Raw genomic sequence first — 55,616 nt, 5'->3', positions numbered from 1 at the left:
AGCGCCGCCCGGGCCTGGAGCTTCTCGCGGCGCGAGGCGCTGGAACTGCGGCACGATCCGGTGCGCGCCACGCTCGCACTGCTGGGCACCGTGATCCTGATGTTCATCATCGGCTACGGCATCAGCATGGACGTCGAAAACCTCAGCTATGCGGTGCTGGACCGCGACCAGACCGGGCTGAGCCGGAATTACGCGCTCGATCTGTCCGGTTCCCGCTATTTCGTGGAGAAACCGCCGATCTCGGACTACGCCCAGCTGGACCGGCGCATGCGCAGCGGCGAACTGGCGCTGGCCATCGAGATTCCCCCGGGCTTCGCGCGCGACGTGCAGCGCGGCAGCCCGGTGCAGATCGGCGCCTGGGTGGACGGCGCGATGCCCACGCGTGCCGAGACCGTGCGCGGCTATGTGCAGGCCATGCACCAGGCGTGGCTGGTCGGCGTCGCCGAGCGCCGGCTGGGCCTGCATCCGGTGGCGGCCAGCACGATCGAGGTCCGCTTCCGCTACAACCCCGATGTGCGGAGCCTGCCGGCCATGGTGCCGGCCGTCATTCCGCTGCTGCTGATGATGATCCCGGCGATGCTCGCGGCGCTTTCCGTGGTGCGCGAGAAGGAGCTGGGCTCGATCGTCAATCTCTACGTCACGCCGGTCACGCGCGCCGAGTTCCTGCTGGGCAAGCAGCTGCCCTACATCGGGCTGGCCATGTTCAACTTCCTGACGATGTCCGCGCTGGCGGTGACGCTGTTCGGCGTGCCGATGAAGGGCAGCTTCGCCACGCTGATGCTCGGCGCGCTCCTGTTCACGACCTTCTCGACCGGCTTCGGCCTCCTGTGCTCGACCTTCACGCGAACCCAGATCGCGGCGATCTTCGTGACGATGATCGGGTCCATCGTGCCGTGCATCAAGTTCGCCGGCCTGGTCGATCCGGTTTCGTCGCTGGAGGGCACCGGTGCGTTCATCGGCCGCATCTATCCGGCCGCGCACTTCCTCACCGTGAGCCGCGGCGTCTTCAACAAGACGCTCGGCCTGCCGGATCTCGTGCCTCAGTTTCTGTGGATGCTCGCGGCGGTGCCGGTGATCCTCGGCCTGTCGATCGCCTTGTTGAAGAAACAGCAGGCCTAGCCATGAAACTGCCATCGCTTTCCCATGTCCTGCGGCTCGGCATCAAGGAACTCTGGAGCCTGCTGCGCGACCCCACGATGCTGGTGCTGATCGGCTATTCCTTCACCGCGGCCATCTACATCGCCGCCACGGCCATGCCCGAGAGCCTGCACCATGCGGCCATCGCCATCGTCGACGAGGACGGCTCGCCGCTCTCGGCGCGCATCGTCTCGGCCTTCTATCCGCCGCATTTCAAGACGCCGGCGCTGATCTCGCTGGCCGAGGTGGACGCGGCGATGGACAGCGGCCGGCAGACCTTCGTGCTGGACATTCCGCCGGGATTCCAGGCCGACGTGCTGGCCGGCCGCTCGCCGGCGGCGCAGCTGAACGTGGACGCCACGCGCATGAGCCAGGCGTTCACCGGCAGCGCCTACATCCAGCAGATGGTGGCCGCGGAGGTCGGGGAGTTCGTGCAGCGCTTTCGCGGCGATGCGGCGATGCCGGTGGAGCTCGCCCTGCGCATGCGGTTCAACCCGAACCTCGAGGAGGCCTGGTTCGGCTCGCTGTCCGAGCTCATCAACAACGTGACCATGCTTTCCGTCATCCTCACCGGCGCCGCCCTGATCCGGGAGCGCGAGCACGGGACCATCGAGCACCTGCTGGTCATGCCCGTCACGCCGGCCGAGATCATGCTGGCCAAGGTGTGGTCGATGGGGCTGGTGGTCATGGTGGCGGTGGGCATCGCCCTGGCGGTGGTCGTTCGCGGTGCGCTGCACGTGCCCGTCGAAGGCTCGATCGCGCTGTTCATGGCGGCCACGTCGCTGCATCTGTTCGCAACCACCTCCATGGGGATCTTCATGGCCACGGTGGCCAGGTCGATGCCCCAGTTCGGCATGCTGGTGGTGCTGGTCCTGGTGCCGCTGGATATGCTTTCCGGCGGCAGCACGCCGCGCGAGAGCATGCCGCTGTTCGTCCAGAACGTGATGCTGGCGGCCCCGACGACGCACTTCGTGTCGGCGGGCCAGGCCATCCTGTTCCGCGGTGCGGGCATTGGCGTCGTATGGCCGCAGTTCGCGATGCTCGCGGCCTTCGGCTGCGTGATGTTCGCAGCCGCGCTGGCGCGGTTCCGCAAGGCCATCGGCCTCATGGCCTGAAGCCTCCGCGGGCCCGACGCGGCCCTCGCGGAGGTTTTGAAGGCTCTGGTCCGGCGCAAGGATGCTCGGACCGACCCGCGAGCGTGACGAACTCCGCTGGGGCGTCCGGTTCTGGGCCGGGGTCGGCGGGCGAGCGAATGTCGATGATGCACCGCGTCGGCGCTTTCGCTCGTCGTCGCGGCCGGTCTTCGGCTCGCGCGCGCCGAGTCTGGCGGAGGCGTCCTCATCGGAGCGCGGGCCAGGCCGAGGCAAGACATGCAAAGGCGAGGCCGGTGATCAGCGCGGCCGACAGGCGCAGCGCATAGGCCTTGCCGCCTGACACCGCCGCCACCGCACAGCGCGTCAGCGTGTTGGCCCCGACCGCCACGAGCACGCCTCGCACGAAGTGCTCCGTGGACAGCGCGCCGGCTGCGTGCAACGAGGCCAGCGAGGCCACGGGCGCATGCGCGTCGACCAGGGCCGCAAGTGCGATACCGAGCTGCAGTCCGGTGTCGCCGAAGCGCCGCTGCGCCGCGCTGACCAGCAGTGCGACGAGCGCCAGCGCCAGCGCAACGGCGAGCGCTGCACGCGGGCGTAGCGCGCTGCGGCGGCTGACGGGAACGTCTATTCGATCCGCGGGCCTGGGAGACAGGAGCGGCAGCAGGCCGATGGCCGCTGCGCCGGCCGCGCCGGCCAGCGCCACCGGCAGCAGCGCGAGCGCGGCGTGCGGCGAGAGCGCGGCACTCATCGTCAACGCCAGCAGCCAGGTGGCGACCCCCGACAGGGCGGCACCGCTTGCCAGCAGGCGGGCGTGGGACGGCTGCCGGCGCGCGCGGCTGCCGAACGACGCCACGGTGGCCGTGCTCGACACGAACCCGGATGCGAAGCCCGCGCCCAGCATGCCGCCGCGCACGCCGAGCCAGCGCGTGGCCGCCTGGCCCGCGGCCTGGATCGCCATGATCAGCAGGACCATCGCGGCCAGCGGCCGGGGGTTGATGCCGCCGAGCATCTCGATGGGCCGGGAGGGAATCAACGGCAGCGCAATCAGCGTGAGCGCGGCCAGCAGAATGCCGTCGTGCAGCTCCTGCTCGCTGAGCAGTTCGGTGGCGAAGCGGTGCAGCCGGCGGCGCGCCGCCAGCAGCAGCGCCAGGCCGGTCCCGCAGGCGGCGCCCAGCGGCGGCGTGACGACGGACAGGACCCCGATGAGATAGGTCGCGAACAGGGCAATCTCGGTGGTCATCCCCGGATCGCGCGAACGGCTCTTCCAGTGCGACACGACCGCAAGCAGGGCGACCAGCGCCGCCCCGATGGGGGCCAGGCCCGCAATGGGCAGCAGCTGCGCGAGGGCGCCGGCCAGCGCCGCGATGGCGAAGGTGCGCAAGCCGGCGGCCGCGCGGCGATCGCCGTCGCCCTTGCGGCGCTCGCGCTCGATGCCGACCATGAGGCCGATGCCCAGCGCCACGGCCAGGCCGACGATCGCAGCCGACAGGTCGATGGTTTCCATGCCCCCAGTGTCGTTGCGGGTGGCGCCGCGTCAAGGCATCGCAGCCGCCCCGCCGGCCCCGCCCCGGGCAGGCTTGATCTTGCGCAAGCCACGAAGGCCCTCCGGCGCGGAGGATGCGCCGATCCTGCGCTTCGGCGCATCTTCGATGGAGAACGGCATGTCCAGAAGAATCCTCGTGCTGCAAGGCCATCCCGATGCGTCGGGCGCGCACTTCGGCCATGCGCTGGCCGACGCCTATGCGCAGGCCGCGCAGGAGGCCGGCCACGAAGTCCGGGTCGTCCGGATCGCGGAGCTGGAGTTTCCGTTGCTGCGCAGCAAGGCGACGTGGGAGTCCGAAGAATTGCCGCCGGTGCTGAGGCCGGCGCAGGATGCCATCGGGTGGGCCGAGCACCTGGCGCTGTTCTTTCCGCTGTGGCTGGGCGGCATGCCCGCCTTCACGAAGGGCTTTCTCGAGCAGGTGCTGCGTCCGGGGTTTGCGCTCGCGAGGCCCGGGGAAGGCGGCATCGGGGCCAAGCTTCTCAAGGGGCGCTCGGCGCGCATCGTCGTGACCATGGGAATGCCGGCGCTCGTCTATCGCTGGTACTTCCGCGCGCACAGCCTGAAGGCCTTGGAGCGGAGCATCCTCGGCTTCGCGGGCATGGCCCCGATCCACGAAACGCTGGTCGGGCAGGTCGAAGGCATGAGCGATGCGCAGCGCGGGAAATGGCTGCGCAGGCTCGCTGCCCTGGGACGCGGCGGCGGGTGAGATTCGCTCCCGCCCCTTGGCAAAAAAAGAAGCCCGCCCTTCTTGCGAATGGCGGGCTTGGTGAAGGTCCCCGCTCGGGCCTTTGAAGCCCGGGCAGTCTGGGGTTGCCTTCATCCCCATGGTGTCGGAGTACGACACCATGAACTCCCCCGAGGGGGATTCCCCACTGCCACCTTTGAATCTCCGGCTTTCGCCCTTGATTCATCGGTTCGTTCAATGTACTGCCAACCATCCGTGTGCGCTTTGATCCAGCGCAAGTCCGGACCACGTGGGGCCTCATTGGAGCTTGATCGATGTCAAGACGCAGGGGCGGCCGCGAGCCTAGCCTTTGCAACATTGCTACCCAGCCATGCGGCCTGGAGGCGCCGAGCGATGGACGAGCTTTTCGAAGACCGTGCGAACGCCGGGCGCCGCCTGGCCAAGGCGCTGCGCGCGATGAAGCTGCAGGACCCGGTCGTGTTCGCCCTGCCTCGCGGCGGAGTGCCCGTGGCGGCGGAGGTCGCGCGCGCGCTGCGTGCGCCGCTCGGCCTGCTGCTGGTGCGCAAGATCGGCGCGCCCGGACAGCCCGAGGTCGCCGTGGCCGCGGTGGCCGAAGGCCCGCAGCCGATCGTCGAAGTCCGCCATGACATCCTGCGCCTGGCCGGCGCGTCGCCCGACTACGTACAGGGCGAGCTGCCGCGTCATCTCGAGGAAATCGAACGCAGGCGGCGGCTCTATCTCCAGGGGCGTCCGTCGCCGCCGGTGCAAGGTCGAACGGCGGTCCTGGTCGATGATGGCATCGCAACCGGCACCACCGTTCGCGCCGCGCTGCGAAGCCTGCGCGGCCGCCACCCCTCGCGCATCGTGCTCGCCGTGCCGGTCGCGCCGGCGGACGAGCTCGCGGACCTGCGCTCCGAGGTGGACGATCTGGTGTGCCTTCTGACCCCGGAACCCTTCGTCGCCGTGGGGGCGTACTACCGCCATTTCGACCAGACCACCGACGCGCAGGTGGTCGCCCTGATGGCCAGGCAGCGCTGAGCGGCGCGCTGCAGGTCAACCCCCCGCAGTGCCTGCGCGCTCCGCACCGGGCGCCTGGCCCGGCGCTGCGAAGGTCCGCACGAAGTCCAGCGACGACACCACGCCGACAATCCCGCCTCCCTGGGTCACCACCACATGATGGATGCCGCGCTCGACCATGAGCGCCGCCACCAGGCCGACGGGCGTGTCCGCGTCGACGACGATCGGTTTGTAGGAGCACATCTGCCAGGCGCGTGTCGTGGCCGCATCGCGTCCTTGCGCGTGAAAGCCCACGAGATCCGAGGCGCTGATGACGCCCACCACCTCGCCCCGGGCCGGTTCCAGCACCGGCAGCCACGTCAGCCGCCTGGCCGCGAGCAGGGTTTCGACCTGCGCCACGCTGTCGTCCATGCCGGCGTTGCACACCGGCTGCTGCATCAGGGAAGAAATGGGCGTCTTCATCATGGCGTTGCTCCTTCTCCTTCTGTCGGCCGGCGCGGCGCCCGTTGCAGCCGCTGTTCGACGGCGAGGACGTCGCGCGTGATCTTGAGCAGCGTGTCCGGCGTCACGCTCATGGCATCGATGCCGAGCTCGACCAGGTACGCGGCCACCTCGGGATAGTCCGAAGGCGCCTGGCCGCAGATGCCCACGTGGCGCCCGTTGCGCCGCGCGCCTTCGATCGTCTGCTGGATCATGGCCTTGACGCCATCGTCGCGCTCGTCGAAGTCGAAGGCCACGATGCGCGAGTCGCGGTCCACACCCAGCACGAGCTGCGTCAGGTCGTTCGAGCCGATCGAGAATCCGTCGAAGAGCTTCGCGAAAGCGTCGATCTGGATCACGTTGTTCGGGATCTCGCACATGACGTAGATCTCGAGCCCGTTGTCGCCGCGCCGCAGCCCATGGGCGGCCATGGCCTCGAGCACGCGCTCGGCCTCCTGGACGCGGCGGCAGAACGGGATCATGAGCCTGACGTTCACGAGGCCCATGTCCTCGCGCACCCGCTTCATGGCCGCGCATTCGAGCGCGAAGCCTTCCGCGTAGGCCGGATGGGTGTAGCGCGAGGCGCCGCGGAATCCGATCATCGGGTTCTCTTCCTTCGGCTCGAACCCGCTGCCGCCGAGCAGGCTGGCGTACTCGTTGGTCTTGAAGTCGGACATGCGCACGATCACCGGCTTCGGATGGAAGGCCGCCGCGATCATGCCCACGCCTTCCGACAGTTCGCGCACGAAGTAGTCGGCCGGCTGCGCGTACGAGTGCGTCAGGCGTGCGATCTCGGCGCGCACCGCGGGATCATCGATCTTCTCGGGGTGCACCAGCGCCATGGGATGCACCTTGATGTGCTCGGCCACGATGAACTCCATCCGCGCGAGGCCCACGCCGTCGTTGGGCAACAGTGCCGTCTGGAAAGCGCTGTCGGGGTTGCCCAGGTTGACCATCAGGTGGGTCTGCGGCCGCCCGAGCGTGGAGAACTCCACGCTGGACTTCTCGAAGGGCAGGCTGCCCGCGTAGACGCGTCCCTCGGCGCCTTCGGCGCAGGACACGGTGATCTCGTCGCCCGTGCGGATCCTGGCGGTCGCGCTGTCGCAGCCGACGACGGCGGGAATGCCCAGCTCGCGGGCCACGATGGCCGCGTGGCAGGTGCGCCCGCCGCGGTTCGTGACAACCGCGGATGCGATCTTCATCACGGTGCCCCAGTCGGGCATCGTGGTATCGGCCACCAGCACTTCGCCCGGCCGGAACTGGCCGAGCGCCAGCACGTCGGCGACGACCCGCGCCTTGCCCGATGCGATCGCCGAGCCCACGGCACGGCCGGTGACCAGGGGCGATGCCGGCGCAAGCAGGTGGTATTCGTCGACGCGGTTCAGGGGCTTGCGCGACGCCACGGTCTCGGGCCGGGCCTGCACGATGTAGATGCGGCCATCGAGACCGTCCTTGGCCCATTCGATGTCCATCGGCGTCGGACAGCCCGCGCGCCGGCTGTAGTGGTCTTCGATCGCGACCGCCGCGTCGGCGAGCGCCAGCACGTCGGCATCGCCGATGCAGTAGCGTGCCCGGTCTTCCTGCGAGGTCTGCAGGTTGCAGGTGGACTCGCGGCCGGCGCCCTTGGAATACACCATCCGCACGTCCTTGCCGCCGAGCTTGCGCCGCAGCACCGTCCGGTGGCCCAGTTTCAGGGTGGGCTTGAAGACGTAGAACTCGTCGGGATCCACCGTCCCCTGGACGACGTTCTCGCCCAGGCCATAGGCGCCGGTGATGAAGACGACGTCGCGGAATCCGCTGTCGGTGTCGAGCGTGAACATGACGCCGCTGGCGGCGCGGTCGGAGCGCACCATCTGCATCACGCACACCGACTGGAGAATCTGGAAGTGGTCGAAGCCGTTGTCGACGCGGTAGGCGATCGCGCGGTCCTTGAACAGGCTTGCAAAGCACAGCCGCACGGCGTCCAGCAGCCGGGCCTCCCCGGAGATGTTGAGGAAGGTCTCGTGCTGTCCCGCGAAGCTGGCCCCCGGGAGGTCCTCCGCGGTGGCGGAGCTGCGCACGGCCACGGTCATGTCGGCACCGTACTCCGCGCGCAACTGCGCATAGGCCGCGCGGATCTCGTTCGCCAGCGCTTCGGGAAGCGTGGCAGCGTAGATGATTTCGCGCGCAATCTGCGCCCGGCGGGCGAGGTCGTCGACGTCCTTCACGTCGAGGCCGGCCAAGGCCTCCCGCAGGCGCGGCAGCGCGCCGGCGAGCTCCAGGGTTCGCCGGTACGCGTCCGCGGTGATGGCGAATCCGTTGGGCACGTGCACGCCGTGCGGCGTCAGTGCGCGGTACATCTCGCCGAGCGAGGCATTCTTGCCGCCCACGGTCGGCACGTCATCGGCACCGAGTTCGGAGAACCAGCGTATGTAGCTCGCCTGCGGGATCATGGCCAACCCCTCCTACGCCGGACCGGCGGTTCGTTCCGCCTGGTCGATGGCGCTTCGAGCTGCGCACATGGCCTGGCACAACGCGCTCTCCCGCGCGTCCTGGTCTTCCCTGGTGATCCCGCGGCCGGCAAGGGCCGGCAGCTCTTCGACCCGGTAGGTCCAGGCATAGCCCTGGCCGCGCTCGCGCTGTGCCTGAACGACGATCGTCCTGCCCCGGTGCTTCTGCGAATGTCTCATGCTGCTCCTCGGATGAAGGGTGTCCGAAATGCGCTTCGTGGCTGAGATGCTAGGACGGGCCGGCGTCCATGCCTTGCGCTGCATCAAGCGCATGCGCATCGCGCAGGCAAGGGCGGGACAGACCGCGCCCGGCCGGGCTGCGAGCTTGATGCGCGTCAACCCGCGCGGCATCCCCATGCGGCATCCTGCAGGCGTGCGGATGCGATCCAGCCGCCAGTCCCATGCCACCGCAAGGAATCACATGAAGAAAATTCTCTCGCTCTGCCTGGCCGCGTTCCGGCGGCGCGCGCCGGTGCGCCGGCACGAAGAAGAACCCGACCTGGTGCAGAGGCTGCGCGAAGCCGGTCTTTGACCGCTCCGGGTGCCGGACCGATTCGCACCCCGGGAGTACGCCATGCGTGCCGAGCACGTCGACATACTGATCCCAGCGGAGATGGCATACCTCCCCGACCGCCCATTCGGGCGGATGATGCCTGCCAGGGTCCCCATCGGGCCGGCGTAGGTAAGCGGACGCGTTGATCGCGCCGGCGCCCATCGCTCGGGCCTCTTTTGACCAAGGAGCGACATGAGCGGCTTCTCATTCCTTGCGGTCTTCGGCGGTGCCGGTTGCGGCGCCTTGCTGCGCTGGTGGCTGGGCGGATGGCTCAGCCCCGTGTTCCCCACGGTGCCGCTGGGAACCCTGGCCGCCAACCTCATCGGGGGTCTGCTGGTCGGCGTGGCCAGCGCCTTCTTCACGCACAACGGCGGCCTCGCGCCCGAATGGCGGCTGCTGATCGTCACCGGCTTCCTGGGCGGCCTGACAACGTTCTCCACCTTCTCGGCCGAGGTCGTGACGCTGATCGGCCGGCAGGAGCACTGGTGGGCCCTGGGCGCGGCGAGCGTGCACCTCGCCGGCTCGCTGGTCCTGACCGGGATCGGCATCCTGATTGCCAACGCCCTGTTCGTCAGGGCCTAGCGGGAACGCAATGAGCCGAAGGAGGCCCACCATGCAAGGCATCTACCTCAAGTTCTATGTCCAGGAGAACCGCCGCCACCACGGCATCCTCGCCTACGAGTGGCTCCTCGAGGAAGCCAGGAAGGTGGGAATCCCGGGTGGCTCGGCCTTTCGGGCGATCGCGGGCTTCGGCCGCCACGGCAAACTGCATGAAGAGCATTTCTTCGAACTCGCCGGCGACCTGTCGGTGGAAGTCGGCTTCGCGCTCAGCGAGCAGGATGCGAAGAGCTTCCTCGACCATCTGGATGGCGAGGATCTCAAACTCTTCTACATCAAGGTCCCGCTGGCGATGGGGGTGGTCGGGGGCACGCCATGACCGGCACCTGGGCACTGCCGGCCTGTGCCTTGCCGGCATGGTGCTCGCGGGTACCATCGGCAAGGTACCACGCGCTCGTATGCGTGGCCGGTCATCGCGACTGCGCGCCGGAAGTCCGCCGGCGGGAGAGGAGACACCATGTTCGGCAAAGTCCTTCTGGCGTACGACGGAACCGAGGCCGCCGATCTGGCTTTCGCACGCGCCCTCCAGGTCGCGCAGGAGGCCCATGTCCCACTGCATGTCGTGGCCGTGGCATGGTCTCCGGAGGTGGAGACGCACGCGTCACTCGACAAGGCTCGAGATGAATGCTGGGCCTGCCTGAACCTGCTGCGCAGCAAGGCGGCGGCAGCCCGGGTCGGCCTCGAACTCGAGGTCGTCGAGGGCAACTGCGCCGATCAGATCGTCGCGGTTGCAGATCGCCTGGAGGCCGACCTGATCGTCATCGGCCACCGCCATCGCACGCTGGTGCAACGCATGTCGGAGATGTCGCTTGCCAAGCGGATCGTCGATCATGCCCATTGCTCGGTGCTGGTCGCGAGATGAGCGCTCGCGCCCTGCCGGCAGCCGGCACGTTGGCCATGGCGCGCATCCTGGGCTCGGCATTCCTTGCGCTATCGCAAGATGGCGCGCAACGAAGGCGCCTACCGTGAGGGCATGAAAGCACTCGTGTACCAAGGCCCCGGCCTCAAATCCCTCCAAGACCGGCCCAAGCCGGAGATCCAGGCGCCCGGCGATGCGGTCGTGAAGATCCTCAAGACGACCATCTGCGGCACCGACCTGCACATCCTCAAGGGCGACGTGCCGACCTGCACGCCGGGCCGCATCCTCGGGCACGAAGGGGTGGGCGTCATCGAGGCCGTCGGCGCCGGCGTGACGGCCTTCCATCCGGGCGACCACGTGCTGATCTCGTGCATCTCGTCGTGCGGCAAGTGCGAGTACTGCCGCCGCGGCATGTATTCGCACTGCACCAGCGGCGGCTGGATCCTGGGCAACACCATCGACGGCACGCAGGCCGAATACGTGCGCATCCCGCATGCGGACACCAGCCTCTATCCCATTCCACCGGGCGCGGACGAGGAGGCGCTGGTGATGCTGAGCGACATCCTGCCGACCGGCTTCGAGTGCGGCGTGCTCAACGGCAAGGTTGCCCCCGGCAGCGCGGTGGCCATCGTGGGCGCCGGGCCGATCGGCCTGGCCACGCTGCTCACGGCCCGGTTCTATTCGCCGGCGCAGATCATCCTGATCGACCTGGACGACGGGCGGCTCGAAGTCGCGCGCCGCTTCGGCGCGACGCACACCATCAACAGCACCGACGGCAAGGCGGCCGAGGCGGTGCTCGCGCTGACCGGCGGCCGCGGCGTCGACGTGTCGATCGAGGCGGTCGGCATACCGGCCACCTTCGTGCTGTGCCAGGACATCGTGGCGCCCGGCGGCACCATCGCGAACATCGGCGTGCACGGCCACCCGGCCGAACTCCACCTGGAACGGCTGTGGTCGCAGAACATCGCGATCACCACGCGGCTGGTCGACACGGTGTCGACGCCGATGCTGCTGAAGACAGTGCAGTCCCACAAGGTGGACCCGGGCCAGCTGATCACCCACCGGTTCACGCTGGACCAGGTCCTCGATGCCTACGACACCTTCGGGCGCGCCGCCGAGACGCATGCGCTCAAGGTGATCATCGAGGCGTAGGCCTCGTCCGCGCCGGTTTTTCCTTTCTCTCTTTTTTCCACCCGGCGAGGCCGTCCGGCATCGCCTCCACCAGGGCATACCCATGTCGCTTTTTCACGCAGTCGCCTGGATCGACCACCACACCGCGCAAGTGCTCCAGTTCGACGCCACCCAGGTTCTCGAGCAGCAGGTCAAGGCGCACACCCACTACACCCGCCAGCACGGCAGCCAGGTGCGCAGCGAGCACGCGTTCTTCGGCGAGGTGTGCGATGCGATGGAGGGGATCGCCGAAGTGCTGGTCGCCGGCTCCCACACCGCGCAGGCCGATTTCCGCCACTACGTCGAGAAGCACCGCCCCGAGGTGGCGCAGCGCATCGTCGGCTGGGAGACGGTGGGCCGCATGAGCGCCAACGAGATCGTCGCGCTGGCGCGGCGCTACTTCGCCGTGCATGCGGGAATGGCCACGCCCATGAAGGCTGAATGAGGACGGGGCGGGCCCTGGCAGCCCCTCGAGCCGCGGCAGAACCGGCAGGCCGAGGCGCGGATCGCTTGATATTCCTCAAGCGGCCTCTCCCGCATGTTCCTAGGATGGGCCCACACCTTTCGGAGACCTCCATGGCCAGCGATGCTTTTTCGACGACCCCGGCGCCCTTGGGCAACGGCTACCTTCAATCCGTGATGGGCTGGCAGATGGCCGTCGGCAAGAGCATGCTGCAGGCGCAGCGGCGGCAGTGGGAGATGATGGCGGCCTGGCAGCGCTCCATCGGCACCGTCCAGCGCGAACTCCTGGACCAATGGATCTGCCGTTTCGGCGGCGGCGTGCCGCTGGACGGCTAGGACCGCGGGATGCCCCGCTCCCGAATGCCCGCATGATGCTGTCCCTCCCCCTGCGCAACATGCTCGACGGCATCGGCCAGCGGGCCGCGGCGTGTTTTGCCGTCGTGATGCCCGACGGCAGCCGCATTCCCGTCGGCGAGGGTGCGCCGGCATTCACCATCACCTTCCACTCCGACGCGGCGCTTCTCGCCACCGCGACGCGCGGCCACATCGGATTGATGGAGGCCTACTTCGACCGGGAGGTGGATGTCGAGGGCGACTTCGGCGCCGCCCTGGCGGCCGGCATGGCGGCGGGTTTCGACCAACAGGCCGGCGCGCTCAACGGCATCGAGAACGGCCTGCACGAGCTGCGCCACTCCAACCGCGACCCGCTCCAGGCCAAGGCCAACGCACGGGCGCACTACGGGCTGGGCACGGCGTTCTACCGGCCGTGGCTCGACGACCCGCTGATGATGTACACCTGCGGCTACTGGCCCGAAGGCACCGCGAGCCTCGAGGAAGCGCAGCGCCGCAAGATCGACCACGTGTGCCGCAAGATCCTGCTGCAGGCCGACGATCGCTTCATCGACATCGGCTGCGGCTTCGGCGGCTTCATGTTCCGCGCGCAGGAGACGATCGGCGCCACCGGCGTCGGGCTGAACACGACGACCGAGCAGGTCGAGTGGCTGCGCGGCGAGATCGACCGGCGCGGGCTGCAAGCCTCGCTGCAGGTGCGCGAGGCCGACTTCCGCGATGTGGATGCGCAGTACGACAAGGTGGTTTCGATCGGCACGCTGGAGCACGCGGGGCGCGACCAGCTGGCCGAGGTGATCCGTGCCCACGCGCAGTTCCTGAAACCGGGCGGGCTCGGCATCCTGCACTTCATCGGCCACGTGGGCCGCTTCGAGACCGAGCTCTTCATTCGCAAGCATGTGTTCCCCGGCGGCTGGATCCCCAGCCTGGCCGACGTGATCGTGGAGATGGAGCGCAGCGGCCTGGAGGTGCTGGACATCGAGAACCTGCGCCGGCACTACGCGCCCACGCTCGACGCCTGGGCCGAGCGCTTCGAGCAGCACTGGCCCGCGATACAGGCCCTCGACCCGCAGCGTTTCGACGAACGCTTCCGGCGCGTCTGGCGCACCTACCTGACCGGCTGCGCCGAGATGTTCCGCTCGCCGGCGGGCTACACGCACCTGTTCCAGGTCGTCTTCAGCAAGGGCAATGTGAAGCCGAACGGCTACCCGATGGGCCGGGGGCACCTGTATGAGCCGCACTGAAGCGCTGGCCCACGAGGCACGCAGGGACCGCCTGCTGGCCGGGCTGCGCGCGGACGGCGGGAGCCCCGCCGCGCCGCTCGCGCTGGCCAAGCGCACGTCGAACCTGTTCCGCGACCGCGAAGCCGGTCCGCGGCACCGCATCGACCTCGGCGATTTCGACCACGTCATCGACATCGACACCGCGAGCAGCACGGTGGAGGTGGAAGGCATGGCGACCTACGAGGCGCTGGTGGCCGCGACGCTGCAGCACGGCGTGATGCCGGCGGTGGTCCCCCAGCTCAAGACCATCACGGCCGGCGGCGCGGTGGCGGGTGTGGGCATCGAGGCGACGTCGATGCGCCAGGGGCTGGTCCACCATTCGATGCTGGAACTCGACGTGCTGCTGCCGGACAGGCGCATCGTCCACTGCACGCCGGACAACGCGCACCGCGACCTGTTCTTCGGTTTTCCGAACTCCTACGGCTCGCTCGGCTACGCGCTGCGGCTGGTGCTGCGCACCTTGCCCGTGCGGCCCTGCGTGCGCGTGGAGCACATCGCGCACGCGAGCCCCGAGGACTTCTTCGCCGCGCTGGCCGAGGCCTGCGAGGGCGATGCCGACTTCGTCGACGGCGTGGTGTTCGGGCCCCGGTCGCTGGTGCTGAACATCGCCCGCTTCGAGGACACTGCGCCCTGGCTGAGCAACTACGAGTTCGAGCGCATCTACTACCGCTCGCTGCTGGAGATGCCGGTCGATCACCTGAGCGTGCACGACTACCTGTGGCGCTGGGACACGGACTGGTTCTGGTGCTCGAAGAACTTCGGTGCGCAGAACCCGCTGGTGCGCCGCCTGTTCGGCCGCTCGCACCTGAACTCGTGCAGCTACACGCGGCTCATGCGCGCGAACGCCCGCTGGGGCCTCGCGAAGCGGCTGGCCCGCTGGCGCGGCATGCACACCGAGTCGGTGATCCAGGACGTCGACATTCCGATCGCGGCGGCGCCGGCCTTCCTCGACTTCCTGCAGCGGGAGATCGGCATCCTCCCGGTCTGGGTCTGCCCGGTGCACGCGCCGGACCCGGACGCGCACTTCACGCTGTACCCGCTGGCCGCGGGCATGCTCCATGTCAACTTCGGCTTCTGGGACGTGGTCGAGACCCGCGAGGCCCACGAGGCAGGGCATTTCAACCGGCTGATCGAAAAGGAAGTGCTGCGGCTGGGCGGGATCAAGTCGCTCTATTCGGACAGCTTCTTCACGCGCGACGAATTCAACGCCACCTACGGCATGGCGGCCTACGAGGTGCTGAAACGCCGCTACGACCCCGACGGCCGGGCCCCGCACCTGTACGACAAATGCGTGCTGCGGCGCTGACTTGATCGGCATCAAGGTGCCCGCGCGGCACGCGCCCGAAGATTCGCACACCGCCCACATCCCGCGCCGGGCGCCGCGCATCACCGAGCAGGCTGCCCCATGAACTTCAGAACCATCCTCGTTCACCTGGACCGCTCCGACCGCAGCCCGGCGCGCGCCGCGCTGGCGGCGCAGTGGGCCAGGTCCCATGAAAGCCACCTGGTCGGGCTGGTGCCCACGGGCCTGTACGACGGCGTGATTCCGATCGATGCCATTGCCACCGGCATGACCGACTACATCGCCGATGCGGCCAGCCACCTGCGGCTGCGCGCCGAGGCCATCAGCCGGGAATTCAGGGAAGACATCCATGCATCGGGCCAGCTGTCGTACGAGGTTCGCCTCGTCGATGGGACGACGGTCGACGCGGTGATCCGGCACGGCCGCGCGAGCGATCTCGTGGTGCTCGGCCAGGACGACGAATCGGATGCGAAGGACACCACCGTGCACGGCCTGGTGCAGCAGGTGCTGATGGAAGCCGGGCGCCCGCTGCTGATCGTGCCTTGCGCCGGAAACTTCAGCGCCCCCGCGAAGAACGCCGTGGTCACCTGGGACGGTTCGCGCGAGGCCGCGATCGCCATCCACGCGGCCCTGCCGGCGCTGCGGCGCGCATCGCGCGTGACGCTGGTCTCGTATCGGCATCCGGACGAGGAGGACGACGAACAGCGGCTCCTCATGCCGGAGATGATCCAGTTCCTGCTGCGGCACGGCATCCAGGCGAGGGCGGAGCGGGAGGTGACCGAGATCGACATCGCGGATGCGCTGCTGTCGCGCATCTCCGACCTCGGTGCCGACCTGCTCGTAATGGGCGGCTATGGCCATTCGCGGTTTCGCGAACGGGTGCTGGGCGGCGTCACGCGGCAGATCCTCGCGCAGATGACCGTGCCGGTCCTGATGGCGCATTGAGGCGGCCGCGGGCGCCGGGGCCCGGCTGCGCAGCCTGGGGCGTGTCGGCCCTGCCTTGACTCAGGTCAAGGCCGTCGCGGTGTCCCGTGCCAAGCTCGGCCCCAAGCAACCGAAGGAAAACGTCCGTGCGCGACAAGCCGCTCCAGGGCCTGACCGATGCCGAAGCCGCGCAGCGCCTGCGCCGCGACGGCCCGAACGTCCTGCCCTCCGTTTCCCGCAAGGGCTTGCTGCGCATCGCCTGGGGTGCCTTGACGCAGCCCATGTTCGTGCTGCTGCTGGCCGCCGCGGCGCTCTATGCCGTGCTCGGCGACCTGGGCGAAGCCGGCATGCTCGCGGTGTCGGTGCTGCTGGTGGGCGGACTGTCGATCTACCAGGAGCAGCGCACCGAGCGGGTCCTGGAAACGCTGAAGGACTTGTCCAGCCCGCGCTGCACCGTCGTGCGGCAGGGACGCCCCGTTCGGATCGCGAGCCGCGAGCTGGTGCGCGGCGACTGTCTGCTGGTGAACGAAGGCGACCGCCTGTCCGCCGATGCGCGCGTGATCGAGGCCGTCGGGCTGCAGGTCGATGAGTCCTTGCTCACGGGCGAGTCGATGCCGCTCGGCAAGCATCCCGGCGGCGGTGTCGGCGGCGGCGAGGGCCGGGCGGACGCGCTCCTCGCGGGCAGCCTGGTGGTGCGCGGCGACGGCGTGGCCGAGGTGACGGGCACGGGCGCCCACACCGCGCTGGGCGCCATCCACCGGTCCATCGCGCAGCTCGCACCGCGCGCCAGCCGGCTGCAGGCGGAACTGCAGCAACTGGTGCGCCGGGTGGCCTGGCTCGCGGCCCTCACCTGCCTGGCCGCGGCCGCGGTGTTCGCGCTGCGGGAGGGCTCGTGGACCCAGGGCCTGCTGGTCGGCCTGACGCTGGCGATGGCGCTGATCCCCGAGGAGTTCGCCGTCGTCTGGAGCGTGATGCTGGCGCTCGGCGCCTGGCGCCTCGCCAAGTCGAATGTGCTGACTCGCCAGCCCCAGGCCATCGAGGCCCTCGGCACCATCACCGTGCTGTGCGTGGACAAGACCGGCACGCTGACACGCAACCGCATGGCGCTCTCGGCCCTGCACGACGGTGCCGGCGAATGCGCGTTGCACGACGCGGGCGAGCCTGCGGCGCAGCGCTTTCATCGGCTGCTGCAGGCCGCGGTCCGTGCCAGCAACGCGGACGGCGTCGAACCGATGGACCGGGCCGTGCGCGCGGCCGCCGAGGCCGCAGGCCTGCGGCCGGATCCGGCCTGGACGCCCGGTGTTCGCCGGGGGATCCGCGAGGGCTCGCCCTACGTGGTGCATTGGTGGCACGCGTCCGGGGTGCCCGGCCAGGCGGTGGCGGTCAAGGGCGCGGCGGAAGCCGTGCTCGGGCTTTGCGGCGCCGATGCGGCGCTCGCGCAGCGGCTGCGCGAGGCGGCCGACCGCTGGAGCGCCGCCGGACTGCGCGTGCTCGCGGTGGCCGAGGGCCACGCTCCTGCGGCCGGCGACGACGCCGCGCTGCCCGAGGGCCTTCGGCTCGCGCCGCTGGGCCTGCTCGGCTTCATGGATCCCTTGCGCGACGAAGTGCCCGGCGCCGTGCAAGCATGCCGGCGCGCCGGGGTGCGCGTGGTGATGATCACCGGCGATGCCTCCCTCACGGCCCGGTCGATTGCGCGGCAGGCCGGCCTGGTCGATGGCGGCGCGGCGCACGTGATGACCGGCGCGGCGCTCGCCGGCATGGACGATGACGCGCTGCAGGCCTGCGTGCGCGGGGTGCAGGTGTTCGCGCGGGTCGACCCGGCGCAGAAGCTGCGCATCGTGCGGGCCCTGCAGCAGTGCGGCGAGGTCGTCGCGATGACGGGGGACGGCGTCAACGACGCGCCCGCGCTCAAGGCGGCCGACATCGGCGTCGCGATGGGCCAGCGCGGCACGGACGTCGCGCGCGAGGCCGCCTCGCTGGTGCTGACGGACGACAACTTCGCCTCGCTGGTCGACGCCGTGCGCGCCGGCCGGCGCATCTTCACCAACCTGCGCAAGGCCCTGGGCTACCTGTTCGCGGTGCACGTGCCCATTGTCGGCGTGGCGCTGATCCCGGTCGTGCTGGGCGGGCCGGTGCTGCTGCTGCCGCTGCACGTGGTGCTGCTCGAGCTGTTGATCGACCCCGCCTGCTCCCTGGTGTTCGAAGCCGAGCCCGCGCCGGACGACAGCATGGACGTGCCGCCGCGTCGCAAGGAGGACACGCTGTTCTCGCTCGCCTCGGCCGCGCGCGCGCTGGCGCTCGGCGGGCTTGCGTTTGCCGGCGTGGCGCTGGTGCAATGGGCGTGCCGCGAGCGCGGCGCTTCGCCGGAGCTGCTGCGCCTGGCGAGCCTGGGCTCGATCGTGCTCGGCAACCTGTTGCTGCTGCTGTGGTTCCGCGGCGCCGGCTTCGGACGCACGCACGCCAACGCGGTGTTCCATGCGCTGCTGGTGGGCGTCTGCGTGGTCTGGGTCCTGCTGACCGGCGTGCCGGGCATCGGTGCCTGGTTCGGCCTGGCAACCCTGCCGCCGCACTGGGCCCTGTGGGTGGCGCTGCCGGGCTGCTGGGCGGCGTGGCGCCTTTTCGTTCACTCTCAGGGCCGATGAACCGGGAACAAAGACAGATGGACACGACACTGGTGCAGGCACTGCGCGAATCGTTGCAGCGGGAGACCGGCGCGCGCGTCGAGCTGGTCGAGACCCACATCTCGTGGGTGCTGCTGACGGCGACGCTCGCCTACAAGCTCAAGAAGCCGGTGCGCTTTCCCTTCGTCGACTTCGCAAGCATCGCGGCGCGCAAGCATTTCTGCGAGGAAGAGCTGCGCCTCAACCGGCGCTTCGCGCCGTCGCTGTACCTGGATGTGGTGCCGGTGTGCGGCGCGCGCGAGGCACCGCGGCTCGGTGGCGGCGGCGTGCCGATCGACCACGTGGTCCGCATGCGGCGCTTTCCGGAGTCGTCCCTGTTGCGCAACCTGCTGACCGCAGGCCGGTTGGAGCCGGCCTCGCTCGACGCCTTCGCGCGGCGGCTGGCGGCGCTGCAGGGCGCGGCCGAGCGCGTCGTGCCGCCGTCCGCATTCGGCGCCCCGGACGCCATCGTGCGTGCGGCCATCGATGTCGTGAACCAGCTGCTCGTGCAGCGCAGCGACAGCCGTCTCGCGACCCTGGCCGCATGGATCCGCGAACGGGCGCAGGCGCTGCACATGGCCTGGATCGCGCGCCAGCAGGGTGGCGCGGTGCGCGAATGCCATGGCGACCTGCACATGGCCAATGTCGTCCTGGTGGACGGCGAACTCACTGCCTTCGATTGCATCGAGTTCGACCCCATGATGCGCCGGATCGACGTGATGAGCGACATCGCATTCCTCACCATGGACCTGAAGGCCCATGGCCGCCCCGATCTCGCGTTCCGCTTCCTGGATGCGTGGCTGCAGCACAGCGGCGACCATGCGGGCCTGCAGGTGCTCGGCTTCTACGAGGTGTACCGGGCGCTGGTGCGCGCCATGGCTGCGGGCCTGGGGCCGCAGGCCGCGCCGGCTCCGGCCGGCGCATCGAAGCCCGACTACCTGGCCTGCGCCGCGCAGTTGGCGCACAGCCCGCGGGGGCGCGCGCGCCTGCTGATCACGCACGGGTTCTCGGGTTCCGGCAAGTCGACCATCGCCTCGCAGCTGCTGTGCGCCGCGGGCGCGGTGCGCATCCGTTCGGACGTGGAGCGCAAGCGCCTGTTCGGCCTCGATCCACTCGCCCGCTCCGCCGAGCGGGGCCTGGCCATCTACGGTGCGGAGGCCACCCGGCGGACCTTCGAGCGGCTGCGGGCCTGCGCGCGCGATGCACTGCTCGCGGGCTATCCGGTGATCGTGGATGCGGCCTTCCTGCGCGGTGCGGAGCGGCGCAGTTTCCAGGGGCTGGCGGCTGAACTCGACCTGCCTTTCGCGATCCTGGACTGCCGTGCCGGCGAAGCCGTGCTGCGCCGCCGCGTGGCCGGACGCAATGCCTTGGGCATGGATGCGTCGGAGGCCGGCCTCGAGGTGCTGGAGCGCCAGCTCGCGGCGCACGAGCCGCTGGCGCCCGACGAGCGCGCGCTGGCCATCGAGGTCTTCACCGAGGACGCGGTGGATATCGCCTCGCTCGAGGCGCGCTGGCGTGCGCAGACCTGACGCGCGGCGATGCCGCTTCGGCGATCACCTGCCGCCGGCCGGGGTGCTCGCGCAGCGCGATCCGGGCGCCGGCGACCAGGCGGGCCGTTCGGCGCGTCCGGAGTCGACGACGATCAGGTAGCGGCCCGCGCCTTCGACCGGCGTCTGGTCCGTCGGCAGCACCCACATCGGCATGCCTTGTGCCGCAGCTGCGAGGTAGTCGGCATCGAGCACGCCGAAGCGGTCGAGCAGCCGATTCAGGCTGGCCGGGATGCGAATGCAGCCCTTCGACTGCACGCTGCCGAGCCGCGGCTCGAGCAGGTCCGGGTCGGTGGCATGCATCTGCAACCGCATCGTGCCGTCGCCGCCCCGGCCCCACAACCGCCGGGCCTGCTGCCATCCCAGATCGAACACACGCATGCCCTTCGTCCCGTAGCCGCGGATGCCATGTTCGTTGCGGGTGCCTTCGGCGCGGAAGTCGGGGTTGTCGGTCGTGAACTCGAACACGCCGAGCGGGGTCTCGAAGTGGTCGAACTCGCCGCCGCGCCCGGTCGATGCCGCGGTGGCGCCCACGAGGAGCGGCGCGGCGCCGTCGCCCAGCCAGTAGATGAAGATCGCTTGCACGTTCGGGTTCCGGTCGACGAGTGCGACGTATTGCGGCACGGGCGCGACGCCGGCCTGCGCGAGTGCGCCGAGCGCCAGCTCGCCATAGCGCCTGGCTTCGTCGGGCGGTGGTTCGAGCCGATGATCCACCTGTGAGCGGAAGGCGCCGGCCAGGTCGGAGGGGGTAGCGCGGCCCGCGATCGAGGTGCCGGCGCAAAGCATGACAAGGACGACGGCAACGGTTGCAATGAAAGACGCACGGTGAATGGAAGACATCGTGCGCCGGAGTCTGCAGGGCTTCGCGCCTTCCGCCTTGACGTGGCGCAAGGCGAAACACCTGCCGTGCGGCCGTTCGGATCGGTCGCAGTCGCAGGGCGATGCGATGAACTCGATCAGCCGCGGCGAGTCGATCCGCCTACCTGCCGTGCCAACAGGTATCGACGCCGAGGATCGAATAGACCGGGCAGATGCCGACCACTCCTGTCAACAACCCCAGCACCCCCACGTAGCCCCAGGACTCGATGGTCCCGGGCGCGGCAAGCGCGACCAGCAGCATGCCCGACGCGATGCGCAGGGTGCGGTCGAGGATTCCAAGGTTGTTCGACATCCGGTTGTCCCTTTGCTGGAGCGCCACATGGAGCATCCTGCATCTGGAGCACGCGGGCCGCGTTGCGGTGGATCAAGCGGCCGCGTGGAGAGAGCGCTCAGCCGGGCTTGCCGTCCGCCCGGGCCCGCGTCAGCACGGGCCAGTAGCGCACGGCAAACAGGCCGAAGCCCAGGCTCCAGAACGCCGCGGAACAAAGGACCGCGGCGACCGTGTGGGCCGGTGCGGCCAGCGGCACGAGCACCCGGACCAGCGCGGCGAGGAGGACCAGCACGAAGCAGGCGGTGTCGACCTGGTCGGCGCGCAGCACCCGGCCCGTGTGGCCGCGCGATGTGCGCACCATCATGCCGATGATGAGCCCGCCCGCGGCGCCCACGGTCAGCGCACGGGTGGCGAGCGATGCCGGCACCCCGCCGTGCAGCACCGCCAGTGCCCGCAGTGCAAGGTGAACCGGAATCCACGCGTAGGCCACGTGCAGCACGAGCACCAGCGTGTTGGCCGAAGCCTTCCAGGGCCGCCACAGCAGCCAGCGCACCAGATGCGCGAGCGCCGCGGGCAGCGCGATGGCGGCCATGGCGATCGGCGGCAGGCCCGCGGCGTCGGTCAGCAGCAGACCGAGCACCGAGCCCAGCGCGATCTTCTCGGCCAGCGGGTGCCGCGTGGCACCGGCGCCGGAAATGCCGTTGTTGGTGAACATCGGCACCACCCGGCCCGCCATGACGGCCATGATGAACAGCAGCACATCCAGCGCCACCTGGATGCCCAGCCACGCCGGCACCTCGATCACGCCGAGCGCCGACAGGTGAAAGGCGAGCGCGGCGCCCGCGAGCAACAGCAGCAGGCCGACGAAGAAGTAGTTGCGGCGGTTGCGCGCGGCCACCAGCGGGCGCGCCAGCGCCAGCGCGCAGGCCAGCGGAAAGGCCGCGTTGGCCACCGCGGCCGACCAGGCGAAGGGCGTGAGCACGAGCACCCGGCCCACCACCCAGAGCACCGCCAGCGCCGCCAACGGCAGCCCCGTGGGCGTGGGCTGGTCCGACCAGTTGCGGCCCGCGGTGAAGAGGAATCCGACGATCACGGCCAGCGCGAAGCCGAACAGCATCTCGTGCGCATGCCACATCGGCCCCTGCAGGTAGGCGCGCGGCAGCCAGCCGGCGAACTGCATGGCCCACAGCGCGATGGACAGTGCCGCGAAGCCGCTGGCGAGCAGGTAGAAGGGGCGGAAGCCGAGCTGCCACAGCGCAAAGGCCGGAGGCTGGATCGACGGGGGTCGTGCAGGTTCGAGCGGAATGAAGGTTGCCATCATCTGGCCTTTCGGGCGCCCTCGGCGCCATGTTGAATGCGCCACGCGACGGCCGCGCCGGCCACGGTGACGGCAAAGAAGACGATCGCGGCCGCGTTGAGCGAAGCCCCGGCGGCGCGCAGCGGATCGCTGAAGCTTCCCAGCGCGAGCCGCACGACAAGCGACAGGTGCAGCGCCGCCAGCGGCAGGTAGAAGAAGGCGCCGAAGCGCAGCTTGATGCGCGCGATGGCCGGCAGCACGACGGGCGCGTGCCCCATCACCATGCTGATGACGAAGCCCAGCCCCAGCGCGTGCAGCGCGGCGTCGCGCGCGGGCCATCCGAGCGCGGTCGCGGCCCACGCCACGCCCGCGATCCCGAGCCAGGCATAGCCGCCCAGCAGGCAGACCGCCATGTAGCGGCTGATGCCGCGCGTGAACACCGTGCGCCGCGCGACGTCGAACACCGCAAGCCACGCGGCCAGCAGCGCAAGCGCCGCACCGTAGACGAGTCCGCCGGCGCGCGGGGCCGCGCCCGAGCACGCGGCGCCTGCCAGCAGCAGCGCCAGCACGGCATGCAGCGTCACGCTGGCGGCCGGGCGCCGGCGCATGAGCCGCGTCATCTCGAGCCGTTCGGCCGCGATGGTCATGACCAGAAAGGCGAACCACCACGGGAAGACGGCGCTGCCGTCGCGGCCGGCGGCGAACAGAAGGTTGCCCACCACCCACGCGGCCGCGCCGACCGCCAGCAGCAGCGTGTGCGCCGCGCGCTGGCGCCACACGACCAACGCGTTGACCGCCAGGAAGAACACCGCCGCCGCCACGCAGAGCCACGCGCCGGCGGCCTGCGGCCCGAAGGCCAGGCACAGGGCACCGGCGCCCGACGCCAGCGGCGCCACGAATGCCCAGCGATGCTTGACGGCCACGGCGCGCTCGATGCCGATGACGGTGCCCAGGAAGCCGCAGACCATCAATGCGGCGTGCACCAGCAGCACCTGGCCGGTCCAGGTGAAGGAATGCGGGTCCGGCACGGCGACACCGAGCCGCCAGAGCCCGCCCGCCATGCCTGCCACCAGCGACACGCCGGCCAGCGCGCCGAACAGCGCACGCGCCGGAATCCAGCGGCGCGCCGGCGATGTCTTCGTTGGCCGTCCCATGCGGGCGGCGGGGCTTGCAGCGCCTACCATCCCATGAACCGCTTGGCGCCGGGACTCATGCGCTCCGGGCTCCACGGCGGCTCCCACACCAGCTCGACGCGGATCTGCAGCTCGGGCGGGACGACCTTGTCCAGCTCGGCTTCCGCCTCGTCCATGATGAGCTCGATCACCGGGCAGGCCGCAGAGGTCATCGTGATGCGCACGTGCGCCATCGCGGCGTCCACCATGACGCCGTAGACCAGGCCGACATCGACGATGTTCATCGAGATCTCCGGATCGACGACGCGCGACAGCGCCGCGGCCAGCGGCGCGCGCAGATGTTCCGGCCCGTCGTACGGAAAGCGGGCCGCGGCCGGCGCCGTGTCCGCCGGCGAGTTCACGCGCCCTCCCGTTCGGCTTGCGCCATGCCGATGCGGCCTGCCAGGAACACCGTGGCCAGCGCCTCCCGGTTGTGAACGAGGTCGGCCAGCGTGTAGCGCTGCAGCACCGCGTGGAATGCCGCCACGGCTTCGCCCAGCACGCCCTGCAGGCGGCACAGGCCGGTGATGCGGCACGCGCCGCCGCCTTCCCCGAAACATTCCACGATGGCACCGCCCTCGGTGTGGCGCACCACGTCGCCGATGTTGATCGCCTCGGGCGGCTTCGCGAGCGCGAGGCCGCCGCCCTTGCCGCGGATGTTGGCCAGCCACCCCTCCTTGCCCAGGAAGTGCACCACCTTGGTCAGGTGATGCTCGGACACCGCGAAAGCGGTGGCGATCTCGCCGATGGTGGCGCGGCGCTCGGGCTGCGCGGCCAGGTAGATCAGCACGCGCAGGCTGTAGTCGGTGAAGGCGGTGAGCTTCATGGCTGCAATGGCGTCGTGTCACCGTTCGGCCGCGTGGCCCACGTGGCCGGCCTGGAGGGCCGGGCCTTTTCGGCCCTTGCCGCGCACCGATGGCTGCGGCGCGGCTTGCGCCGCCGGACGGCGCAGCAGGCGCAGCGCATAGGCCGCGAGCAGCACCGCGCCCACGGCGAAGACGATGTCGCCCGGCACCCGCATCCACACCAGTGTCTCCATCACGCGGGAATGCACGATCTCGGCCGAGCGCGCGTACCACAGGCCCTGCGTGACGCTGGCCCAGGCCTGGTAGATGCCGGCGGGCAGCAGCGACAGGAACACCATCATCGCGAGGCCGATGTTGAGGCTCCAGAACGCGGGCCTGAGCAGCCGGTCGGCATGCAGCTGGCGGTCGTACAGGCCGCGCAGGCAGAACAGCATCAGCCCGATGCCCAGCATGCCGTAGACGCCGAAGAGCGCGGCATGGCCATGGGCGGCCGTCATGTTGAGCCCCTGCACGTAGTAGAGCGAGGCAGGCGGATTGATCGCGAAGCCGAGCACGCCGGCGCCGATCGTGTTCCAGAAGCCGACGGCCACGAAGCACATGACGATCCACTTGTAGGCGGCGAGCCAGGGCATGGCCTGCGAGCGGCGCCAGGTCTGCAGGGCCTCCAGGCCGATCAGCGTGAGCGGCACCACTTCGAGCGCCGAGAACACGGCGCCCACGGCGATCACCGAGGTCGGCGTGCCGGTGAAGTAGAGGTGGTGCAGCGTGCCGAGGATGCCGCCGAACAGGAACACGATGGTCTCGGCGATGATGGCGCGGTTGGCGCTCTCGGTGCGCACCAGCCCCAGGCGCGTGAAGATCAGCGCGACCACCGCGGTGGCGAACACCTCGAAGAAGCCTTCCACCCAGAGGTGCACCAGCCACCAGCGCCAGTACTCGATCATCGAGTAGTGGGTGTGCTGTCCCCACACCAGCGAGGTCGAATAGAAGCCGCCGATGCAGGTGGCCGACAGGAACACCATCGCGATCAGGCCGCGCGATGCCGACGGCTTGACCAGCGCGGGCCACAGCGCGCGGCCCAGCAGGAAGACCCAGAACAGCAGGCCGACGAACAGCAGCACCTGCCAGAAGCGGCCCATGCTGGTGTATTCGAGGCCCTGGTTGCCCAGCCAGAAGCTGAAGTCGACGCCGCGATGCTGCAGCGTGCCGAGCCAGCCGGTCAGCGTGGAGCCGACCACGATGGCGATCAACGCCCAGAACAGCACGTCCACCCCGAGCTTCTGCAGCCTGGGCTCGCGCCCCGACAGCAGCGGCGCGATGTACAGGCCCGTGGCCAGCCAAGCGGTGGCGATCCAGAAGATGCCGATCTGCGTGTGCACCGTGCGGCTCACCACGTAGGGGAGCAGCTCGGCCAGTGGCAGCCCGAAGAACGACTGCCCCTCGACCGCGTAGTGGGCCGTGATGACGCCCATCGCGATCTGCAGCAGCATCAGCCCGATCACCGCGAAGAAGTACTTGCGCGTGGCCTTCATGGAAGGCGTTGCCACGGCGCCGAGGAGCGGGTCCGCCTTGGGCGGCTGCGCTTCGGCTTCGTGCTTGCGGCTGCCGTGCAGCCACAGCATGGCCGCAATGGCCGCCAGCAGCAGGCAGATGCTCACCATCGACCAGACGGCGGCCGAGCTGGTCATGGTGTTGCCGACCAGCGGCTCGTGCGGCCAGTTGCTGGTGTAGCTCAGGCCCGTTTCCCCGGGGCGGTCGGTGGCGGCGGCCCATGAAGTCCAGAAGAAGAAGGCGGTGAGTGCCTGGCGGTCGGCGCGCTCGGGCAGCGTGCCCGCCGTCATCGCGTACTGGTCGCGCAGCGTGGCGAGCGCGCGGTCGTCGCCGAACAGCGCCTCGTAGTGGGCCGCCACCTCCCGGATCGCCTGCGCGCGGTCGGCCGGGACGGTGATCACGCCGCTGGCGGCGTCGTAGGTGTTGCGCCGCATCTGCTCGACCACGGTGGCCGCGAGCGCGCCGCGGTCCGCCGGGCTCAGCGCATCGAAGTCCTTGCGAAAGGCCTGGGCGTGGCGGTTGCGCAGCGCCACGGCCTCGCGGTGCAGCCAGTCGGCGGACCAGTCGGGCGCGACGTAGCTGCCGTGGCCCCACACGGAGCCCAGCTGCTGCCCGCCGGTCGACAGCCAGACCTGCTGGCCGCGCTGGATCTGCTCGCCGGTGAAGACGACCTCGCCGTCGGAACTGGTGACCGCGCTCGGGATCGGCGGCGCGGTCAGGTAGATCTGCACGCCCAGGTAGCCGAGCGCGCCGAACGACAGCACGAAGATGAAGGCCAGCCAGCGCCACAGCCGGTTGTTGTTGCTCATGATGTTTCCTTCTTCGGAATTCGGATCGATGGTGCTCAGGCGCCGCCGCATCCGCCGCAGCAGCCGCCGCTCGCGTGTGCGTCGAAAGCCGGCACCTTGGTGATGGCCACGCGCCAGACCGAGGGGCCCGCCTCGAGGTAGTTCCATGCGAACCGGTCGGGCCATTGCGACTGGAACTGCGCATACAGCGGCTGGGGATCGTGATCGTTCACCAGTTCGATCGCGTGGCCGACGTCCAGGGCGGCAAAGGTGGAGAAGATGTGCGCGTGGCGAAAGCGCGGCTCGAGCCTGCGGACATCGATCACGGACGAGGAGGAAGCTGCAGATTTCATGGATTTTTCCTGCTGGGAGCGACGAGGCTCGAAAGGTGTATTTCAGATGCACCTATGCTAGGAAGGCGTGTGCGGCGCAGCTTGATCTGCATCAACATCGGGAGCGAAGGCAGCGGCGACGCTCACGGCATGCCTTCTTCCTCATCCTCTCTTTTCGACCAGCTGCTGCAGGCCGCGGCGGCCCAGCCCGAGCCCCAGCGTCTGCTGTTCGTGTTCGCCGAAGCCGATTTGCCCGGCGATGCCGATGCGGCGCAGCGCGCCCGCTTCGAGGCGGGGCAGGGCGGTTCGCTGACGCCCGTGGCCTGCGTTGAAAAAAGCCTGCCGGAACTCAGCACCTTTGCCGCACTGGTGGCCGAATCGCGCCGCGTAAGCCTGCCCTGGCGCGTGATGTTCGCGGCCGGCCTGTCGGGCGCCAACGGCCAGCCGCCCTCGCCCGAACGCATCGACAGCGCGCTCGAGGCCATGGTCGAGGGCGTGCGAAGCGGTGCCTTCGGCGACTATCTCGCGCTCGACACCGAGGGCCGGCCGCTGCGATTCGGCTGAGGTGTCCCCCGGCTACTTTCGAACGCCGCGGCGCGCCGCCAGCCGCTCCTGGATCAGGCGGTCCTTGTCCTGCCACTGGGCCTCGATCCACTTGCGGGTGTGCGCGCGGCGCGCCTTGTCGCCCGACGGATCCGTGCCCAGCAGATGGGGTGGTATGGCGCGCTGGCGGACATCGACCGCCACGGCCCGCACGCCGCCGCACAAGAGCGCCCAGAAGCTCGGCGTCCCCTCGGGGTAGACGATGGTCACGTCGAGCATCGCCTCGAACTGCTCGCCCATCGTGGCCAGCGCCACGCCAAGGCCGCCGGAGCGGGGCTCGAGCAGATGGCGGTAGCTGCTGTTCTGCGCGGCATGCTTGGCCGTAGTGAAGCGCGTGCCCTCGACGAAGTTGATGACGGCTGTCGGCACGCGCCTGAACTTCTCGCAGGAACGCCGGGTGGTCGCAAGGTCGGCGCGACCGGTGCCGCGGCCGCGCTTCATGAACGGAAAGTCGAGCGCCCACCAGGCCAGCCCGATCACCGGCACCCAGATGAGCTCGCGCTTGAGGAAGAACTTGAGGAAGGGAATGCGCCCGTGGAAGACGCGCTGCAGCACCAGGATGTCGACCCAGCTCTGGTGGTTGCTCGACACCAGGTACCAGCCGCGGGGGTCGAGGCCCTCGATGCCCCGGATCTGCCATGGCGCGGGGCACGCGCGTGCGATCCAGGCGTTGTTGACGGCGACCCAGCCGCCGGCCAGCCGGTTCAGTACCCGGTCGCAGCCGGTGCGCACGCGGTCGGCCGGCACCAGCAGCTTGACCAATGCCGGCGGCACCATCAGCGTGAATGCGAGCAGCGTGTTCAGGCCGAGCAGCAGCCCGTTGAGCGCACCGTGCACGGAATGCATCAGTCGCACGGAGGAAGCTGTGGCACGCAGCCCAGTTCGCTGACATAGCGCTCGAGCGCGGGCCGCGCGGGACCGGCCTTCTGGACCGTCACCGAGCCCACGCTGATGAAGCACAGCGGCTCGTCGTGCCGGTCGAGCGCGAACAGGGCGCGCAGTTCGTCCGACTGCAGCGCCTTGCCGGTGGTCAGCGCCGAGCCGTAGCCCAGGGCGGTGGCGGCCAGCAGCATGTTCTGGATGGCGCATCCGGCCGACAGGATGCGCTCGGTGGCCGGGATCTCCTCGTTGCCGGGGCCCATCCGTGCGACCGCGAGCATCAGCAGCGGCGCGCGAAAGGCCTTCTCGCGCGCCTGGCCCTGCTGCGCGGGCGTGGCGGCGGCGTCGCGCTGCAGCAGGGCCTGCGCGAACACTTCGGCGAGCCGCTCGCGCTGCGGCGGCGGAACGATGACGAAGCGCCATGGCACCAGGCCGCCATGGTCCGGGGCCGAGGCGGCGGCGCCGAGGATCTGCTCGAGCTCGGCACCATCGGGCCCCGGCGCACCGAGCCGCTTGGGCAGGACGGTGCGGCGCGCGTGCAGGAGCGCGGCCAGCTGCCGCGCGGTCATGGGCGAATCGGCCGGAACGCCGGCGGCCGGGCTCATCCGCAGCTTCCCAGGTGTCCGCACTGCGTGCAGTAGTCGCAGCCGTCCTTGCGGATCATGGCGTGGGCGCCGCATTCGGGGCACTTGGCCCCCACCATCGGGACAGGGGCGGCCACGGAGGGTGCCGGCGCGTCCGGCGCCGCGCTCGCCTGGCCGCTGCGGCGCGCGATCAGCTGCTGGATCGCATAGGCGATGGCGCCCACTTCGGAGTCGTGCCACATGGGCACCTGGGTGCCGTCGGCCTTCAGGTGGTGGCCCAGGCGCACCGGCCCCCGGTCCCAGGCGACCTTGCGCATGTCGGCCAGCGCGCGTTCGAGAAAGCCGCCGCGCGCGGCGAGCGACAGCAGCCGCATGCTCGCGGTGATCCATTGCTGGGATTCGCCGCTTTGGCCCACCGGCATGAAGAATTCCACGGCCCGCTCGCGGCCGTCGGCCAGCGGCAGGAACGACACCACCAGGTAGAGCGTCTGCCGCCCCTGCTGCGTCCAGTACTCGATCTTCTCGGCGACGGCGTTCAGGGCGCCCTTCGGTCGGCTCTCGATCATCGCGCGCATCGGATCGGCCGCCACGCTGTCGGCGGCGGGACGGGCCTCCGGCGGCGCTGCCGGCGTGAGCTCCAGCACGGATCCCAGGACGCTGTTGGGCCGGTAGGTGGCCAGGCCCTTGAGGCGGGCGGTCCAGGCCTGCAGGTAGAGGCCCTTGAAGTCCTCGTAGGGATAGTCGGCGGGCACGTTCACCGTCTTCGAAATGGCGGTGTCGACGAAGGGCTGCACCGCCTCCATCATGGCCAGGTGGCCGGCCGCGGGCATCGACTGGGCCGAGACGAAGTACGCCGGCAACTGCTCGGTATCCCCGCCCAGGAAGCGGTACAGCCGCCAAGCGTGGTCCTCGACGTCGTACTCGGAGGTGCTGCCGTCGGCCTCGCGCTTCTTGCGCCGGTAGGTCCAGGAGAACGCCGGCTCGATGCCGTTCGAGGCGTTGTCGGCGAACGCCAGGCTCACGGTGCCCGTCGGCGCGATCGAGACCAGGTGGCTGTTGCGGATGCCGTGCATGCGGATCTGTTCCTGCAGCGCCGGGTCCAGGCGGCTGGCGAAGGTGCCTTGCGCCAGGTAGCGCTCCGCGTCGAACAGCGGGAAGGCGCCTTTCTCGCGCGCCAGCGCCACCGAGGCGGCGTAGGCGGCGTCCCGCAGGCAGCGCGCGATGCGCACCGCCATGGCCCGGCCCTCGGGCTGGTCGTAGCGCAGGCACAGCATGGCAAGCGTGTCACCCAGGCCCGTGAAGCCCACGCCGATGCGGCGCTTGGCCATGGCCTCGGCGCGCTGCTGGGGCAGAGGCCAGAAGGTGAGGTCCAGCACGTTGTCGAGCGCCCGCACCTGCAGCGCCGCGGCTTCGCCGAAGCGCGCGAAATCGAAGTGCGCCGCACCGCCGATGCCGAAGGGATGGTCCACGAAGCGCGTCAGCACGATCGGCCCGAGGTCGCAGCATCCGTACGGCGGCAGCGGCTGCTCGCCGCAGGGGTTGGTCGCCTCGATGTGCTCGCAGTAGCGCAGGTTGTTGTCGTTGTTGATGGTGTCGGTGAACAGGATCCCGGGCTCGGCGAAGTCGTAGGTCGAGCGCATCACCAGGTCCCACAGATCCCGCGCCGGCAGGCTGCGGTAGACCCAGCTGCCATCGCTGGCCTGGGCCGCGCCGCGCGCGATCAGTTCGGCGCCCGGCCTGGCGCTGTGCACCAGCGGCCATTCCTCGTCGTTCGCGAGGGCGTGCATGAACTTGTCGGTCACCGCCACCGACACATTGAAGTTGTTCCAGCGCCCGGGGGTGCGCTTGGCCGTGATGAAGTCCAGCACGTCGGGGTGGTCGATGCGCAGCACGCCCATCTGTGCGCCGCGCCGCGCGCCCGCGCTCTCCACCGTGGCGCAGGAGCGGTCGAACACGTCGATGTAGCTGCACGGGCCCGATGCGGTGGAGGCGGTGGTGCGCACCTGCGCGCCGCGCGGCCGGATGCGCGAGAAGTCGTAGCCGACGCCGCCGCCGCGGCGCATGGTTTCGGCGGCTTCGCGCAGCGCCTCGTAGATGCCCGCATAGCCTCCGGCGTCCTGGCCCTGGATGCAGTCGCCCACCGGCTGCACGAAGCAGTTGATCAGCGTGGCCTCCAGCTCGGTGCCGGCGGCGCTCATGATGCGGCCGGCGCCGATCGCGCCGGCGCGCAGGTTGCCGAGAAAGCGCGCTTCCCACTGAGCGCGCTCGCCTTCGGCCTCGACCGAGGCCAGCGCACGCGCCACGCGCGCGAACAGATCCTCGACATCGGCTTCGCCCGGCTTGAGGTATTTTTCCCGCAGCACGTCGCGGCTGATGGGTTGCACGGGCAGTGGTTCCATCCTGGCGTCCTCGCGCTTCATGCCGCGGCTCCCCCCGTCGGGATGGCGGGGCGGATGCCGCCGAGCAGCCATCGCATCAGGTCGCGCACGGGGCGGATCTCGCTGCCGAACGGCAGCGCCCCCGCGCCGCGGAAGAACAGGCCGCGGTCGAGGTGGCCTTCCAGTGCGTGCCCCAGTGTCTTGTCGATGCAGAACTGGCCCCAGCTCGGGGTGCCGTCGCGCAGGCCGCAGTGCGCCAGGCAGTCGAAGCGCATGGTGCAGCTTTCCTTCTTGTGCGCCTTGTGCTGCAGCCGCGGCTCCAGCCGCAGGTACTTGTCGAGCCACGGCGTGCGCACCGCGCGTGCGGGCAGGCCCGCCGTGCTGACGAACTCGACGATGTCGGCGGGCTGGGCGTCGGCCAGCACCTTCTTGAAGGCCGGGTTCGCATCGCATTCGGTGGTCACAGCGAAGGCGGTGCCCAGCTGCACCGCCGAAGCGCCGATGCCCTGCAGGCGCCGGATGTCTTCCAGGCTGCCGATGCCGCCGGCCGCAATGAGGGGAATGCGGCCCTCGATGCCGGCCGTCCTGAAGAACTCGAGCACCTGCGGAATGGCGACGTCGAAGTCGAAGCGCGGGTCCTGCAGGTCGGCGACCTTGGAGGCGCCCAGGTGGCCACCCGCCAGCCGCGGATGCTCGATCACGATGGCGTCGGGCAGGCGCCCCTTCTTCTCCCACTTGCGCACCACCAGCTGCACGCCGCGCGCGTCCGAGAGGATGGGGATGAGCGCCACCTCGGGATGGTCGCGCGCGAGTTCGGGCAGGTCCAGCGGCAGGCCCGCGCCCACCACCAGCGCGTCGATGCCGCAGGCCATGGCATGGCGCAGGTAGGCCTCGTAGGCGGTCAGCGCCTTCATCACGTTCACGGCCACGAGGCCGCGCCCGCCGGAGAGCTCGCGTGCACGCGCGATCTCGCGGCCCAGCGCCTCGAGGTTGGCGGCATCGATGCGCTGCCCGGCGTCCGACTCCGCATTCAGGTGGGCCGTGAGCGCCATCAGGTCGGGATGCAGCCGGCGCAGGTCGACGGCGGAGATCGTGCCCATGCCGCCCAGCCCGGCGACCGTGCCGGCGAGCCCGCCGGCCGACACGCCGACACCCATGCCGCCCTGGATGACGGGGAGGCGTTCGACGCCCTTGAGGCGCCAGTTGCGCAGGCCCGAATCGCGCGAAAGCGCTTGCAGGGCGGTTGCTGTCTCGTCAGAGGATCGATCCATCATGTTCCACATAAGGTTGATAGGGGCCGGTACCGGCGTTGGAGGCGAGCGAGGCCGGCAGGAAGTCGCCCGCCTGTGCGTCGAACACATGAACTTCGCCTTCCTCGATCACGTAGTGCCAGCCATGCAGCGTGAGCGCGTTGCGCTCGACGCGGCTGCGCACCATCGGGTAGTCCATCAGGCGCTCGAGCTGCAGCACGACTGCGCGCTGTTCGCTGCGGCGCAGCGCGGCGGGGCTGGGACGCACCGGCAGCAGGGCCTCGTCGGCCAGCCGCAGCCATGACTTGAGCGCCACCGCTTCGTCCGCCACGCCTTCGTAAGCCGCGCGGATCGCGCCGCAGTGGCTGTGGCCGCACACGACGATGCGCTCGACCTTCAGTTCGAGCAGCGCGAATTCGATCGCGGCCACCGTGCCATGCAACCCGTGCGTTCCGTCGCAGGGCGGCACGAAGGCGCCGACGTTGCGGATGATGAAGAGCTCGCCGGGACCGGTGCCGGTCAGCAGGTAGGGCATCAGCCGCGAATCCGAGCAGCCGATGAAGAGCGTCTTCGGATGCTGGCCTTCGGCGACCAGGTCCTGGAAGCGTTGCTGGTGCCGTGGGAAATAGTCGGACCGGAACCTGCGCAGACGCAAGAGCAGGTCGTCCGGTTCCTGTGCGGTCATTGCACCAGCGGGGAGTCCGCGCCTTCGAGGACCAGGCCGCTCACCTCGGCGCGGCCGGCCAGCAGCTGCATGTACTGGTGCAGGGCCTTGGCGCGCGACTGCTGGGCGAGCTGCACCGCGATGCGCTGGCTCACCTCTTCGAACGATTGCTGGCGCCCGGGGTCGCGCGCGAGCACTTCGACGATGTGGAAGCCGTAGCGGCTGTGGACCAGGCGCGGATGCAGGCCCAGCGCGTCGAGCCGTTCGGTGTTGTGGAACAGCTCGGCCGTGAGCTCGTCGGCGCAATCGTCCGGGCCGATCCAGCCGAGGTCGCCGCCCTCGGCACCGCTCGGGCAGTTCGACAGCGTCTGCGCGAGTTCGGCGAAGCGGGTGGGAGCGGCATCCCTGTGGCGCAGTTCGAGGAGGGCCTGCTCGGCGCGCGCGGCCAGCGCCGCGACGTTGATGCCGTCCGTCACCGCAAACAGGATGTGGCGTGCATGCACGCGGCGGCCGATGGCGAAGTGCGCGCTTCGCGCCGTGTAGTAGCGGCGGCATTCGTCCTCGCTGGCCGCGGGCACCTCGATCTCGTCGTCGAGCATCTGCTGGATCACCGCCTGCTCGCCGATGCCCAGCCGTGGTGCCAGGCGCGCATCCGAAGGCGGCAGCAGCCGGCGTGCGACGGCCTCCTGCCGCAGCAGCTCGGCCCAGGCCAGCTCGCGCAGGCTGTATTCGTCCGGACGTTCGCCCGGCAGGTGCAGGGCGACGCCGTTGATCGCCGCGCATGCGGTCTCGATCGCAGCGGCCTCGGTCGCTGCCGCCTCGACGGCCACCGGGGTTGAAGCCGGCACGGGCGCCGCGGTTTCGCGGCACTGGCAGGCGCCGCCGCCGCATCCGCCGGCGCTCACGATGCCACCCCCGTCGACTTGGCCACGGCCCCGGCCGGCGCCGTCTTCGGCGGCGAATGAGGCGCGGCACTCGGAGCGGCTGCCGAGGCCGGCTTGCGCGGTGCCAGCGCGCGGCGGCTGCGCACCACCTGGTAGGGCCGGAACACGTATCCCACCGTGGCGAAGCCACTCCAGACGTGCACCAGCCGCGTGAACGGGAAGATCAGGAAGATCGACATGCCGAGGAACATGTGGGCCTTGAACACCCAGCTCGCGCTGTCCAGCAGTTCCACCGCGCCGCCGCGGAAGGTGACGATGCGCTGCGCCCATTCGGCCAGCAGCACCATCATGCTGCCGTCCAGATGCCGGGCCGACAGCGGAATGGTGGCCAGGCCCAGCGCCAGCTGCAGCCACAGCAGGACCAGCAGCACGATGTCGCTGGTCTTGGAGTTGAGGCGGATGCGCTCGTCGCCGAGCCGGCGGTGCAGCAGGATCGTGATGCCGATGAAGCCGAGCAGGCCGGCAATGCCGCCCGAGATCATCGCCATCAGCTGCTTGCTGCCGGCACCGATGAAGGGCTCGTACAGGAAGTGCGGCGTCAGCATGCCGACGCTGTGGCCGAAGAACAGGAACAGCACGCCCACGTGGAACAGGTTGCTGCCCCAGCGCAGCTGGCCGGCGCGCAAGAGCTGCGAGGAGTCGCTCTTCCAGGTGTACTGGTCGCGGTCGAACCGGATCAGGCTGCCGATGAAGAAAACGCTCAGGCAGATGTACGGGTAGATGCCGAAGAGGAAATTGTTGAGGGCATTCATACGGGGGCTCCACTGGCGGCGGCCGCTGCCGCCTTGCGAACGATGTGGATGGGCTGCGCATCGCCGGGCCGTGCCTGGCCCTGGGTGCTGCAGCCATCGAAGACGATGGGTTCGGCCCAGCTTTCGTCGAGCGGCTGGTCGTCGGCCACCGCCACCGCTTCGGCCTTGTGGCCGGCCAGCTCGATGACCGCCGCCAGCACGCTCGCATAGGCGCTCTCGCGCTTGCGCAGCGCGCTGAAGATGGACGCAAGGATGTGCGCCATCTCGCCCAGGAACGCACGCGCCACCGCCGGCGGCTGCGTCGAAGCGAACTCGAGCACCACGCACAGGTGGTCGGGCACTTCGTGCGGACCGAGCAGCAGCCCGCATTTCTCGTAGGTCTGGGCCAGGTCGATCATCGCCGGGCCGCGCTCGCGCGAGTCGCCGTGCACATGCTCGAAGAGGTGCAGCGAGGTGCTGCGGCCGCGGTCGAACAGTTCCACGAACTGCGTCTCGGCTTCGATCGGATCGACCGAGACCAGCGCGCGGGCCAGTGCCCGCAACTCCTTGCGGCGCGCCGGCGACAGCGCCGCCTCGGCGTCCATCGCATCGGCCAACTGGGGCATCAGGGCGCGCGCCTGCGCATCGGGATAGCCGAGCAGCAGCGCGAGTGCGCGAAGGGTGTGGCGTTGGGTTTTCATCGTGGCGCTCCCGGCGTCAGACCTTGGCATGGATCGGAATCGTGCGGCGCTTGGCGGCGCCGAACAGGCTGGTCTCGGAGCTGCCGTCGGAGCAGCCGTTGCCGAACGAGAAGCCGCAGCCGCCCTTCATGTCGAAGGTGTTCTCGGCGTACTCGCGGTGCGTCGTGGGGATGACGAAGCGGTCCTCGTAGTTGGCGATGGCCATCACCTGGTACATCTCTTCCACCTGCGCGGCGCTCAGGCCGACCTGCGCCAGCACGGCCGGGTCCGCGAAGTTGTCGACATGCTTGCCGCGCTGGTAGGTGCGCATGGCCAGCATGCGCTCGAGCGCACGGATGACCGGCTCGGTGGCGCCCGCGGTCAGCAGGTTGGCCAGGTACTGCACCGGGATGCGCATCTGCGTGACGTCGGGAATCGCGCCCTTGGCGCCCACATGCCCGGCGTTGGCGGCCGCCGTGATCGGCGACAGCGGCGGCACGTACCAGACCATCGGCAGCGTGCGGTACTCGGGGTGCAGCGGCAGCGCCACCTTCCACTCCATCGCCATCTTGTAGACCGGGCTGTTCCGGGCGCCTTCGAGCCAGGCCTCGGGGATGCCGTCGCGCCGGGCCTGCGCGATCACTTCCGGATCGTGCGGGTCGAGGAAGATGCCGAGCTGGGCCTCGTAGAGGTCCTTCTCGTCCGGCACGCTGGCCGCTTCCTGGATGCGGTCGGCGTCGTACAGCACCACGCCGAGGTAGCGGATGCGCCCGACGCAGGTTTCCGAGCAGACGGTGGGCTGGCCGGCCTCGATGCGCGGATAGCAGAAGATGCACTTCTCGGCCTTGCCGCTTTGCCAGTTGTAGTAGATCTTCTTGTAGGGGCAGCCCGAGACGCACATGCGCCAGCCGCGGCACTTGTCCTGGTCGATCAGCACGATGCCGTCTTCCTCGCGCTTGTAGATCGAGCCCGAGGGGCAGGAGGCCACGCACGCCGGGTTCAGGCAGTGCTCGCACAGCCTGGGCAGGTACATCATGAAGGTGTTCTCGAACTGGCCGACCATCTCCTTCTGCACGGCGTCGAAGCTGTCGAGGTTGGCGTCCTTGCTGCGCTTGGCGAACTCGCCGCCGAGGATTTCTTCCCAGTTCGGGCCCCACTCGATCTTCTCCATGCGCTTGCCGGTGATCAGGCTGCGCGGGCGCGCCGTCGGCGGCGCCTTCATGGTGGGCGCCGACTGCAGGTGCTCGTAGTCGAAGGTGAAGGGCTCGTAGTAGTCGTCGATCTGCGGCAGGTTGGGGTTGGAGAAGATGCGCATGAGCAAACTCCACTTGCCGCCCTGGCGCGGCTCGATCGAGCCGTCCGGCTTGCGCACCCAGCCTCCCTGCCACTTGCCCTGGTTCTCCCATTCCTTGGGGTAGCCGATGCCGGGCTTGGTCTCGACGTTGTTGAACCAGGCGTACTCGACGCCGGGCCGGCTGGTCCAGACGTTCTTGCAGGTGACCGAGCAGGTGTGGCAGCCGATGCACTTGTCCAGGTTCAGGACCATGCCGATTTGCGCGCGTATTTTCATCGTGGGTACCTCGTTCAAGCCGCCGCCGCGGCGGGCACGGTGGCCACGTCCGCAGGCGTGTCGAGCCAGTCGACCTTGTTCATCTTGCGCACCACCACGAACTCGTCGCGGTTGGTGCCGATGGTTCCGTAGTAGTTGAAGCCGTAGCTGAATTGCGCGTAGCCGCCGATCATGTGGGTGGGCTTCAGCACGATGCGGGTCACCGAGTTGTGGATGCCGCCGCGCGTACCGGTGATCTCGGAGCCCGGCGTGTTGATGATCTTCTCCTGCGCGTGGTACATCATCACCATGCCCGGATTGACGCGCTGGCTCACCACCGCGCGCGCCGCAATGGCGCCGTTGATGTTGAACAGCTCGACCCAGTCGTTGTCGACGATGCCGGCGCTCTTCGCGTCGTCCTCCGACAGCCACACCACCGGGCCGCCGCGGTTCAGCGTGAGCATCAGCAGGTTGTCGGTGTACGTGGAGTGGATGCCCCACTTCTGGTGCGGCGTGATGAAGTTGAGCTGGATCTCCTTGTTGCCGTTGCTGCGGATGTTGTGGATGTCCTTGGTGGTCTTCAGGTCGACCGGCGGGCGGTAGACCGCCAGGCCTTCGCCGAAGGCGCGCATCCACGGATGGTCCAGGTAGAACTGCTGGCGGCCCGTCAGGGTGCGCCATGGGATCAGCTCGTGGACGTTGGTGTAGCCCGCGTTGTAGGAGACCTTCTCGCTCTCGATGCCGCTCCAGGTGGGCGAGGAGATGATCTTGCGCGGCTGCGCCTGGATGTCGCGGAAGCGGATCTTCTCGTCCTCGCGGTAGATCGCCAGGTGCGTGTGGTCGCGCCCGGTCTGCTTGCCCAGCGCCTCCCACGCCTTCACGGCCACGTGGCCGTTGGTTTCGGGCGCCAGCTGCAGCACGACCTCGCAGGCGTCGATGTCGGTGTCGATGCTCGGCATGCCCTGCGTGGCGCCGGCATCGGTGACGCGGCCGTTGAGGTTGCCGAGTTCGTCGACCTCGACGTCCGTGTTCCAGCCGATGCCCTTGCCGCCGTTGCCCATCTTCTTGAGCAGCGGGCCCAGCGCGGTGAAGCGCTTGTAGAGGTTCGGATAGTCGCGCTCCACGACCGCAATCTGCGGCGCGGTCTTGCCGGGGATGAGCTCGCACTCGCCGCGCTTCCAGTCGGCCACGCCGAAGGGCTGCGCGAGCTCGGCGGGCGAATCGTGCATCAGCGGCGTGAGCACCACTTCCTTCTCGACGCCCAGATGGCCCGGGCACAGGGCGCTGAAGGTGCGTGCGAAGCCCTTGTAGATTTCCCAGTCGCTGCGCGCCTGCCATGCCGGATCGACCGCGGTCGACAGCGGATGGATGAAGGGGTGCATGTCGCTGGTGTTGAGGTCGTTCTTCTCGTACCAGGTGGCGGTCGGCAGCACGATGTCCGAGTAGAGGCAGGTCGTGCTCATGCGGAAGTCGAGCGTCACCAGCAGGTCGAGCTTGCCTTCGGGCGCCTTGTCGTGCCAGACCACTTCGGTCGGCTTGGCGTCGTCGGGCCCGAGGTCCTTGCCCTGCACGCCGTGCGTGGTGCCCAGCAGGTGCTTGAGGAAGTATTCATGCCCCTTGCCCGAGGAGCCCAGGATGTTGGAACGCCACACGAACATGTTGCGCGGCCAGTTCGACGGGTGGTCCGGGTCTTCGCAGCTCATGCGCAGCGTGCCGTCCTTCAATGCCTTCGCCGCGTAGGCCGCGCCGTCGATGCCGGCGGCCTGCGCGTCGCGCGCCACCTGCAGCGGGTTGGTCTGCAGCTGCGGCGCCGACGGCAGCCAGCCCATGCGCTCGGCGCGCACGTTGTAGTCGATCATCGTGCCCGCGAACGCGGCCTTGTCGGCCAATGGAGACAGCACTTCCTCCATGCCGAGCTTCTCGTAGCGCCACTGGTCGGTGTGGGCGTAGAAGAAGCTCGTCGAGTTCATCTGCCGCGGCGGACGGATCCAGTCGAGCGCGAAGGCCAGCGGGGTCCAGCCGGTCTGCGGGCGCAGCTTTTCCTGGCCCACGTAATGGGCCCAGCCGCCGCCGCTCTGGCCGATGCAGCCGCACATCATCAGGATGTTGATGACGCCGCGGTAGTTCATGTCGCTGTGGTACCAGTGGTTCATGGCCGCGCCGATGATCACCATCGACTTGCCGTGCGTCTTCTCGGCGTTGGCCGCGAACTCGCGCGCCACGGTGATGACCTGGTCGCGCGGCACGCCGGTGATCTTTTCCTGCCACGCCGGGGTGTAGGGCGCGTCGTCGTCGTAGCCGGCGGCCGCCATCTCGCCCGGCAGGCCGCGTGCCACGCCGTAGTTGGCGGCCTGCAGGTCGAACACCGTGGCGACCAGCGCGCTCTGGCCTTCCGCGCCAAGCGCAATGCGCTGGACCGGGACCGTGCGCACCAGCACGTCGCTCTGCGCGTTGTTCGGGAAGTGCGCGCTCTCGATGCCGCCGAAGTAGGGAAATCCGATCTGCGCCGTCTGCGTTGCCGTGCTTGCACCGTCGAGCAGCGACAGCGTGAGCTTCACGTCGCCGCCGTGCTCCGCCTCCTTGGCCTCGAGGTTCCACTGCCCGGCATCGGCGCGGCCGTCCGCGCCCCAGCGAAAGCCGATGGCGCCCTGCGGCACCACCACGCGGCCGTCCTCGGCCAGCGCGACGGTCTTCCATTCGGGATTGTTCGGCTGCCCGAGCCGGTCGTCGAAGTCCGAGGCCCGCAGGTAGCGGTCGGGCACCATCACCTTTTCGCCCGAGGGCAGGGTGTGTTCCTTGAGCATGACCAGCATCGGCAGGTCGGTGTAGCGGCGCGCGTAGTCGTCGAAGTACGCGGTGCGCTTGTCGAAGTAGAACTCCTTGAGGATCACGTGGCCCATGGCCATCGCGACCGCGGCATCGGTGCCCTGCTTCGGATGCATCCACAGGTCCGACAGCTTGGCGACTTCGGAGTAGTCGGGCGTGATCGCGATCGTCTTGGCGCCCTTGTAGCGCACCTCGGTGAAGAAGTGCGCGTCCGGCGTGCGCGTCTGCGGCACGTTGGAGCCCCAGGCGATGATGTAGCTCGAGTTGTACCAGTCGGCCGATTCCGGCACGTCGGTCTGCTCGCCCCACACCTGCGGGCTGGCCGGCGGCAGGTCGCAGTACCAGTCGTAGAAGCTCATGCACACGCCGCCTATCAGGCTCAGGTAGCGGCTGCCCGCGGCGTAGCTCACCATCGACATGGCGGGAATCGGCGAGAAGCCGATGATGCGGTCCGGTCCGTAGCGGCGGATCGTGTGGATGTTGCTGGCCGCGACGATCTCGTTGACCTCGTCCCAGCCCGAGCGCGCGAAGCCGCCGAGGCCGCGCACGCTCTGGTAGCTGTGGCGCGTGGCCTCGTCCTGCACGATGGAAGCCCAGGCCTCGACGGGCGCCAGCGTCTTGCGCGCTTCGCGCCAGGCCTTGAGCAGCGTGCCGCGGACCATCGGGTACTTGACGCGGTTGGCGCTGTACAAATACCAGCTGTAGCTGGCGCCGCGGGCGCAGCCGCGCGGCTCGTGGTTGGGCATGTCCCAGCGGGTGCGCGGATAGTCGGTCTGCTGCGTTTCCCAGGTGACGATGCCGCCCTTGACGTAGATCTTCCACGAGCAGGAGCCTGTGCAGTTCACGCCGTGCGTGCTGCGAACGATCTTGTCGTGCGCCCAGCGCGTGCGGTAGGCGTCCTCCCAGGTACGGTCTTCGCCGGTGACCTGGCCGTGGCCATCGGCGAAGGATTCGCGCGCCTGCGCGAAGTAGGTCAGGCGGTCGAGAAAGTGGCTCATCGTTTGTCTTTCGTTGAATCGATTGGCTGGCTCATGGGTTCTTCACGTAGGCGCCGCGGCGCAGGTAGAACCACCAGTTGAGAACGAGGCACAGCGCGTAGAACACGGCAAAGCCGTACATCGCGTACTGGGGCGTGCCGGCCTTGATCTGGGCGCCGATGACCACCGGCGCGATGAATGCGCCGTAGGCGGCGATGGCAGAGGTCCAGCCCAGCACCGGGCCGGCCTTGGCGCGGTCGAAGATCACGCCGATGGTGCGGAAGGTGGAGCCGTTGCCGATGCCGCTGGCTGCGAACAGCAGCACGAACAACAGCATGAAGGGCAGGAAATACTGTTCCGGCTGCGGCGAGCTGTAGGCCAGCAGCATCACGTAGCCCACGGCGGCCGAGGCCACCACCATCACCGCCGAGATCACTTGCGTGACGATCGAGCCGCCCACCTTGTCCGAGATCCAGCCGCCCACCGGGCGGATCAGCGCGCCGACGAAGGGACCGATCCAGGCGTAGGTGAAGGCCGAAGGCGCGTTCGGGTTCTTCAGCGTGTGCTGCAGCACGCCGGCCGCGTCGGGCACGTGGCTGATGCCGAAGATCACCGCGATCGACAGCGGCAGCGCCATCGAGAAGCCGATGAAGGAGCCGAAGGTCACGATGTACAACGCCGTCATCGACCACGTGTGCTTGTCGCGGAAGATCTCGAACTGCTTGGCGATGTTTTCCTTCATCGTGCCGAACGCGGCGAGCTTCATGGTGAACAGCGTGACCACGATGATCAGCGGCATGGCCACCCACATGTTGAGCAGGCCCAGGCCCGTGGGCGCCGGCAGGTACAGGTACAGGCCCGCGATCGCCGGGGCGAACGACAGCGTGTAGAGCCAAGTGATCTTCATGAAGGCCCGGATCGCGCCGCCGGTATCGGGTGAGACGGTGTTCAGGTTGTTCATGCCGAACCAGCACAGGACCGACAGCGGCACCAGCGACAGCACCCAGGCGAAGCCCGCGTTCTGGATCCAGGTGGGCGTGCCGGCCGTGATCTTGCCCAGGATCCAGCCGCTGTCCTTGAGCAGCGTCATGGGCTCGCCGCCGATGCTGCCCAGCAGGCCCACGGTCATCACCAGCGGGATGACGATCTGCATGGTGGTGACGCCGAAGTTGCCGATGCCGGCGTTCAGGCCCAGCGCGGTGCCCTGCAGGCGCTTGGGAAAGAAGGTGCTGATGTTGGACATGGAGCTGGCGAAGTTGCCGCCGCCCACGCCCGACCACAGCGCCATGAGCTGGAACACCCACAGCGGCCACTCCTTGTGCTGCAGCGCGATGCCGGTGCCGATGGCCGGCGCGAGCAGCATCGCCGTGGTCAAAAAGATGGTGTTGCGCCCGCCCGCCAGGCGGATCAGGAACGCGGCCGGGATGCGCATGGTGGCACCGGCCAGGCCCGCGATGGCGGTGAGCGTGAACAGTTCGGCCTGGGTGAAGGGGAAGCCCAGGTTGTTCATCTGCACGGTGATGATTCCCCACATGCCCCAGACCGCGAAGGCGCACAGAAGGGCAGGCACCGACAGCCACAGGTTGCGCCATGCCACGTGCCGGCCGGTGCTTTCCCAGAACTGTTCGTCCTCGGGACGCCAGTCGGCGATGTCGGCGCGGCCGCCGGTCGTGCCCGGGGGAACGACGATGGTGCTGGTGCTCATGATTTGGTTTCCAGGTTGAGATTCGAGGTCCGTGCGCGCACGCCGCCCATGACCTGGGTGGCGCGCACTTCGGTCCAGTACATCCAGATGAGGGAGACCCAGACGACGCCGTACATCAGCATGAAGGCGCTGGAGCGGATGCCGGTGAGGTCCATCAGCGCGCCGAACATGACGGGCAGCACGAAGCCGCCCAGGCCGCCGGCAAGCCCCACCACGCCGCTGATCGCGCCGATGTTGGCGGGATAGTCGTCGCTGATGTACTTGAAGACGCTGGCCTTGCCGAAGGCCATGGCAATGCCCAGCACGAACATCAGCGCGGTGAAGCTGTAGACGTTCAGCCCGATGTGGAAGGTGCGCGGTCCGTTCACCGTGAGCAGCGTGAGATCGGTCTGCGGATAGCTCAGCAGGAACAGGCAGATCCAGCACACCCACATCACCCACCAGGTGACGCTGTGCGCGCCGAACCTGTCCGACAGCCAGCCGCCGACGGCGCGCAGCACGCCGCCCGGCAGCGAGAAGCAGGCGGCCAGCAGCGCGGCGATGCGGATGTCCAGGCCGTATTCGCCGACGTAGTACTGCACCATCCACAGCGAGATGGCGACATAGCCGCCGAACACGATGCTGTAGTACTGGCAGTAGCGCAGCACCCGCGGGTCCTTCAGCGCCTTGAGTTGCTCGGAAAAACCGACGCTCTTGCCCACCAGATGCGCGGGGTCGCTGGCGCTCAGCATCCAGAACAGGACGGTGGTGCCCAGCATGATCGCCGCGTAGACCTGCGGCACCACGGCCCAGCCGAAGGCCACCACGATGGCCGGCGCCACGAACTTGTTGACGGCCGCGCCCGAGTTGCCGGCGCCGTAGATGCCCATCGCGAAGCCTTGCCGGCTGCGCGGAAACCAGCGCGCCACGTACGGCGTGCCGACCGAGAAGGAGCCGCCCGCGAGGCCGACGAACATGCCCAGCACGATGAAGTGCCAGTACTGCGTGGCGTAGGACATCAGCCAGATGGCCGGCACGGTGCAGGCCATGAGCAGCGTCATGACGATGCGCCCGCCGAAGCGGTCGGTCCAGATGCCGAGCGGCACGCGCACCAGCGAGCCCGTGAGCACCGGCATCGCGGTCAGCAGGCCGAACTCGGTCGCGTTGAGGTTGAGCGCCTTGCGGATCGGGATGCCGATCACGCCGAACATCATCCAGACCATGAAGCAGACGGTGAACGCCAGCGTGCTCACTGCCAGCACGCGCCAGGCTTTCGCAGGCACGGCCTGGCGTACCGACGGGGGCGAAAAATCTTGGCTGGATGCGGTGGCGCGCTGCTGCACGATGGGACTCCTGGAAGGTTGCCCGGAGCTTAGAAGCGGGCTTTCCGGGCGGCTTGATCCACATCAAGCGCCGCGGCGGCGTGCAGGACCTTGTTCTGGCGCAAGGCCGGCAGCGCCGCGCGGGCCCACACTGGGAACCATATGGATCAAAGCCCGCACATCCAGGCCGCACGGCGATATCCGCTGCTGGACGATGCGCAGGGATTCGGCACGGCCATCCTGCTGGTCGGGCTCGGGTTGGCCATGCTTCGCAGCGCCCATCTGCTGACGGGCGGCCTTCCCGGCCTGGCGTTCCTGCTGAACTACGCCTCGGGGTGGTCCCTGGGGTGGACCCTGCTCATCGTGAACCTGCCTTTCATCGCGCTCGGCTGGCGCGCCTTCGGGCTGCGGTTCACCTGGAAGACCCTGCTTGTCGTTGCCGGGCTGTCGCTCAGCGTCGAGGGCATCGGAAAGGCGCTCGGCGTGCACCCGGCACATCCGCTGTTCGCGGCCGTCGCCGGCGGCCTGCTGATCGGCATCGGCCTGCTCGTGCTGTTCCGCCACGGCGCCAGCCTCGGCGGCTTCGGCGTGCTGGCGCTGTTCCTGCAGCGCCGCTACGGCTGGAGCGCAGGCGCCGTGCAGATGGCATGCGACGCGGCAATCGTTGCATCGGCCTTCGCCCTCGTCGAACCGGTCCGGGTCGGCTGGTCGATCGTCTCGGCCGTGATGGTGAACCTGGTCCTGATGTGGAACCACCGGCCGGGTGCCCCATCGTTGCGCGAGTTCAAGGAACCTGACGCCGGCCCCCGATAGGCTCGCGACCCGGCTCTTTCTTCAGAGGAAATCGCATGGCTGTGCTGGACCGATCCGATGCAATGCCGCTGGGCCTGCCTTTCATGGACCGGGCCCGCGAGCGATTCGCCTGGCGCCTGGCGCGCGTGGACGAGGCGGCAGACGCCGCGCTGCCGGGCGCCTGGCGCGAGCTGCTCGCGTATGCGGCGGAGCACTTCGCGTGCGAAGACATCTGGATGCGGGCCTCCGGCTTCGCGTGGCGCAAGGACCACGCGGCCCAGCATCGCGTGGTGCTGGAGGTGATGCGCGAAGGCGCGGTGCACGCCACCGAGGGGCGGCTTGCACAGGTTCGGGAAATGGCGTGCCAGTTGCGGGACTGGTACGAACGGCATGTCCGCACCATGGATGCACCGCTGGCGCGCCATCTGCGCACGCAGCGGTCCGGCCGCAAGAGCGCTGGTGCCCAGCCGCGCGTTGACTTTGCGGCGCGGCCACCGCTGCGGCGCGCCGGACAGCACGCTTTGCCGCGCTGAACCCTAGGCCGCGGCCCCGGGCAGTTGCAGCCCACCCCGGCCCGTGAGCCGCGCGGTGATCGCCGCCTTCAGCGGCGGCAGATGCTGCGCGCCCCGAAGCAGCAGTTGCCGCACGAGGCGCTGCGGTGCCCCGGTGCTGGCATAGAGTCTCGCGACCGCATTCGTGCCGTGGTAGATCGGCGCCGCATCCCGGCGGTGTGCGCGCTCGTAGCCCGCCAGCACCTCGGCGGCACCGATGTCCCGCTGGGCCGCGCGGGCTTCGCAGAGCGCGTGGACGAGCGAGGCAATGCTCTGCAGACCGAGGTTGTAGCCATGGGCCGTGACGGGGTGCATGCCGACGGCGGCATCGCCGACCAGCGCGCTGCGTTGGCCCACGAAGCGCCGGGCATAGGCGGCAACGAGGGGATAGGGAAAGCGCTTGCCGAGCAGCTGCATCCGTCCCAGGCGACTGCGGAACTGGCGTTCGACGAGCGCCGCGAATTCGCTTTCGGACAATTGCATCAGCCGCTCGGCGGCCGCGGTGTCGGCGGTCACCACGACCGACGAGACATTGCCCACGGCGGGCAGCACCGCGAGCGTGCGCTCGTAGCCGAAGCACTCGTAGGCCACGTCGTGATGCGGCAGCTCGTGCTGCATCCGGCAGACGATCATGACGCGGCCGAAATCGTGCATGTCGGCCGCGATGCCGAGCTGCTTGCGCGACCAGGAGAAGCGGCTGTCGGCCGCGACGAGCAGCCGGCCCTGCAGCTGCTGCGGCAGGCCCGGCGAGGTCTGGACATCCAGCTGCACGTGGCCGGGCTCGGTGGCGACGCGAAGCACCTGCGCACGATCGAGCAGCCGCAGCGCCGGGCGTTCCATGGCGGCTGCAAAGCTGGCGCGGCGCAGCGCATGGTTCGGCACGATCCAGCCCAGCACTTCGGTGTCGCGGCCGCGCGGCGAGAAGCTGAGCGCGCAGTCCTGCCGGTCGCCGTCGATGACGCGCGCTTCGCGGATGCATCCGATTTCCTCGGGCCGCAGGCGCTGCCACAGGCCCAGGGCGCGCAAGGTGGCCACGCTGGCGTGGGTCAGCGCGATGTCCCGGCCGTCCTCGTCCGGGGCCGCCAGCGCCTCGCGCGGCTGCGCGTCCAGCACGGTGGCGGTGAAGCCGGCGTCGGCCAGGGCAATGCCCAGGGCCAGCCCGGCCGGTCCTGCACCGACGATGAGTGCGTCAAGATCTTGCGGCATGAGTTTCCTGTGAAGATGAGAAGGGGGCGCTCAGCGATTCGGCGGGTACACCGGCAGCGCGGCGCCTGCGAAGGCCTCGAGCACCGAGCCGACGTTGCCGTGGTCCTGCAGCGCGCCGACGATCATGCGGAACAGCGGCTTGTAGGCTTCGTCGGCTTCGTGGCCCGCGAGCGGATCGCGGTTCGTAAGGAATGCGGCATCGAGTTCGGCCCATTCGCCGGCGTCGAGCACCGACTCGGCGAGCGGCAGGATCTCGGTTTCCTCGACGCGCATGTGGGCCAGGTAGAAGTCGGCGTAGTGCCGCATCAGCTGTTCGAATTTGTCGCGCCGCATCTCGCACTGGACGGTCCCGCTCATCGTGCGGAATCCCAGCAGCGCGTGTTCGAGTTCGCGGATGGCGCGCTCGCCGTGCGCGTGGTCGCGGTCGAGCTGGTCGAGCACCGCATCGGTCTGCACGCTGCGTCCGCGCAGCTTCGGAAACAGCAGCCGGCTCTCCTTGGGATGGTGCAGCTTCTCGGGGAATTCGTCGACGTAGAACAGCATGGCCTGCAGGGCGTCGAAGTCGGGCAGGGTGCCGTGGCGCCGGTGCCCGTGCAGGAGCAGCGTGATCGAGCGCAGCATGGCCGAGAGGGCGCGGTGCTCATGGCGGATGATGTTCAGGCTGTCGTGGGTCATGGCGCACTCCTGCAGCTGGGTTCGCTCTCATCAGGCTGTCAGCAACGCGCCGCTGCCGTCGAGCACGCGCACCTCGACCGGAATGGCGGTGCGCACGCTTTGGGTAACGACGCAGAAGTCCTCGAACTGGGCCAGCGCCCGGTCGAGCTGCCTGAGCGTGGATGCCGCCACGCCCAGGTGGATGGCGACCTGGATGCCTGCGACGCGCAGGCGGCCCTGGGGGTTGCGCGCCAGCGCGGCATCGGCCTGCGTTCGCATGGGGACCGCATCGTTCCTGAATTTCCGCAGCGAGAACTGCAGGCTGGACGACAGGCAGTTGGCCACCGCCGCCACCAGCAGTTGCTCCGAGTCGGGGCCGGCGCCGGTTCCGAGCGGCGGCTTCACGTCGGTCAGGAGCGCGGCGCCGCCGGACGGCCCGAAATCGACGGCGAACCGGTACGCTTCGCGCCAAGTCAGCGTGAGAGCGGTCGATTCGTCCATCATCGACGGCGCAGCATCCGCTGCGCCGGCCCGGTTCGTTCAGCGGACTGCGAGTTTTTCATGGCGAGGCCAGTGTCAAGCCCGTGCCGGCACACGGCCTTGACATGGCGCAAGGATCGCTCAATGCGACCGCGGGCCTCCCGAAGGCCCCGCTACGCCTTGTCGGCCCGGATCGACACGCTCCGGACGCCGAACTTCTTCGTCGCGCCCTGGGCGTTGTCAGAGAGGAAGCGGTATTGGTCGTTGACCTGCTCCTCGGCGATGCGCAGGCCGGCGTCCTCGATCGCCTGCCGGTAGCGCCCGATCTGCCACGCGCCGCCGATGCAGGCCGCCCACAGCGTGGTGTTGCAGCTGATGCTCTCGGGCAGCAGCACCTCCGTGACGATGTCGGCGATCGCCAGCCGGCCGCCCGGGCGCAGCAGGCGGGCGATCTCGCGGAAGACCTGGGGCTTGTCGACGGCGAGATTGATCACGCCGTTGCTGATGACCACGTCGAAGCTGCCGTCCTCGAACGGTGCGGCGTCGATGTAGCCCTTGACATAGGTGACATTGCGAAAGCCGTCGCGCTGGCGCAGCGACTCCGCCTTGGCGCGCTGCGAATCGGTCATGTCCAGGCCGACCACGGTGCCGGTCGGGCCCGTGATCAGGCTGGCGATGAAGGTGTCCATGCCCGAGCCGCTGCCGAGGTCGAGCACGCGCGCCCCTTCCATGTCGCCCAGCAGGTGGAAGTAGTAGCCGACGCCGGCGAAGGACTGGATGGCTTCGGCCGGGATGCGGTCCAGGTCGCGCGGCCGGTAGCCCAGCCGCTCGGCCAGGGCGCGTCCCATCTCGAAATGGAATTCGCCGTGGGGGTTGTCCGCGACCTCGCGGTACATCGCCTGGACCTTGCCTTCCAGTTCGGCCCGATCGACTGGGGCAGACATGGCGCCGCTCCTCGGGTCAGAAGCTCAGGGTGGCCGCGCCGCGCAGCAGCCGCTCGTGGATCACGCTGGAGCCGGCGATGGTCACGCCCTCGACGAAGTCCGCCTGCTCATAGCCGCGGGACTTGACGCACGGCGTGCAGGCGTAGAGCGCACCGCCGCGGGCCACGAAGTCGCGCATCAGCTCCGCCAGCGGATCCAGCGGCCGAACGTGCGTCGTGTCGGCGGCCTTTTTGCGCACCACGTCGACGCCGGCGCTGGTGAGGAAGATGGCCACCTTCAGCCCGGCCGTGATGCCGCCGTTGGCGATGGTGAAGCCCACCGACGACAACTCGTGGTCGATGCCATGAGTGATGACCACGACCAGTTCTCTGCTTTCTTCAGCCATTTCGTTCTCCTTGGGTTGGTATGGGGCCTTCTGCTATCGCGAAAGCCATGCCAGCGCGAACGCGCGCGGTTTTCCCAGGGAAACAGGGCGGCGCGCCGCCGCGGCGGCGGCGAGGCCCATGCACGGGAAGGCATGGCGCATGTCCTTTCGGATATGGCGAACCCGCTGGCGCCGCCCCGCCGTAGTGGCTAGACTTTTGCCGGAGGTTCCCCATGGACACAGACCGCGAACTGCAGTTCGGCCCCGGCATGCGGGTGCAGCGTCTGACCGAGGCCGGTTTCATGGTGGCGGCCATCTTCACGCAGGACCTGCGCTTCGCCTGCGTCACCTTCGTGCTGACCTTCCTGCAGATGCTGTCTCCGCGCTGGGTGCCCGTGGCGCGCCTGGTGGCACAGCTCGTGCGTTTCCGTGGCGAGCACCGCATCGGCGATCTCTACTTCGACCTGGGCGGGACGCGCGGCGCCTGCGCGCTCTCGGTCGTGGTGCAGGCCGCCGGGATCGGACTTGCAGGAGCGGGCTGGCCGACCGTCGGGTTCGCCGTGCTGGCCGTGCCCACCGCCTCGTTCCTGATCGCGCCGACGCTGGGCTTCTGTGCGGGCTGCTGGTTCTATGTGCTGGGACGCGACTGGCTGGTCCGCCGGGGCTGGCTGAAGGGAGGCTCCAATGGGTTCACCGACTTCACCATCGACGGCGAAAGCCCCAGCCATCAACGAGAACTGCGTCCTTAGGCGCAACGTGCAGACGCAGCCCTACGGGCGCTGCAGCGTGTGCACGCTGCAGCTGAGGCAGTGCCACGCGTGGCAGTCCAACGGCTGGAGCTTCGCGCTGGTGGTGCTGGTCCTGTCGCTGGTGCTGGTGCCCTCCGGCTGGCCGCAGAAGCTGCTGGCGGCGATGGTGCTGGGGGTGGTCGTCTGGCAGGGCCTGGCCAACCACAAGCGCACCGACGACCTGATCCACGGGCAGCACCGGCTGATGGTCCTGACCCAGGAACTGCGCGGCAAGCAGTTGCTGATCGAACAGCAGAACGACAGCCTGGCGGCGCAGGTCGATGCGCGCACCGCGGAGCTGCGCGACGCCAACGTCCGGCTGGCCGCGGCCAATCTCGAGCTGCTCGAACTCGACAAGCTGCGCTCGGCCGTGCTGTCCAACGTGTCGCACGAGCTGCGCACGCCGCTGACCGGCATCCTGGGCTCGGCGCAGAACCTGCGCGACGGGCTCGCGGGCGGCCTGACGCAGGCGCAGCAGGAGTACGTGCAGATGATCGAAGGCGACAGCCGCCGGCTCATCCGGGTGGTGAACGAGCTGCTCGAATGGGGGCGCCTGCAGTCCGGCCACATCCAGTTGCAGCGCACGCCGGTCGCGCTGTACCCGCTGCTGGACGAGGTGTTCATGCTGCTGCGTCCGGCCGCGCAGCAGAAGGGCGTCAGGCTCGAGATGGCGAGTGCCGAGCCGTCGCTGTGCGTGCCGGCCGACCCCGACAAGCTCAAGCAGATCCTGATCAACCTGCTGGACAACGCCATCAAGTTCAGCCGGCCGGACTCCAGCGTGCGCGTGCATGCCGAATCCGTGCCCGACGGATGGCGCGTCCTGGTCGAGGACCACGGGCCCGGCGTGCCGGCGGAAGACGTGCCGCACCTGTTCGAGCGCTTCTACCGCGGGCAGTCGGGCGGCGGCGCGCCCGGCACCGGCCTCGGGCTCGCGATCGCCAAGAACCTCGCGCGGCTGCACGGCGGGGACATCGCGCTGCAGACATCCCTGGGCCAGGGCAGTACCTTCGCCCTGACCTTGCCGCTCGCGGGTGCGGCATGAGCGGCGGCGCCAAGGGTTCGCCGGCGAGCCACATCCTCATCGCGGACGACGACCCCGGCATCGGCCGCATCCTGTGCGATCGGCTGCGCGAACTCGGGCACGAGGTGGAGCACGTGCTGGACGGGGCCGAAGCACTGCGGGCCGCCGACAGGGCGGACCTGATGCTGCTGGACCTGGAGATGCCGCGCATGGACGGCTTCTCGGTGCTCGAGAGCCTCCAGTCGCTGGCGGCCCCGCCGCCGGTCGTCGTGATCACGGCGCATGGCGAACTGACGAACGCGGTGCGGGCCATGCGCGCCGGCGCCTACGACTTCATCGCCAAGCCCTTCGATGCGGCGACCATCCAGCTCGTCGTGCGGCGCGCGCTCGAGACCAGCCGGCTGAAGAGCCACGTCCACACCTTGCGCAGGGAGCTCGGGAACAAGCACCTGTGGGTACGCGGCACGGATCCCGGCATGGCCCGCGTCGCGGAGACAGTCGACCGCGTGGCGCCCAGCCATGCCACGGTGCTGCTGCTGGGGGAAACCGGCACCGGCAAGGAGGTCGTGGCGCGGGCCCTGCATCTTCGCAGCACGCGCAGCGAACAGCCTTTCGTGGCGGTGAACTGCGCGGTGCTGAAGGGCGAGCTGCTCGAGAGCGAGCTGTTCGGACACGAGAAAGGCGCGTTCACCGGGGCCGACCGGTCGCGCCCGGGCCGCGTCGAAGCCGCGCGCGGCGGCACCCTGTTCCTGGATGAAATCGGCGAGCTGCCGACGGCGCTGCAGGCCAAGCTGCTGCGGCTGCTGCAGGAAAAGGAGTACGAGCGGCTGGGCAGCGACCGGACGCATCGCGCGGACATCCGCGTGATTGCCGCCACGCACATCGACCTGGCCGCGGCCATCCGCGCCGGCGCCTTCCGCGAAGACCTCTACTACCGGCTCAAGGTGATCAGCATCAGGATTCCTCCGTTGCGAGAGCGCCAGGGCGACGTGCTGCCGCTGGCCGAGTGGCTGCTGGCCAAGCATGCCGCCGAGTCGGCGCGCCCGCCGCCCCGGCTCGCACACGACGTCATGCAGGCCCTGGAGCGCTATCCCTGGCCCGGCAACGTGCGCGAGCTGTCGAACGTGATGGAGCGCTGCGCGCTGCTGGCCGGCGAGACGGTGGACCTGTGCGACTTGCCCGAGGAGTTCATGGGCGGCCCGGTGGCGCCGGCAGCCATGGCGGTGACGGAGATCGAGGACCTGTTCGCCCTGCCTTACAGCGATGCGGTCACCGCGGCCAGGCGGCTGATCGTCCAGCGCGCCCTTGAAAGATCCGGCGGCCACCAGACCCGGGCGGCGGAGCGGCTGCGCGTGACGCAGCCCTATCTTTCCCGGCTCGCGAAGCAGCTCGGCGTGCGTGGCGACGAGACCTGAGGTGTGCGCTGGAGGCCGGCGAGCCTTCTTTTTTTGCTGCGGCAGGTGAGGGAGATCACAGCCGGCCGCGCGAGATGCAGCCGTCTCGGCACGATGGCCCGCATGAACGACAAGTGCCAACTGCAACACGGCGATCCGGGGCATGCCGCCCGCGGGCTCCTCTTGAATTGCGGATGCGGGCTTGCGCATCTGGAGCGCATCCATCGGCGCGGGTGGATGAAGTTGCTGCCCTGGCTGCGGTTCTATCGCTGTAGCCGGTGCGGCCGGGCGCAACTGGCTTCGAAGCGGGCGGTCAGCTTCGCGATCACGGCGCACAGGAGCGCAGGAGGCGAGGGCGACCAGGTGCCCGCGCCTTGATCGGACCGCCGGAGTCAAGGCGCCTTCGGCTCGGCATCCCCCATGCCTTCCGGCGTGGTGAACAGTTCGGGCTCGAACATCGGATGGGCCTCGTGGCCCTCGGTGGCCGGTGCATCCGGCAGCAGGCTGCCGAAGTCCGTCGAGGCGAAGTTCGGCGGGATGTGAATGCCGTTCTCGTCGCGGCGGACCAGGCCGCGGCTTTCCAGGTCGCGCATGGTCTTGTTGACCACCTCGCGCGAGAGCCCCGAATACGATGCGATGACCGCCTGCGTGATGCGCTTGTCGTAGCCGCCGCTGCCCGCAGGCGCCAGCTGGGTCAGCTCGTGGAGCACGCGGCCGACGAGGTTCTCGGCCGACAGCGACGAGATCCGGCGCAGCTGGCCGCGGATCATGGTGATGCGCTTCATCGCGATCTCGAGCAGGCCGATGGTCACTTCCGGATAGATCGCACACAACCCGCGGATCGCGGTGATCGGCATCAGGTAGACCGAGGAGGGCAGTGCCGCGACCAGCGTCGAGGTGGCCTGGTAGCTGTTCTCGCTCAGCGAGGGGCCGAGGAAGAAGTCGCCCCGGCGGATGAAGTCGGTCGTCACGTCCCGGTCGACGGCCCGCAGCAGGCCCGTGGCCACGCAGTAGATGCGATCGGTCCATGTGTCCGCCGGAAGCACGGTCTCGTTGCGCCGGTAGGAACGCAGTTCGCTGCTGCGGATCAAGGCGGCCCGGTCGGCGGGCGGCACGCTGGCGATGAGGGGGTGGAGGTACATGGCGAAAGTGATGTCGGTCACCTCATTTGCAGTCCGCCTGGAGCAGCCGGAACAGCGCCTCGATGCGGTTTCGTTCTTCGGTCTCGTGCAGGGCCTGGCCCCGCAGCCAGAGCCTTCCGGCCTTTCTCTCGACATGCACGTCGTACACGCGATCGACGCAATCGACCACCACGTCCGGCGCGAGCCGCTCCTGCGCGGCCCACAGCGCGAGCTCGATCTCCGCGGCGTCCATGCGCCTCGATGCGCGCATCGCGATCCAGTCCGCATGCAGCCGCGGCAGCGCCGTCATGCCCTGCACCTTCAGCGGCTCGCTGCCGAGCCTTGCCAGCAATGCCTCGAGCTGTGCGGCATCGGACGGTTCGGCGGCCGCGGAGCCGGCGGTGCGCATGCCCGGGGTCCGCAGCAGGAAGCAGTCGTCGCGCAGGCAGGTCAGGTCGGCCGCGGCCGAGGCCGGCGAGCTCGCGCGGATCCGGCGCTGGATCTCGCGGCTCACGCTGGCGGCGACCTCCGGCCCGTCGGCCTCGACCAGCTGCGCGAAGTTGGCGATGAAGAAGAGCGCGCAGACCCGGTCGGGCAGGGCGCCGCGGTGGCTCTCCGGTGCCACCGGCGCGGCATCGCGAGGCCGCGCAGGCAGGAAATGCGCGAGCGCCGCGCGCCATCGCGGCCCGAAGCGCCTGTTTTCCATGCGTGGCAGTGCGACCGTTCCATCGCCTGCGTGACACCACGTTCTCTGCATTTGGCAAAACCCTGAATCGTTGGACCATTGTTGTGAGCCGCTTCGCAAGCGGTCTTCAGGGAATGCTACGGAGCCACATGCCGTTTGACACCGGGTTTCGAGCCGTGGATGTGTTCCGAATCACAATTGGACACAATTGATGCCGGAGCGATTGTGCGGCGAGGGGCCCTGCGCAGTCCTCCCACAAAGTGGTGAGTGGCCCGCGTGCGACACCGGCGGCGGCTACCGTCGCCGGGGCGGAATGGCTTCGGTCCGCGCGGGCACAGGCGCCCGGCCGGTGCGCAGGCCCGCCGTCACCGTGGAACGCAAGGGGGAAGAGGAGCGGATCGCATGGAGGTCTTCACGCACCGGGCGCGTGTTCCATTTTCGCGATCTCGGCAAGGCCTTCCTCCGTGATGCGCCTCACCATTGCCATTCGCGCTGACGCGTAGACCGAAGTCGGCTGAAGCGCCGCTATGTCGGCCTCGATCAATCCGGTGGCCACGAGCACCGAGACGGCCCGGAGCTCTTCCGTATTGGCGATCCGGACCGGAAGCTGCTCATGCCGCAGCCTCAACAAGAACCGCAGGGGCATTCGAATCTCCATCGCCGGTTTTTGCTTGTTGCCCGGACCCGGCCGTTCCTGGGTTTCAAGAATCTAGGTGCGGCAAGACCCGGGCAGGTTGATGCTCATCAAACGGAGGGCCCCTGCGGCCACAGGGGCGGGCGCGCCCGGCGCAGCGCTGCCGGGCTCAGCGCTCGCCCGACACCTCGATCTCGACGCGGCGGTTCGGCGCCAGGCAGACGATCAGGTCCGCACGCCGGGCCTGGGCGCATTGCACCTTCGGCTCCGATTCGCCCCGGCCCTCGACCTGGATCCTCTGCGCCGGCACGCCGGCCTGCGCGAGGTAGCTGCGCACGGTATTGGCGCGCGCCAGCGACAGCGCGTGGTTGTAGGCCTGGCTGCCGAGCCGGTCGGTGTGGCCGATGACCTTGACGGCATCCGTCGCCTTGATGTCGGCGGCCAGGGCGTCGAGCTTGCGGCGCCCCTCGGGCATCAGGTCGGCCAGCGAGCTCCCGTCGAAGCGGAACAGGCCATCGGCACCCAGCGTGGTGCGGCGCGGCGCCGCCGGGCTCGCGGCGGCCGGGCGTTCGGCCGCCGGCAGCGCACGCACCGCCAGCACGTCGCCGCAGCCGGCCGGCAGCCAGTGGAAGGTCTGCGCCTT

56 protein-coding genes and 1 riboswitch (2 of these 57 only partly in view) are annotated in these 55,616 nt (G+C 69.4%); of the genes, 23 read left to right on the top strand and 33 right to left on the bottom strand.

All coding sequences use genetic code 11. The features are described from left to right. On the top strand, positions 1-1,119 hold the 3' portion of the coding sequence (rbbA, locus tag IB278_RS23325; protein WP_225613111.1) for a ribosome-associated ATPase/putative transporter RbbA. The gene continues 1,644 nt to the left of window position 1, outside the view; 1,119 of the gene's 2,763 nt are visible here — the last part of the coding sequence; its start codon lies off the left edge, out of view; it ends in the stop codon at positions 1,117-1,119. A 2-nt stretch (positions 1,120-1,121) separates the two neighbouring features. After that, positions 1,122-2,252: an ABC transporter permease gene (locus IB278_RS23320; RefSeq protein WP_192325665.1), complete on the top strand. Its 1,131-nt coding sequence runs from the start codon at positions 1,122-1,124 to the stop codon at positions 2,250-2,252. A gap of 223 nt (positions 2,253-2,475) precedes the next feature. On the opposite strand, the gene IB278_RS23315 is transcribed toward IB278_RS23320, so the two are convergent. Next, positions 2,476-3,735, bottom strand: a complete 1,260-nt coding sequence (locus IB278_RS23315; protein WP_192325663.1) for an MgtC/SapB family protein — start codon at positions 3,733-3,735, stop codon at positions 2,476-2,478. On the opposite strand from IB278_RS23315, the gene IB278_RS23310 reads away from it, so the two are divergent. Together IB278_RS23310 and IB278_RS23305 are read left to right on the top strand one after the other, a co-directional pair. Beyond that, positions 3,725-4,480, top strand: coding sequence for an NAD(P)H-dependent oxidoreductase (locus tag IB278_RS23310; protein ID WP_318646696.1), 756 nt, complete (start codon positions 3,725-3,727; stop codon positions 4,478-4,480). The two genes, IB278_RS23315 and IB278_RS23310, sit on opposite strands and share 11 nt — an antisense overlap. Positions 4,481-4,852: 372 nt before the next feature. Next, a complete protein-coding gene (locus tag IB278_RS23305) occupies positions 4,853-5,497 on the top strand; it encodes a phosphoribosyltransferase (protein ID WP_192325659.1) in 645 nt (214 codons plus the stop codon). A 15-nt stretch (positions 5,498-5,512) separates the two neighbouring features. Here the strand turns inward: IB278_RS23305 and IB278_RS23300 are convergent, their stop codons facing one another. The 3 genes from IB278_RS23300 to IB278_RS23290 are packed head-to-tail and all read right to left on the bottom strand — an operon-like array spanning position 5,513 to position 8,625. Then, positions 5,513-5,941 carry a cyclic nucleotide-binding/CBS domain-containing protein gene (locus IB278_RS23300; RefSeq protein ID WP_225613093.1) on the bottom strand — a complete coding sequence of 143 codons (429 nt, stop codon included), beginning with the start codon at positions 5,939-5,941 and terminating at the stop codon, positions 5,513-5,515. Continuing rightward, the gene (gene ppsA, locus IB278_RS23295; protein WP_192325657.1) at positions 5,938-8,388 is read right to left on the bottom strand and encodes a phosphoenolpyruvate synthase; all 2,451 of its coding nucleotides are present in this window, start codon (positions 8,386-8,388) and stop codon (positions 5,938-5,940) included. The genes IB278_RS23300 and ppsA overlap by 4 nt, the downstream gene beginning before the upstream one ends. Before the next feature lie 12 nt (positions 8,389-8,400). Next, positions 8,401-8,625, bottom strand: coding sequence for a hypothetical protein (locus IB278_RS23290; RefSeq protein WP_192325655.1), 225 nt, complete (start codon positions 8,623-8,625; stop codon positions 8,401-8,403). A gap of 28 nt (positions 8,626-8,653) precedes the next feature. On the opposite strand from IB278_RS23290, the gene IB278_RS23285 reads away from it, so the two are divergent. From IB278_RS23285 to IB278_RS23230, 12 genes are all read left to right on the top strand, one after another. After that, the gene (locus IB278_RS23285; RefSeq protein WP_225613092.1) at positions 8,654-8,977 is read left to right on the top strand and encodes a hypothetical protein; all 324 of its coding nucleotides are present in this window, start codon (positions 8,654-8,656) and stop codon (positions 8,975-8,977) included. Positions 8,978-9,045: 68 nt separating this feature from the next. Next, positions 9,046-9,108: riboswitch (Fluoride riboswitch) on the top strand. Positions 9,109-9,190: 82 nt separating this feature from the next. Then, entirely contained in the window at positions 9,191-9,580 is a 390-nt protein-coding gene (gene crcB, locus IB278_RS23280; RefSeq protein ID WP_192325651.1) for a fluoride efflux transporter CrcB, read from the top strand. 31 nt (positions 9,581-9,611) lie between these two features. Then, positions 9,612-9,935, top strand: a complete 324-nt coding sequence (locus tag IB278_RS23275) for a DUF190 domain-containing protein (protein WP_192325649.1) — start codon at positions 9,612-9,614, stop codon at positions 9,933-9,935. A gap of 138 nt (positions 9,936-10,073) precedes the next feature. Continuing rightward, positions 10,074-10,478 (top strand): universal stress protein, encoded by a 405-nt coding sequence (locus IB278_RS23270; protein WP_192325647.1) that lies wholly within the window; start codon positions 10,074-10,076, stop codon positions 10,476-10,478. A 111-nt stretch (positions 10,479-10,589) separates the two neighbouring features. Next, on the top strand, positions 10,590-11,627 hold the full coding sequence (locus tag IB278_RS23265) for a zinc-dependent alcohol dehydrogenase family protein (RefSeq protein ID WP_192325810.1): 1,038 nt from the start codon (positions 10,590-10,592) through the stop codon (positions 11,625-11,627). Between the two features lie 82 nt (positions 11,628-11,709). Next, entirely contained in the window at positions 11,710-12,090 is a 381-nt protein-coding gene (locus IB278_RS23260; protein ID WP_192325645.1) for a hypothetical protein, read from the top strand. Positions 12,091-12,221: 131 nt separating this feature from the next. After that, positions 12,222-12,443: a hypothetical protein gene (locus IB278_RS23255; protein ID WP_192325643.1), complete on the top strand. Its 222-nt coding sequence runs from the start codon at positions 12,222-12,224 to the stop codon at positions 12,441-12,443. Positions 12,444-12,475: 32 nt separating this feature from the next. Next, on the top strand, positions 12,476-13,699 hold the full coding sequence (locus IB278_RS23250; RefSeq protein ID WP_225613091.1) for an SAM-dependent methyltransferase: 1,224 nt from the start codon (positions 12,476-12,478) through the stop codon (positions 13,697-13,699). Next, positions 13,686-15,044, top strand: a complete 1,359-nt coding sequence (locus IB278_RS23245; protein WP_192325641.1) for an FAD-binding oxidoreductase — start codon at positions 13,686-13,688, stop codon at positions 15,042-15,044. The genes IB278_RS23250 and IB278_RS23245 overlap by 14 nt, the downstream gene beginning before the upstream one ends. A gap of 99 nt (positions 15,045-15,143) precedes the next feature. Continuing rightward, the gene (locus IB278_RS23240; protein WP_192325639.1) at positions 15,144-15,986 is read left to right on the top strand and encodes a universal stress protein; all 843 of its coding nucleotides are present in this window, start codon (positions 15,144-15,146) and stop codon (positions 15,984-15,986) included. Between the two features lie 125 nt (positions 15,987-16,111). Then, positions 16,112-18,607 carry a cation-translocating P-type ATPase gene (locus IB278_RS23235; RefSeq protein WP_192325637.1) on the top strand — a complete coding sequence of 832 codons (2,496 nt, stop codon included), beginning with the start codon at positions 16,112-16,114 and terminating at the stop codon, positions 18,605-18,607. A gap of 17 nt (positions 18,608-18,624) precedes the next feature. Further along, complete coding sequence (locus IB278_RS23230; protein WP_192325635.1) at positions 18,625-20,154, top strand: AAA family ATPase; 1,530 nt, start codon at positions 18,625-18,627, stop codon at positions 20,152-20,154. A 24-nt stretch (positions 20,155-20,178) separates the two neighbouring features. Here the strand turns inward: IB278_RS23230 and IB278_RS23225 are convergent, their stop codons facing one another. The 8 genes from IB278_RS23225 to IB278_RS23190 form a co-directional block, all read right to left on the bottom strand. Then, on the bottom strand, positions 20,179-21,012 hold the full coding sequence (locus IB278_RS23225; protein ID WP_192325633.1) for a L,D-transpeptidase: 834 nt from the start codon (positions 21,010-21,012) through the stop codon (positions 20,179-20,181). Between the two features lie 139 nt (positions 21,013-21,151). Continuing rightward, entirely contained in the window at positions 21,152-21,343 is a 192-nt protein-coding gene (locus IB278_RS23220) for a DUF2892 domain-containing protein (protein WP_192325631.1), read from the bottom strand. 97 nt (positions 21,344-21,440) lie between these two features. After that, the gene (locus IB278_RS23215) at positions 21,441-22,640 is read right to left on the bottom strand and encodes an NnrS family protein (protein ID WP_192325807.1); all 1,200 of its coding nucleotides are present in this window, start codon (positions 22,638-22,640) and stop codon (positions 21,441-21,443) included. Then, positions 22,640-23,773, bottom strand: coding sequence for a hypothetical protein (locus tag IB278_RS23210; protein ID WP_192325629.1), 1,134 nt, complete (start codon positions 23,771-23,773; stop codon positions 22,640-22,642). The genes IB278_RS23215 and IB278_RS23210 overlap by 1 nt, the downstream gene beginning before the upstream one ends. Before the next feature lie 23 nt (positions 23,774-23,796). Then, a complete protein-coding gene (locus IB278_RS23205; protein ID WP_192325627.1) occupies positions 23,797-24,153 on the bottom strand; it encodes a metal-sulfur cluster assembly factor in 357 nt (118 codons plus the stop codon). Beyond that, positions 24,150-24,617 (bottom strand): Rrf2 family transcriptional regulator, encoded by a 468-nt coding sequence (locus tag IB278_RS23200; protein ID WP_192325625.1) that lies wholly within the window; start codon positions 24,615-24,617, stop codon positions 24,150-24,152. Before IB278_RS23200 ends, IB278_RS23205 begins: the two co-directional genes overlap by 4 nt. Before the next feature lie 18 nt (positions 24,618-24,635). Then, a complete protein-coding gene (locus tag IB278_RS23195) occupies positions 24,636-26,957 on the bottom strand; it encodes a nitric-oxide reductase large subunit (protein ID WP_192325623.1) in 2,322 nt (773 codons plus the stop codon). Between the two features lie 35 nt (positions 26,958-26,992). After that, on the bottom strand, positions 26,993-27,289 hold the full coding sequence (locus tag IB278_RS23190) for a DUF2249 domain-containing protein (RefSeq protein ID WP_145744220.1): 297 nt from the start codon (positions 27,287-27,289) through the stop codon (positions 26,993-26,995). A gap of 129 nt (positions 27,290-27,418) precedes the next feature. Here IB278_RS23190 and IB278_RS23185 point away from each other — a divergent pair, with 129 nt between their 5' ends. Then, positions 27,419-27,832, top strand: coding sequence for a ribonucleotide reductase subunit alpha (locus IB278_RS23185; RefSeq protein ID WP_192325621.1), 414 nt, complete (start codon positions 27,419-27,421; stop codon positions 27,830-27,832). A 12-nt stretch (positions 27,833-27,844) separates the two neighbouring features. Here IB278_RS23185 and IB278_RS23180 read toward each other — a convergent pair whose 3' ends face one another. The 12 genes from IB278_RS23180 to IB278_RS23125 are packed head-to-tail and all read right to left on the bottom strand — an operon-like array spanning position 27,845 to position 44,300. After that, the gene (locus IB278_RS23180) at positions 27,845-28,717 is read right to left on the bottom strand and encodes an acyltransferase (RefSeq protein WP_192325619.1); all 873 of its coding nucleotides are present in this window, start codon (positions 28,715-28,717) and stop codon (positions 27,845-27,847) included. Continuing rightward, positions 28,717-29,355, bottom strand: a complete 639-nt coding sequence (locus IB278_RS23175) for a nitroreductase (protein WP_192325617.1) — start codon at positions 29,353-29,355, stop codon at positions 28,717-28,719. Before IB278_RS23175 ends, IB278_RS23180 begins: the two co-directional genes overlap by 1 nt. Continuing rightward, positions 29,352-31,754 carry an adenosylcobalamin-dependent ribonucleoside-diphosphate reductase gene (locus IB278_RS23170; protein WP_192325615.1) on the bottom strand — a complete coding sequence of 801 codons (2,403 nt, stop codon included), beginning with the start codon at positions 31,752-31,754 and terminating at the stop codon, positions 29,352-29,354. The genes IB278_RS23175 and IB278_RS23170 overlap by 4 nt, the downstream gene beginning before the upstream one ends. Then, positions 31,751-32,983, bottom strand: a complete 1,233-nt coding sequence (locus IB278_RS23165) for an NAD(P)H-dependent flavin oxidoreductase (protein ID WP_192325613.1) — start codon at positions 32,981-32,983, stop codon at positions 31,751-31,753. Before IB278_RS23165 ends, IB278_RS23170 begins: the two co-directional genes overlap by 4 nt. After that, on the bottom strand, positions 32,967-33,647 hold the full coding sequence (locus tag IB278_RS23160) for a carbonic anhydrase (RefSeq protein WP_145744227.1): 681 nt from the start codon (positions 33,645-33,647) through the stop codon (positions 32,967-32,969). Before IB278_RS23160 ends, IB278_RS23165 begins: the two co-directional genes overlap by 17 nt. After that, positions 33,644-34,531, bottom strand: a complete 888-nt coding sequence (locus tag IB278_RS23155; RefSeq protein ID WP_318646695.1) for a peptidylprolyl isomerase — start codon at positions 34,529-34,531, stop codon at positions 33,644-33,646. Before IB278_RS23155 ends, IB278_RS23160 begins: the two co-directional genes overlap by 4 nt. Then, positions 34,528-35,322 (bottom strand): respiratory nitrate reductase subunit gamma, encoded by a 795-nt coding sequence (gene narI, locus IB278_RS23150; protein WP_192325611.1) that lies wholly within the window; start codon positions 35,320-35,322, stop codon positions 34,528-34,530. The genes IB278_RS23155 and narI overlap by 4 nt, the downstream gene beginning before the upstream one ends. Then, a complete protein-coding gene (gene narJ, locus IB278_RS23145) occupies positions 35,319-36,002 on the bottom strand; it encodes a nitrate reductase molybdenum cofactor assembly chaperone (RefSeq protein ID WP_192325609.1) in 684 nt (227 codons plus the stop codon). The genes narI and narJ overlap by 4 nt, the downstream gene beginning before the upstream one ends. Before the next feature lie 16 nt (positions 36,003-36,018). Further along, complete coding sequence (narH, locus tag IB278_RS23140; protein WP_145744233.1) at positions 36,019-37,551, bottom strand: nitrate reductase subunit beta; 1,533 nt, start codon at positions 37,549-37,551, stop codon at positions 36,019-36,021. A 14-nt stretch (positions 37,552-37,565) separates the two neighbouring features. Continuing rightward, a complete protein-coding gene (locus IB278_RS23135) occupies positions 37,566-41,354 on the bottom strand; it encodes a nitrate reductase subunit alpha (RefSeq protein WP_192325607.1) in 3,789 nt (1,262 codons plus the stop codon). Between the two features lie 31 nt (positions 41,355-41,385). Further along, the gene (locus IB278_RS23130) at positions 41,386-43,038 is read right to left on the bottom strand and encodes an MFS transporter (protein WP_192325605.1); all 1,653 of its coding nucleotides are present in this window, start codon (positions 43,036-43,038) and stop codon (positions 41,386-41,388) included. Beyond that, the gene (locus tag IB278_RS23125) at positions 43,035-44,300 is read right to left on the bottom strand and encodes an MFS transporter (protein WP_192325803.1); all 1,266 of its coding nucleotides are present in this window, start codon (positions 44,298-44,300) and stop codon (positions 43,035-43,037) included. The genes IB278_RS23130 and IB278_RS23125 overlap by 4 nt, the downstream gene beginning before the upstream one ends. Before the next feature lie 201 nt (positions 44,301-44,501). On the opposite strand from IB278_RS23125, the gene IB278_RS23120 reads away from it, so the two are divergent. Together IB278_RS23120 and IB278_RS23115 are read left to right on the top strand one after the other, a co-directional pair. After that, positions 44,502-45,152 carry a YitT family protein gene (locus IB278_RS23120; RefSeq protein ID WP_225613090.1) on the top strand — a complete coding sequence of 217 codons (651 nt, stop codon included), beginning with the start codon at positions 44,502-44,504 and terminating at the stop codon, positions 45,150-45,152. 35 nt (positions 45,153-45,187) lie between these two features. Then, entirely contained in the window at positions 45,188-45,664 is a 477-nt protein-coding gene (locus IB278_RS23115; RefSeq protein WP_192325603.1) for a bacteriohemerythrin, read from the top strand. A gap of 3 nt (positions 45,665-45,667) precedes the next feature. On the opposite strand, the gene ubiM is transcribed toward IB278_RS23115, so the two are convergent. The 5 genes from ubiM to IB278_RS23090 all read right to left on the bottom strand — a co-directional run bounded on the left by ubiM (position 45,668) and on the right by IB278_RS23090 (position 49,351). Continuing rightward, positions 45,668-46,888 (bottom strand): 5-demethoxyubiquinol-8 5-hydroxylase UbiM, encoded by a 1,221-nt coding sequence (ubiM, locus tag IB278_RS23110; protein ID WP_192325601.1) that lies wholly within the window; start codon positions 46,886-46,888, stop codon positions 45,668-45,670. A 30-nt stretch (positions 46,889-46,918) separates the two neighbouring features. Beyond that, positions 46,919-47,563, bottom strand: coding sequence for a hemerythrin domain-containing protein (locus tag IB278_RS23105; protein ID WP_192325599.1), 645 nt, complete (start codon positions 47,561-47,563; stop codon positions 46,919-46,921). A 30-nt stretch (positions 47,564-47,593) separates the two neighbouring features. Next, on the bottom strand, positions 47,594-48,046 hold the full coding sequence (locus IB278_RS23100) for an OsmC family protein (protein WP_192325597.1): 453 nt from the start codon (positions 48,044-48,046) through the stop codon (positions 47,594-47,596). A 149-nt stretch (positions 48,047-48,195) separates the two neighbouring features. After that, positions 48,196-48,966, bottom strand: coding sequence for a methyltransferase domain-containing protein (locus tag IB278_RS23095; RefSeq protein WP_192325595.1), 771 nt, complete (start codon positions 48,964-48,966; stop codon positions 48,196-48,198). 16 nt (positions 48,967-48,982) lie between these two features. After that, a complete protein-coding gene (locus IB278_RS23090; protein WP_145744247.1) occupies positions 48,983-49,351 on the bottom strand; it encodes a DsrE family protein in 369 nt (122 codons plus the stop codon). A gap of 212 nt (positions 49,352-49,563) precedes the next feature. Here IB278_RS23090 and IB278_RS23085 point away from each other — a divergent pair, with 212 nt between their 5' ends. The 4 genes from IB278_RS23085 (at position 49,564) to IB278_RS33910 (ending at position 52,911) form a co-directional block, all read left to right on the top strand. After that, positions 49,564-50,079: a DUF4395 family protein gene (locus IB278_RS23085; protein WP_145744249.1), complete on the top strand. Its 516-nt coding sequence runs from the start codon at positions 49,564-49,566 to the stop codon at positions 50,077-50,079. Between the two features lie 7 nt (positions 50,080-50,086). Then, on the top strand, positions 50,087-51,160 hold the full coding sequence (locus tag IB278_RS23080; protein ID WP_145744252.1) for a sensor histidine kinase: 1,074 nt from the start codon (positions 50,087-50,089) through the stop codon (positions 51,158-51,160). Further along, entirely contained in the window at positions 51,157-52,554 is a 1,398-nt protein-coding gene (locus IB278_RS23075; protein WP_192325594.1) for a sigma-54-dependent transcriptional regulator, read from the top strand. The genes IB278_RS23080 and IB278_RS23075 overlap by 4 nt, the downstream gene beginning before the upstream one ends. 102 nt (positions 52,555-52,656) lie before the next feature. Beyond that, a complete protein-coding gene (locus IB278_RS33910) occupies positions 52,657-52,911 on the top strand; it encodes a hypothetical protein (protein WP_225613089.1) in 255 nt (84 codons plus the stop codon). Positions 52,912-52,925: 14 nt separating this feature from the next. Here the strand turns inward: IB278_RS33910 and IB278_RS23070 are convergent, their stop codons facing one another. From IB278_RS23070 to IB278_RS23055, 4 genes are all read right to left on the bottom strand, one after another. Next, positions 52,926-53,696 carry a Crp/Fnr family transcriptional regulator gene (locus IB278_RS23070; protein ID WP_318646694.1) on the bottom strand — a complete coding sequence of 257 codons (771 nt, stop codon included), beginning with the start codon at positions 53,694-53,696 and terminating at the stop codon, positions 52,926-52,928. Position 53,697: 1 nt separating this feature from the next. Then, positions 53,698-54,360 (bottom strand): hypothetical protein, encoded by a 663-nt coding sequence (locus IB278_RS23065; protein ID WP_192325592.1) that lies wholly within the window; start codon positions 54,358-54,360, stop codon positions 53,698-53,700. A 391-nt stretch (positions 54,361-54,751) separates the two neighbouring features. Beyond that, positions 54,752-54,985 carry a hypothetical protein gene (locus IB278_RS23060; RefSeq protein WP_225613088.1) on the bottom strand — a complete coding sequence of 78 codons (234 nt, stop codon included), beginning with the start codon at positions 54,983-54,985 and terminating at the stop codon, positions 54,752-54,754. Positions 54,986-55,142: 157 nt separating this feature from the next. After that, positions 55,143-55,616, bottom strand: the 3' portion of a protein-coding gene (locus IB278_RS23055) for an OmpA family protein (RefSeq protein WP_192325590.1). Its footprint extends 360 nt past the window's final position; the window shows 474 of its 834 coding nt (coding positions 361-834); its start codon lies beyond the right edge, outside the window — the gene reads right to left on this strand; its stop codon occupies positions 55,143-55,145.

Origin of the sequence: Variovorax sp. VRV01 (genome assembly GCF_014852545.1) — a bacterium.
Lineage (GTDB): Bacteria > Pseudomonadota > Gammaproteobacteria > Burkholderiales > Burkholderiaceae_C > Variovorax > Variovorax beijingensis_A.
This window is presented reverse-complemented; position numbering and strand designations above follow the sequence as displayed.

Coding starts and splice junctions, on each gene's coding strand:
- IB278_RS23100 (WP_192325597.1), bottom strand. CDS start 48,046: ATGATGGACGAATCGACCGCTCTCACGCTGACTTGGCGCGAAGCGTAC.
- IB278_RS23130 (WP_192325605.1), bottom strand. CDS start 43,038: ATGAGCACCAGCACCATCGTCGTTCCCCCGGGCACGACCGGCGGCCGC.
- IB278_RS23285 (WP_225613092.1), top strand. CDS start 8,654: ATGCGCTTCGTGGCTGAGATGCTAGGACGGGCCGGCGTCCATGCCTTG.
- narJ (WP_192325609.1), bottom strand. CDS start 36,002: ATGAAAACCCAACGCCACACCCTTCGCGCACTCGCGCTGCTGCTCGGC.
- IB278_RS23115 (WP_192325603.1), top strand. CDS start 45,188: ATGGCTGTGCTGGACCGATCCGATGCAATGCCGCTGGGCCTGCCTTTC.
- IB278_RS23250 (WP_225613091.1), top strand. CDS start 12,476: ATGATGCTGTCCCTCCCCCTGCGCAACATGCTCGACGGCATCGGCCAG.
- IB278_RS23175 (WP_192325617.1), bottom strand. CDS start 29,355: ATGAGCCCGGCCGCCGGCGTTCCGGCCGATTCGCCCATGACCGCGCGG.
- IB278_RS23220 (WP_192325631.1), bottom strand. CDS start 21,343: ATGTCGAACAACCTTGGAATCCTCGACCGCACCCTGCGCATCGCGTCG.
- IB278_RS23065 (WP_192325592.1), bottom strand. CDS start 54,360: ATGGAAAACAGGCGCTTCGGGCCGCGATGGCGCGCGGCGCTCGCGCAT.
- IB278_RS23120 (WP_225613090.1), top strand. CDS start 44,502: ATGGATCAAAGCCCGCACATCCAGGCCGCACGGCGATATCCGCTGCTG.
- IB278_RS23170 (WP_192325615.1), bottom strand. CDS start 31,754: ATGAAGCGCGAGGACGCCAGGATGGAACCACTGCCCGTGCAACCCATC.
- IB278_RS23075 (WP_192325594.1), top strand. CDS start 51,157: ATGAGCGGCGGCGCCAAGGGTTCGCCGGCGAGCCACATCCTCATCGCG.
- IB278_RS23290 (WP_192325655.1), bottom strand. CDS start 8,625: ATGAGACATTCGCAGAAGCACCGGGGCAGGACGATCGTCGTTCAGGCA.
- IB278_RS23315 (WP_192325663.1), bottom strand. CDS start 3,735: ATGGAAACCATCGACCTGTCGGCTGCGATCGTCGGCCTGGCCGTGGCG.
- IB278_RS23095 (WP_192325595.1), bottom strand. CDS start 48,966: ATGTCTGCCCCAGTCGATCGGGCCGAACTGGAAGGCAAGGTCCAGGCG.
- IB278_RS23105 (WP_192325599.1), bottom strand. CDS start 47,563: ATGACCCACGACAGCCTGAACATCATCCGCCATGAGCACCGCGCCCTC.
- narI (WP_192325611.1), bottom strand. CDS start 35,322: ATGAATGCCCTCAACAATTTCCTCTTCGGCATCTACCCGTACATCTGC.
- IB278_RS23265 (WP_192325810.1), top strand. CDS start 10,590: ATGAAAGCACTCGTGTACCAAGGCCCCGGCCTCAAATCCCTCCAAGAC.
- IB278_RS23210 (WP_192325629.1), bottom strand. CDS start 23,773: ATGGGACGGCCAACGAAGACATCGCCGGCGCGCCGCTGGATTCCGGCG.
- IB278_RS23180 (WP_192325619.1), bottom strand. CDS start 28,717: ATGCATTCCGTGCACGGTGCGCTCAACGGGCTGCTGCTCGGCCTGAAC.
- IB278_RS23270 (WP_192325647.1), top strand. CDS start 10,074: ATGTTCGGCAAAGTCCTTCTGGCGTACGACGGAACCGAGGCCGCCGAT.
- IB278_RS23200 (WP_192325625.1), bottom strand. CDS start 24,617: ATGAAGCTCACCGCCTTCACCGACTACAGCCTGCGCGTGCTGATCTAC.
- IB278_RS23165 (WP_192325613.1), bottom strand. CDS start 32,983: ATGGATCGATCCTCTGACGAGACAGCAACCGCCCTGCAAGCGCTTTCG.
- IB278_RS23300 (WP_225613093.1), bottom strand. CDS start 5,941: ATGATGAAGACGCCCATTTCTTCCCTGATGCAGCAGCCGGTGTGCAAC.
- IB278_RS23260 (WP_192325645.1), top strand. CDS start 11,710: ATGTCGCTTTTTCACGCAGTCGCCTGGATCGACCACCACACCGCGCAA.
- ppsA (WP_192325657.1), bottom strand. CDS start 8,388: ATGATCCCGCAGGCGAGCTACATACGCTGGTTCTCCGAACTCGGTGCC.
- IB278_RS23255 (WP_192325643.1), top strand. CDS start 12,222: ATGGCCAGCGATGCTTTTTCGACGACCCCGGCGCCCTTGGGCAACGGC.
- IB278_RS23195 (WP_192325623.1), bottom strand. CDS start 26,957: ATGAGCAACAACAACCGGCTGTGGCGCTGGCTGGCCTTCATCTTCGTG.
- IB278_RS23245 (WP_192325641.1), top strand. CDS start 13,686: ATGAGCCGCACTGAAGCGCTGGCCCACGAGGCACGCAGGGACCGCCTG.
- IB278_RS23135 (WP_192325607.1), bottom strand. CDS start 41,354: ATGAGCCACTTTCTCGACCGCCTGACCTACTTCGCGCAGGCGCGCGAA.
- IB278_RS33910 (WP_225613089.1), top strand. CDS start 52,657: ATGAACGACAAGTGCCAACTGCAACACGGCGATCCGGGGCATGCCGCC.
- IB278_RS23230 (WP_192325635.1), top strand. CDS start 18,625: ATGGACACGACACTGGTGCAGGCACTGCGCGAATCGTTGCAGCGGGAG.
- IB278_RS23310 (WP_318646696.1), top strand. CDS start 3,725: ATGGTTTCCATGCCCCCAGTGTCGTTGCGGGTGGCGCCGCGTCAAGGC.
- IB278_RS23085 (WP_145744249.1), top strand. CDS start 49,564: ATGGACACAGACCGCGAACTGCAGTTCGGCCCCGGCATGCGGGTGCAG.
- IB278_RS23090 (WP_145744247.1), bottom strand. CDS start 49,351: ATGGCTGAAGAAAGCAGAGAACTGGTCGTGGTCATCACTCATGGCATC.
- ubiM (WP_192325601.1), bottom strand. CDS start 46,888: ATGCCGCAAGATCTTGACGCACTCATCGTCGGTGCAGGACCGGCCGGG.
- IB278_RS23275 (WP_192325649.1), top strand. CDS start 9,612: ATGCAAGGCATCTACCTCAAGTTCTATGTCCAGGAGAACCGCCGCCAC.
- IB278_RS23160 (WP_145744227.1), bottom strand. CDS start 33,647: ATGACCGCACAGGAACCGGACGACCTGCTCTTGCGTCTGCGCAGGTTC.
- IB278_RS23305 (WP_192325659.1), top strand. CDS start 4,853: ATGGACGAGCTTTTCGAAGACCGTGCGAACGCCGGGCGCCGCCTGGCC.
- IB278_RS23240 (WP_192325639.1), top strand. CDS start 15,144: ATGAACTTCAGAACCATCCTCGTTCACCTGGACCGCTCCGACCGCAGC.
- IB278_RS23320 (WP_192325665.1), top strand. CDS start 1,122: ATGAAACTGCCATCGCTTTCCCATGTCCTGCGGCTCGGCATCAAGGAA.
- IB278_RS23185 (WP_192325621.1), top strand. CDS start 27,419: ATGCCTTCTTCCTCATCCTCTCTTTTCGACCAGCTGCTGCAGGCCGCG.
- IB278_RS23190 (WP_145744220.1), bottom strand. CDS start 27,289: ATGAAATCTGCAGCTTCCTCCTCGTCCGTGATCGATGTCCGCAGGCTC.
- crcB (WP_192325651.1), top strand. CDS start 9,191: ATGAGCGGCTTCTCATTCCTTGCGGTCTTCGGCGGTGCCGGTTGCGGC.
- IB278_RS23215 (WP_192325807.1), bottom strand. CDS start 22,640: ATGGCAACCTTCATTCCGCTCGAACCTGCACGACCCCCGTCGATCCAG.
- narH (WP_145744233.1), bottom strand. CDS start 37,551: ATGAAAATACGCGCGCAAATCGGCATGGTCCTGAACCTGGACAAGTGC.
- IB278_RS23225 (WP_192325633.1), bottom strand. CDS start 21,012: ATGTCTTCCATTCACCGTGCGTCTTTCATTGCAACCGTTGCCGTCGTC.
- IB278_RS23060 (WP_225613088.1), bottom strand. CDS start 54,985: ATGCCCCTGCGGTTCTTGTTGAGGCTGCGGCATGAGCAGCTTCCGGTC.